Source organism: Macellibacteroides sp. (genome assembly GCF_050251695.1).
Classification (GTDB): Bacteria; Bacteroidota; Bacteroidia; order Bacteroidales; family Tannerellaceae; genus Macellibacteroides; species Macellibacteroides fermentans.
Map to the genome: position 1 here is coordinate 1 of NZ_JBFWMI010000001.1, position 57671 is coordinate 57671.

General features: G+C 41.2%; 46 protein-coding genes (1 of these 46 running past the window's edge). 23 read left to right on the plus strand and 23 right to left on the minus strand.

Going from position 1 to position 57671, the window contains the following annotated elements; translation table 11 throughout:
- The first annotated feature begins 260 nt into the window (after positions 1 to 260).
- The 3 genes from AB7E53_RS00005 (at position 261) to AB7E53_RS00015 (ending at position 4716) form a co-directional block, all read left to right on the plus strand.
- On the plus strand, positions 261 to 1064 hold the full coding sequence (locus tag AB7E53_RS00005) for a glycosyltransferase (RefSeq protein WP_446773490.1): 804 nt from the start codon (positions 261 to 263) through the stop codon (positions 1062 to 1064).
- A gap of 121 nt (positions 1065 to 1185) precedes the next feature.
- Positions 1186 to 3381: a peptidase domain-containing ABC transporter gene (locus AB7E53_RS00010; protein WP_446773491.1), complete on the plus strand. Its 2196-nt coding sequence runs from the start codon at positions 1186 to 1188 to the stop codon at positions 3379 to 3381.
- 15 nt (positions 3382 to 3396) lie between these two features.
- Entirely contained in the window at positions 3397 to 4716 is a 1320-nt protein-coding gene (locus AB7E53_RS00015; protein ID WP_446773492.1) for an HlyD family secretion protein, read from the plus strand.
- 518 nt (positions 4717 to 5234) lie between these two features.
- On the opposite strand, the gene AB7E53_RS00020 is transcribed toward AB7E53_RS00015, so the two are convergent.
- From AB7E53_RS00020 to AB7E53_RS00040, 5 genes are all read right to left on the minus strand, one after another.
- Positions 5235 to 6716 (minus strand): S41 family peptidase, encoded by a 1482-nt coding sequence (locus AB7E53_RS00020; RefSeq protein WP_446773493.1) that lies wholly within the window; start codon positions 6714 to 6716, stop codon positions 5235 to 5237.
- Positions 6700 to 7998, minus strand: coding sequence for a radical SAM protein (locus AB7E53_RS00025; protein WP_446773494.1), 1299 nt, complete (start codon positions 7996 to 7998; stop codon positions 6700 to 6702). The genes AB7E53_RS00020 and AB7E53_RS00025 overlap by 17 nt, the downstream gene beginning before the upstream one ends.
- A gap of 83 nt (positions 7999 to 8081) precedes the next feature.
- The gene (locus AB7E53_RS00030) at positions 8082 to 8252 is read right to left on the minus strand and encodes a hypothetical protein (protein WP_446773495.1); all 171 of its coding nucleotides are present in this window, start codon (positions 8250 to 8252) and stop codon (positions 8082 to 8084) included.
- A 39-nt stretch (positions 8253 to 8291) separates the two neighbouring features.
- Positions 8292 to 9080 carry a galactosyltransferase-related protein gene (locus AB7E53_RS00035; protein ID WP_446773496.1) on the minus strand — a complete coding sequence of 263 codons (789 nt, stop codon included), beginning with the start codon at positions 9078 to 9080 and terminating at the stop codon, positions 8292 to 8294.
- A gap of 15 nt (positions 9081 to 9095) precedes the next feature.
- Positions 9096 to 10100 (minus strand): hypothetical protein, encoded by a 1005-nt coding sequence (locus AB7E53_RS00040; protein WP_446773497.1) that lies wholly within the window; start codon positions 10098 to 10100, stop codon positions 9096 to 9098.
- A 387-nt stretch (positions 10101 to 10487) separates the two neighbouring features.
- Between AB7E53_RS00040 and AB7E53_RS00045 the strand changes: the two genes are divergently transcribed.
- The 3 genes from AB7E53_RS00045 (at position 10488) to AB7E53_RS00055 (ending at position 14155) form a co-directional block, all read left to right on the plus strand.
- Positions 10488 to 11249, plus strand: a complete 762-nt coding sequence (locus AB7E53_RS00045) for an HlyD family efflux transporter periplasmic adaptor subunit (RefSeq protein WP_446773498.1) — start codon at positions 10488 to 10490, stop codon at positions 11247 to 11249.
- A gap of 503 nt (positions 11250 to 11752) precedes the next feature.
- On the plus strand, positions 11753 to 12940 hold the full coding sequence (locus AB7E53_RS00050; protein WP_446773499.1) for a 6-bladed beta-propeller: 1188 nt from the start codon (positions 11753 to 11755) through the stop codon (positions 12938 to 12940).
- Positions 12941 to 12994: 54 nt separating this feature from the next.
- Positions 12995 to 14155 carry a 6-bladed beta-propeller gene (locus AB7E53_RS00055; RefSeq protein ID WP_446773500.1) on the plus strand — a complete coding sequence of 387 codons (1161 nt, stop codon included), beginning with the start codon at positions 12995 to 12997 and terminating at the stop codon, positions 14153 to 14155.
- A gap of 120 nt (positions 14156 to 14275) precedes the next feature.
- Here AB7E53_RS00055 and AB7E53_RS00060 read toward each other — a convergent pair whose 3' ends face one another.
- The 11 genes from AB7E53_RS00060 to AB7E53_RS00110 all read right to left on the minus strand — a co-directional run bounded on the left by AB7E53_RS00060 (position 14276) and on the right by AB7E53_RS00110 (position 32008).
- On the minus strand, positions 14276 to 15424 hold the full coding sequence (locus AB7E53_RS00060) for a 6-bladed beta-propeller (RefSeq protein ID WP_446773501.1): 1149 nt from the start codon (positions 15422 to 15424) through the stop codon (positions 14276 to 14278).
- A gap of 497 nt (positions 15425 to 15921) precedes the next feature.
- Positions 15922 to 17019 carry a methylmalonyl Co-A mutase-associated GTPase MeaB gene (gene meaB / locus AB7E53_RS00065; protein WP_079682728.1) on the minus strand — a complete coding sequence of 366 codons (1098 nt, stop codon included), beginning with the start codon at positions 17017 to 17019 and terminating at the stop codon, positions 15922 to 15924.
- Positions 17020 to 17030: 11 nt separating this feature from the next.
- Positions 17031 to 18104 carry a DUF1573 domain-containing protein gene (locus AB7E53_RS00070; RefSeq protein ID WP_446773502.1) on the minus strand — a complete coding sequence of 358 codons (1074 nt, stop codon included), beginning with the start codon at positions 18102 to 18104 and terminating at the stop codon, positions 17031 to 17033.
- Between the two features lie 41 nt (positions 18105 to 18145).
- Entirely contained in the window at positions 18146 to 18532 is a 387-nt protein-coding gene (locus AB7E53_RS00075) for a DUF1573 domain-containing protein (protein WP_068186525.1), read from the minus strand.
- A 70-nt stretch (positions 18533 to 18602) separates the two neighbouring features.
- The gene (locus AB7E53_RS00080) at positions 18603 to 24263 is read right to left on the minus strand and encodes an alpha-2-macroglobulin family protein (protein ID WP_446773503.1); all 5661 of its coding nucleotides are present in this window, start codon (positions 24261 to 24263) and stop codon (positions 18603 to 18605) included.
- Positions 24264 to 24425: 162 nt separating this feature from the next.
- Positions 24426 to 25139, minus strand: coding sequence for a response regulator transcription factor RprY (gene rprY / locus AB7E53_RS00085; protein WP_068186463.1), 714 nt, complete (start codon positions 25137 to 25139; stop codon positions 24426 to 24428).
- A 2-nt stretch (positions 25140 to 25141) separates the two neighbouring features.
- Positions 25142 to 26695 (minus strand): sensor histidine kinase, encoded by a 1554-nt coding sequence (locus tag AB7E53_RS00090; RefSeq protein WP_068186465.1) that lies wholly within the window; start codon positions 26693 to 26695, stop codon positions 25142 to 25144.
- 293 nt (positions 26696 to 26988) lie between these two features.
- Positions 26989 to 27597 carry an L-threonylcarbamoyladenylate synthase gene (locus tag AB7E53_RS00095; RefSeq protein WP_446773504.1) on the minus strand — a complete coding sequence of 203 codons (609 nt, stop codon included), beginning with the start codon at positions 27595 to 27597 and terminating at the stop codon, positions 26989 to 26991.
- A 41-nt stretch (positions 27598 to 27638) separates the two neighbouring features.
- Positions 27639 to 28496 carry an enoyl-ACP reductase FabI gene (locus AB7E53_RS00100; protein ID WP_446773505.1) on the minus strand — a complete coding sequence of 286 codons (858 nt, stop codon included), beginning with the start codon at positions 28494 to 28496 and terminating at the stop codon, positions 27639 to 27641.
- A gap of 57 nt (positions 28497 to 28553) precedes the next feature.
- Positions 28554 to 31019, minus strand: coding sequence for a bifunctional UDP-N-acetylmuramoyl-tripeptide:D-alanyl-D-alanine ligase/alanine racemase (locus tag AB7E53_RS00105; protein ID WP_446773506.1), 2466 nt, complete (start codon positions 31017 to 31019; stop codon positions 28554 to 28556).
- A gap of 2 nt (positions 31020 to 31021) precedes the next feature.
- Entirely contained in the window at positions 31022 to 32008 is a 987-nt protein-coding gene (locus tag AB7E53_RS00110) for a GSCFA domain-containing protein (RefSeq protein WP_446773507.1), read from the minus strand.
- Between the two features lie 88 nt (positions 32009 to 32096).
- Between AB7E53_RS00110 and dxs the strand changes: the two genes are divergently transcribed.
- The 3 genes from dxs to AB7E53_RS00125 are packed head-to-tail and all read left to right on the plus strand — an operon-like array spanning position 32097 to position 36863.
- Complete coding sequence (gene dxs, locus AB7E53_RS00115; RefSeq protein WP_446773508.1) at positions 32097 to 34004, plus strand: 1-deoxy-D-xylulose-5-phosphate synthase; 1908 nt, start codon at positions 32097 to 32099, stop codon at positions 34002 to 34004.
- Positions 34005 to 34050: 46 nt separating this feature from the next.
- Positions 34051 to 35385, plus strand: a complete 1335-nt coding sequence (gene trkA, locus AB7E53_RS00120; protein ID WP_179399685.1) for a Trk system potassium transporter TrkA — start codon at positions 34051 to 34053, stop codon at positions 35383 to 35385.
- 17 nt (positions 35386 to 35402) lie between these two features.
- Positions 35403 to 36863, plus strand: a complete 1461-nt coding sequence (locus AB7E53_RS00125; RefSeq protein ID WP_446773509.1) for a TrkH family potassium uptake protein — start codon at positions 35403 to 35405, stop codon at positions 36861 to 36863.
- A 34-nt stretch (positions 36864 to 36897) separates the two neighbouring features.
- On the opposite strand, the gene AB7E53_RS00130 is transcribed toward AB7E53_RS00125, so the two are convergent.
- From AB7E53_RS00130 to AB7E53_RS00150, 5 genes are all read right to left on the minus strand, one after another.
- Positions 36898 to 37218 (minus strand): hypothetical protein, encoded by a 321-nt coding sequence (locus tag AB7E53_RS00130; RefSeq protein WP_079682658.1) that lies wholly within the window; start codon positions 37216 to 37218, stop codon positions 36898 to 36900.
- A 73-nt stretch (positions 37219 to 37291) separates the two neighbouring features.
- A complete protein-coding gene (locus AB7E53_RS00135) occupies positions 37292 to 38206 on the minus strand; it encodes a ribonuclease Z (protein ID WP_179399684.1) in 915 nt (304 codons plus the stop codon).
- Between the two features lie 374 nt (positions 38207 to 38580).
- Positions 38581 to 39732, minus strand: a complete 1152-nt coding sequence (locus AB7E53_RS00140) for a cytochrome d ubiquinol oxidase subunit II (protein WP_350455790.1) — start codon at positions 39730 to 39732, stop codon at positions 38581 to 38583.
- A gap of 19 nt (positions 39733 to 39751) precedes the next feature.
- Entirely contained in the window at positions 39752 to 41302 is a 1551-nt protein-coding gene (locus AB7E53_RS00145; RefSeq protein ID WP_446773510.1) for a cytochrome ubiquinol oxidase subunit I, read from the minus strand.
- Positions 41303 to 41314: 12 nt separating this feature from the next.
- Positions 41315 to 41542: a DUF4492 domain-containing protein gene (locus AB7E53_RS00150; protein ID WP_068186487.1), complete on the minus strand. Its 228-nt coding sequence runs from the start codon at positions 41540 to 41542 to the stop codon at positions 41315 to 41317.
- Between the two features lie 289 nt (positions 41543 to 41831).
- On the opposite strand from AB7E53_RS00150, the gene AB7E53_RS00155 reads away from it, so the two are divergent.
- The 7 genes from AB7E53_RS00155 to AB7E53_RS00185 all read left to right on the plus strand — a co-directional run bounded on the left by AB7E53_RS00155 (position 41832) and on the right by AB7E53_RS00185 (position 48181).
- Positions 41832 to 43304 carry a Gfo/Idh/MocA family protein gene (locus tag AB7E53_RS00155; RefSeq protein ID WP_079682654.1) on the plus strand — a complete coding sequence of 491 codons (1473 nt, stop codon included), beginning with the start codon at positions 41832 to 41834 and terminating at the stop codon, positions 43302 to 43304.
- Between the two features lie 19 nt (positions 43305 to 43323).
- Positions 43324 to 44172, plus strand: a complete 849-nt coding sequence (locus tag AB7E53_RS00160; RefSeq protein ID WP_079682653.1) for a 3-keto-disaccharide hydrolase — start codon at positions 43324 to 43326, stop codon at positions 44170 to 44172.
- Between the two features lie 128 nt (positions 44173 to 44300).
- On the plus strand, positions 44301 to 44819 hold the full coding sequence (locus AB7E53_RS00165; RefSeq protein WP_079682652.1) for a DoxX family membrane protein: 519 nt from the start codon (positions 44301 to 44303) through the stop codon (positions 44817 to 44819).
- Between the two features lie 4 nt (positions 44820 to 44823).
- Positions 44824 to 46473 (plus strand): Gfo/Idh/MocA family protein, encoded by a 1650-nt coding sequence (locus AB7E53_RS00170; RefSeq protein WP_079682651.1) that lies wholly within the window; start codon positions 44824 to 44826, stop codon positions 46471 to 46473.
- 372 nt (positions 46474 to 46845) lie between these two features.
- Positions 46846 to 47223 carry a DUF6249 domain-containing protein gene (locus AB7E53_RS00175; RefSeq protein ID WP_079682650.1) on the plus strand — a complete coding sequence of 126 codons (378 nt, stop codon included), beginning with the start codon at positions 46846 to 46848 and terminating at the stop codon, positions 47221 to 47223.
- Positions 47224 to 47261: 38 nt separating this feature from the next.
- Positions 47262 to 47825, plus strand: coding sequence for an RNA polymerase sigma factor (locus AB7E53_RS00180; RefSeq protein ID WP_068186499.1), 564 nt, complete (start codon positions 47262 to 47264; stop codon positions 47823 to 47825).
- Positions 47822 to 48181 carry a hypothetical protein gene (locus tag AB7E53_RS00185; protein ID WP_446773511.1) on the plus strand — a complete coding sequence of 120 codons (360 nt, stop codon included), beginning with the start codon at positions 47822 to 47824 and terminating at the stop codon, positions 48179 to 48181. The genes AB7E53_RS00180 and AB7E53_RS00185 overlap by 4 nt, the downstream gene beginning before the upstream one ends.
- 87 nt (positions 48182 to 48268) lie before the next feature.
- Here AB7E53_RS00185 and AB7E53_RS00190 read toward each other — a convergent pair whose 3' ends face one another.
- Complete coding sequence (locus tag AB7E53_RS00190; protein ID WP_068186503.1) at positions 48269 to 49000, minus strand: NigD-like protein; 732 nt, start codon at positions 48998 to 49000, stop codon at positions 48269 to 48271.
- A 162-nt stretch (positions 49001 to 49162) separates the two neighbouring features.
- On the opposite strand from AB7E53_RS00190, the gene surE reads away from it, so the two are divergent.
- The 7 genes from surE (at position 49163) to AB7E53_RS00225 (ending at position 57496) form a co-directional block, all read left to right on the plus strand.
- Positions 49163 to 49939, plus strand: coding sequence for a 5'/3'-nucleotidase SurE (gene surE / locus AB7E53_RS00195; protein ID WP_068186531.1), 777 nt, complete (start codon positions 49163 to 49165; stop codon positions 49937 to 49939).
- On the plus strand, positions 49936 to 51072 hold the full coding sequence (gene lpxB / locus AB7E53_RS00200; RefSeq protein ID WP_446773512.1) for a lipid-A-disaccharide synthase: 1137 nt from the start codon (positions 49936 to 49938) through the stop codon (positions 51070 to 51072). Before surE ends, lpxB begins: the two co-directional genes overlap by 4 nt.
- 193 nt (positions 51073 to 51265) lie before the next feature.
- The gene (locus AB7E53_RS00205; protein ID WP_079682647.1) at positions 51266 to 52030 is read left to right on the plus strand and encodes a ParA family protein; all 765 of its coding nucleotides are present in this window, start codon (positions 51266 to 51268) and stop codon (positions 52028 to 52030) included.
- A gap of 18 nt (positions 52031 to 52048) precedes the next feature.
- The gene (locus AB7E53_RS00210; protein WP_446771713.1) at positions 52049 to 52933 is read left to right on the plus strand and encodes a ParB/RepB/Spo0J family partition protein; all 885 of its coding nucleotides are present in this window, start codon (positions 52049 to 52051) and stop codon (positions 52931 to 52933) included.
- A gap of 7 nt (positions 52934 to 52940) precedes the next feature.
- Positions 52941 to 53630: a DUF5683 domain-containing protein gene (locus AB7E53_RS00215; RefSeq protein WP_179399678.1), complete on the plus strand. Its 690-nt coding sequence runs from the start codon at positions 52941 to 52943 to the stop codon at positions 53628 to 53630.
- Positions 53631 to 53636: 6 nt separating this feature from the next.
- The gene (locus AB7E53_RS00220; protein ID WP_446773513.1) at positions 53637 to 55163 is read left to right on the plus strand and encodes a transglycosylase SLT domain-containing protein; all 1527 of its coding nucleotides are present in this window, start codon (positions 53637 to 53639) and stop codon (positions 55161 to 55163) included.
- 80 nt (positions 55164 to 55243) lie between these two features.
- Entirely contained in the window at positions 55244 to 57496 is a 2253-nt protein-coding gene (locus AB7E53_RS00225; protein WP_421468817.1) for a RelA/SpoT family protein, read from the plus strand.
- Between the two features lie 64 nt (positions 57497 to 57560).
- Here the strand turns inward: AB7E53_RS00225 and AB7E53_RS00230 are convergent, their stop codons facing one another.
- Positions 57561 to 57671, minus strand: the end of a protein-coding gene (locus tag AB7E53_RS00230; RefSeq protein ID WP_068186514.1) for a DUF3127 domain-containing protein. 270 nt of this gene lie beyond the right edge of the window; the window shows 111 of its 381 coding nt (coding positions 271–381); its start codon lies beyond the right edge, outside the window; it ends in the stop codon at positions 57561 to 57563.

Genomic DNA, 57671 nt, shown 5'->3' on the forward strand with positions numbered 1-57671 from the left:
TCAAAAATGGATCAAAAATAAAAGAATCTAACCTGCGTTTAGATAACTTTTTTTATCTTCGCAAACAATGAGCACTGGTATACTTTTCAACTGGAATATGGTATACTTTTCAATTGTTATATACAATTGCTCATATAAACTACCGAAACTGTATAGACTTAGTTAGACGATTAAAATTTAAGAGTAATTTTAAAATTGTTTTATCGTGGCATTTTTCTCTTTGGTCAGATTTAATTGAAGAGATACAACTTAAGGAAATAATGAGAAAACATGACGATGGGTTTAATTTGGAAAAAAAAGAGAATGCTATTTTAGACGTTGTCGAACTCGAAAAAGACTTAATAAATAATTATTGTGATGTTGTTGTTGTATTGACAAAATGTACTTTGATGTCAATTCAATCAATATATAAAATTGATGCTTATAAAGTTAGACTAATACAAAATGGATTATATGATTTTAATTTCGTTGCTGATAAAAATATTTTAAAAAAAGAATTTAAGATATCATTAACCGAAAAGATTCTATTGTTTGTAGGGAGATTAGATGACAATAAAAATCTTCCCTTCCTTATTAAAGTCTTTAATAATGTATTATTAAAAGATGAAGATGTTAGATTAATTGTAGTTGGCTCTGGGAATTTTATAACTCCATTATTGTATGCATATCCTAATTATTCTAATATAACTTTTACAGGTTTTTTGAATAAAGAAGAACTTCATAAGTTTTATTTAATTGCAGATATAGGGGTTATTCCTTCGAGATATGAGGAGTTTGGTTATGTTGCCGTAGAAATGATGATGCATGGTCTTCCTGTAATTGCAAACAATTCTGGAGGACTATCTGAAATTATAGAAAATGATATCTCTGGTAAATTATTGAATTTATTCAATGGAAAAAACGAGGAAGAATCTGTGGATATTCTTTCTGATTCAATTTTAGATTTACTAAAAAATGAATCAGAGATGAGTAGATTAGGACGTAATGCTCGTAAGCGTTATTTGAAATGTTTTGAAATTATGAATTATAGAGAAAAAATGCTTAAAGTTTATAATGAATTATAGTGTTAAAATAATTAATTTTGAAAATATTGTTTAGTTTATACTATTAACAGTATCACTTACTGAAGTTTGTTTGTACAATCAGATATAAATTATTCTTATATTAAGAAGCTTATTTATTAATATGTTTAATAGACTAACAGTGTATTTTCAGCTAGACGCCATGGACTGTGGCCCAACCTGTCTTCGCATGATTGCGAAGTACTATGGTCGTAGTTATTCTTTGCAGGGACTTCGAGAGAAATCGTTTATTACCCGTGAAGGGGTGTCGATGCTGGGGATTAGTGAAGCGGCTGAAAGTATTGGGTTTCGGACTTCGGGGGTGCGTATTACATATGAGCAGCTTCGGGATGAGGCTGTAAAGCCTTGTATTCTACATTGGAATCAGAATCATTTTGTGGTTTGCTATAAAATAAAAAAAGGAAAGATTTATATTGCAGATCCGGCATCGGGGCTGGTGATGTATACGGAAGAGGAGTTTAAGCGGTGCTGGATAAGTACGAAAGTAAATGGAGAGGATACGGGTACCGCTTTGCTTCTGGAACCGGGGCCGGAGTTTTATGAGTTGGAGGAGGAAAAAACGGCTGTTAAACGTGATTTACGTTTTTTCTTTCGTTACCTGACTCCGTATAAAAGCCAATTCGTACAGCTGATTCTGGGAATGGTTACAGCCAGTATCCTGCAATTGATTTTGCCCTTTCTTACCCAGTCGTTGGTTGATACGGGTATCCGGGATGGGAATTTGTCATTTATCACACTTATTCTAATTACGCAACTGGCTATTTTTGTAGGGAAGTTATCGGTGGACTTCATACGTAGTTGGATATTGCTTCACATGAATACCCGGATCAACATTGCTCTGATCTCTGATTTTTTGGCCAAACTGATGCGGCTTCCCCTACACTTTTTTGATACAAAGATGATAGGGGATATTATGCAGCGTATTGGAGATCACGGGCGAATTGAGTCATTTCTTACGGGTTCTTCTATTAATACACTTTTCTCGTTTGTCAATTTTATTGTGTTCGGCTTTGTGCTTGGGTATTACGATTTAACGATTCTGTCTTTATTTCTATTGGGGAACGGACTTTATGTGGCCTGGATTCTTGCTTTTATGCGGTATCGGCGTGAGTTGGATGTCAAACGTTTTGCTCAGGCTGCCGGTGAACAGAGTAACTTGTATCAACTGATAACCGGGATGCAGGAAATAAAACTTAACAATTGCGAAACGCAGAAGCGATGGCAGTGGGAGCGTATTCAGGTAAAATTATTCAAAATCAGTATGAAGGGGTTGGCTTTGGAACAATACCAGCAGATCGGATCGGTATTTTTTAATCAGACAACCAATATCTTGATTTCTTTCCTTGCTGCACGTGCAGTGGTAGAGGGGCAGATGACGCTGGGTATGATGATGTCTTTAAGTTATATTGTGGGGCAGCTTACTTCTCCCATTGAGCAGTTCATCACCTTTGCCCGATCGTTTCAGGATGCAAAGATCAGCCTGGAACGCCTGGGTGAAATTCATCAGCGGGAAGATGAAGAACAGAATATATCCCTAAAGCTTAAAGAGCTTCCGGATGATCGCACGTTAAAACTGGAGAACTTGTCTTTTAGTTACGATGGAGCCGATCGCGACTATGTATTGGAGAATATCAATCTTACCATACCAGAAAACAAGGTGACTGCTATTGTTGGAGCGAGTGGTAGCGGAAAGACAACGCTGATTAAGTTGCTGCTTGGGTTTTATGAGCCCAACAAGGGATCCATCAAATTGGGAGAAACTCCCTTGAAGCATTTAAATCCGCATATGTGGCGCAGTAAAACCGGCTCTGTTATGCAGGATGGGTTTATATTTTCCGACTCTATCGCCGGAAATATTGCTGCCGGGCAGGAGGTGATAGATCCGGAACGTTTACGCCATGCGGTTACGGTGGCAAACATCCGCGATTTTATTGATTCGCTTCCGTTGGGGTATAATACAAAAATAGGTATGGAAGGCAATGGAATCAGTCAGGGCCAGCGGCAACGGATGCTTATTGCTCGCGCTGTATATAAAAATCCGGAGTTTATTTTCCTGGATGAAGCTACCAATGCACTGGACGCCAACAATGAAAAGGAGATAATGGAGCACTTGAATGAGTTTTATAAAGGTAAAACTGTGGTGGTAGTGGCTCATCGACTCAGTACGGTACGGGATGCCGACAAGATTGTGGTTCTTGATGGGGGTAAGATTGTTGAGGAGGGCTCGCACCAGGAGCTTACTGCAACAAAAGGGAAGTATTATCAGCTGGTGAAGAATCAGCTTGAACTTGGACAATAAGACGGTACAACACAAATGGAAGAAGAAAAGAAATACAAAGAGATAGAGCTAAGAAGCGAAGAGGTGCAAGAGGTGATGGGGCGAGTTCCGCCGTGGATATTGCGCTGGGGTATTGCTGTATTATTGGGTATTCTGCTTATCTTGCTTTGCGTAAGTTTCTTTTATCGTTATCCGGATGTCATTACTGCAGAGGTTACCATAACGACTGTAGATCCTCCGGTAAGTATTATCGCTCGTGCTACAGGTAAACTGGACAAGATTTATGTAGAGAATAATAGTCAGGTGTCGGCTGATGTTCCTTTGGCGGTTATCCAGAATCCGGCACGTACGGAAGATATACTTTGGTTGTCTTCGCAGGTTAGTGAATGGATTACAGCAGGAAGTGATCTGCTAATGGTTCGCCAGCGTTTTGGCGCTCGTCCTCTTCAGCTGGGAAGTGTTCAGGGAGCTTATTCTCTTTTTCTAACCAGCTTGCAGGATTACAGGGATTATAAATCGTTAAATTACTATCCTCAAAAGATTGCCTTTCAGCAAAAGCAACTTAGTATGCAGCACCAGTATTACGGAGGAGTGGTGGAGCAGAATAAATTGACAGAAGTTCAGTCTGAGTTGGCCCGATCGATGTTTCAGCGTGATTCGGCTCTTTATCAAAGGAAGATACTATCCGATGAGGATTTTGAAGTTTCAAAGAACAGTTACCTGCAAAGCAGGCAAACTTCTTTGTCTGTGAAGGCTTCTGCAAAACAGTCGGAAATGCAGTTAACGCAAGGTAAAGAGACGTTACTCGACTTACAGCAGCAGTCGTCTGAACTGGAGAATCGCTATATGCTGGCTTTGCGTACCGCTACAGAACAATTGGTTACGGCTATTAAATCCTGGGAACGGGATTATCTGATGGTGAGTCCCATATCCGGGACTGTAAATTTGATGGGTGTATGGAGTAACAATCAGAATGTGTTAACAGGGGAAACTGTTTTTACCATTGTTCCCGCCGCACAACACCAGCCAAAAGGAAAAGCGTTGCTTCCGGTACAAGGTTCAGGAAAGGTAAAGGTTGGTCAGCGGGTAAATGTGAGACTCAACAACTTCCCGGATCAGGAATTCGGTTATCTGATAGGCCGGGTAGAAAGTATTTCCAATATTCCTACACCGGAAGGTTACTATGTGCTCGAGATTGTATTCCCATCCGGGTTGACAACCAATTACGATAGGCAGCTTCCTTTAACCCGCCAGATGGCAGGAAGTGCAGAAATCATTACCGATGATCTCCGCCTGATTGAACGCTTCCTGATGCCTGTCCGTAAATTAATACAAGACCAACGAAGCCGAAAATAAGCTTATTGAATCATCCCAAAAGTGAAAGATAATTTCGCAAATTCGCTATGAGAAGATAACATAGAAAAAGCAATACTGTTTTTATCAGTATCAAAAAATTATTTACTGAATTGATAATTAATTTTTACTTTTTATCTAATTTGTAAAATATATTTGTTTTCATTGTAACTAATTGCCTATTAATCCTAATTTTATGAAAACAAAATATGATTTACTCGTATTTCATTGGTAAACTCGGTATATTAATACTCAATATGCCTTCCTACCTTTGTGCGCAAAACTAGAATATGGTATATTGGACATTAGTTTATTTCAAGATCATCTACGATAAATACAGTTTCACCGGAATAAACAGAATAAACAAAAATGACAAAATTTGTCGCAAATATTAGCGGATATAAACAAGATTAACTTTTTTGCGCTCACTTTACTCTTTTTATTTTTGTAAACAAAGAGATTTGACATAATATTCAAATCTTTTATGCAATAGACTGTTAACTTATATTTTGTTTGTGCTATTAGTCCTCTTTTACGTATTTTATCAAGGGGTCTTTAGTTGAAAGATATTCTTTACTATAACAATCATAATTCAGTATTTTGTCTGCAAAAATATTAATGTCCTCTTCAGAAATTTCAACTTCAACTTTATCCATATATGGATTATTTGCTCCTCCTCTTAGATCTGTTGCAAAAGCCAAAGTAAATACGATACCTGAATTTGGAAGTTTAAAAGCAATCGAGGGTAAAGTATAACCTCCTATCAAAGCAGAAGTTGCACCAACTGATATAATATGATCGTTTTCCCAAGCAATTGATGCTAATGCAGTAGCTGCCGAATAACTGGATTCGTCTTGAAGAATATATATTTTTCCATTAAAATGTACACTGTTACTATCCGGCAGAAGTACAACGTCCTGGTATACTTCTGTTTTTCGTCCTTTTCGTATTATTTTCAACTCGCTAAATGAAGATTGAATAGCATTTTCAATGGCTTCGTTATGATTGAACCCTACATGGTATTTGTATTTTAAAGGTTTATCTATTATTTTTTTTAATAAACTTATCCAAGCGCCGTCCGAACCACCCGGATTTGATCGTACATCAATTATTATCTTTTCAATATTAGGTGAGTAAGTTGTTAGAAATTCATTTGTATACCATTTTTCTTCAATCATCTCCGGTATTCGTATATATAGAATGTTATTATTAAGAGGCATTACTTTTCCGAAATTTGATTGAGCATGCATCTTCCCCTGTGTATTTACTTTTTTACTCACATCTAATTCGATTTCTTTACCTCCGATTGAAAGAGTAAATTTATCAAAGCCTATTAGGGGAAGAGCCATTGGGAAAAGACGAGTATAAGGTTTATTATTTATGGGATCCCAACGTAAATAGTACATTTTAGAATAATTGTCTTTAACAAATTGATTCATTGGTATGCCATTAATAGAACCTATCTTTTCTCCGGTATCAATATGAATTTCATTATATGTAAAAGGAAGAATATTATAATAATCTCCGTTCATATATTTTGTCAATAAATTAATTTTTACTCTTGAATTTACATATTCAGTTGTTAGCCGATAAAAATGGTCTGCATTTGTTGTATCTGATAGAGTAACGTTGCCTATTGTTGATAAAAAATATTCAGAGGAAGCATAATTTTTTAATGAATATCCGGGAATGATTTGTGAATGCCCGTCATACAACAAATTAAGCCCTTGGCGAATAATTTGTGTAAATTCTTCAATGGAAGTTGTAGTCGTTATTTCTCCGTATAATTTTTTAAATTCTTTATCTACATTTATACCTGTTCGCTCCTCTAATAAAGGTAAAGGAGAAAAATACTGATGAATATGACCTTGCAGAAATAGCAAATCATCCTGCATTTGTTCCTTCGTTATAGTTTGACTTTGTATTGGGTTGCCTATCAAACCAAGTAGAAACAGTATATAAAAATATTTATATATAGTAAAGCTCTTATTTATTAGTCTCATTTTTGTTATAGTATAAGGTGAAAAATTCTTTTAATTTATCTTTTTGGATTATGCAGACATCTAAATTGTCACCATCCTTGTTTTTTAGTTTCATAAAGGGACATCCACCGTTACAAATAGGTAGATATGAACATGTAAGGCATTCTTGTTCATATAGAGGATCCGCATCAACCATATATCGTGTATATAGTTCTGTATTTGTAATTCCGTCCCGAACATTTCCAATACTTTTTTCATCTCGACCAACATCACACCAACATTTATAAAGTTCTCCTTTAGGTCCAATTCCATAACTATTTTCACTACGAGCTGAACATTCCGTAATTGATGTTTGCGGATAATAATATTTTTCAAATGGATATTTATATCCATTTTTTAAGATAAAATCGCTTTGATCTAATCTATTAAGTATACAAGAAGACTTACTACAAGAATTATTGTACTCAGCAACATATGCCGGATAGAGGGATAATTTGGGGTTTGTAATTTTATTTTTTAGATAACTATTTAATTCGAAGAATTCATCAGCGTTATTTTTATCAATATCGACTCTTATGTTTACAAATATTTCAGGATATATTTCAAAGAGTTCAATAATATTATTTACAATCTTTTGGAAACTATCTTTATTCGTTTTATGCGGTCTTCTTTTATTATGAGTTTCTGATAATCCATCTATTGTTATTTGTATCTTTGAAATACATAAGCCTTTTAATTGTTCAATTTTCTTTCTATCTAATAAATAACCATTAGTAATCATAAATGCACTATAGTTATCAATAGATAACGCTTGTATTCGTTTTGTCAAAAATACTATTTTGTCAAAAGCCAATAAAGGTTCTCCTCCATACCATACTACTTGAAGCATTTGTAAATTTTTGTGTGAACTGATAAAAGAAATAATATTATTGGCCGTATCTGCATTTATTGTATTGCCCTTACTAGTATATTCCTCCTCAAAACAATAAGAACATGCAAAATTACATGCAATCGTTGGGGCAATAGCTAGAACGAGAGAATCTTGTTTGAATCTATTTTTTATTCTGGCAAGTTTAATTTTCTGAGCAAGAATATCATCATTTTCAACAAGGATTAAGTTTTCGTTTAATTCTTGTAGCAATTCATCTGTTATATTACAATAATCCCCTTTTTCAATTTGTTGTAAAATTTTATAGTCATCAGGATCAATTTCCAAGAGGTTGTTCGTAAATGAATTGTATAGTAAGAACTTATTATTTTCAATTTCCATAAGAAAATTATATCTAGACCAGTGTTTATTCATGGTTTATATATTTATGTAAATAGTATTAGTTTGATAAAGAATATCAAAGAATCTAAAGACTCTTTGATATTCTAGTTAATAAATTAACAAATGTTTGAACAACCACTGTCGAAGTTATAACAAGCTAGTCCAGGTTTAGAGCAATAGCCACTCTCTCCTCCGATTAGTTGATTCATTTTGTCTTTAGTCAAAACAGAATCAATTAGATTTTCGCCGCTTTTAATCACTAATTTTTTTAATCGTTTCTTTTTCATAATTCTAAATTATTAAATTAATTAATACTATATACCTCCTTATAAACGAGGTGTATTTTCATTTTGTTTAATACTCTCAACTATCTCAGATTTTGATGAGTTTTCTATTTTAAATCGTTCATTATCAGATATCATTTTGACTGTAGGAGCACGATATTTACTGTTATCTCCTCTTGGATGCCAAAGATGAAATAAATAGGTGTCAACCCTATATATTCTATAGTCGAACCCTATGAAGCGAAAATAACGGTCAAAATCATCATTACCCCAACCATAGTATTTTTCGTTTTCCATATTACAATCTATATATTTTTGAGTTTTTATAAAAACTGCTCCTCCAGCTAATAAATGAGGATATAACAGGTCTAATTTGCCTTTTTGTCGAAATAGAAATTGACTGTTTTTTTTCTTTATATAATAATTCCGTATAATTGGGGAAATTTCTAAACATTGTCCGTTATAAGGGTAAACAACATCAGCTTCATCATCTCTCAATTTTTTAACAGACTCAAAAATAGCTTTTTTATCTATAACTATATCAGCATCCCATATAGCGAGAAAAGGTGTTTTGACACATTGAGTCATTTGATTAAAATATTTGGTTTTGTGTAAAACCGGATCTTTATCTTCCACAAATAGGTAATTTGTTTTTGTGTTCAACATCTTTTTTAGAATACCATTATTATAAGAAGCAGATTCACATACATTTATATTTGTGTAAAAATAATTATTTAGCTTTTCAATTACAATTAGAATATTTTCTAATCGCTGAATCGAATCAAGCCTAATTAAAAAAAGAAACGTTACATCAGTCAGATTTGTTTTCATAGTTTTCAATTGTTTCTAGAAAATTAGAGGAATACTACAATAGCCTCCATATAACCCTTTGTAGGTTTCGAAGTATTCGTTTTCATTTAAAAGCGAAGCCCAAATACTTGATTCTTCTATTTTTTTTCGTATTTTTTGTTCATATAGCTTAAGATCTTCATCTGTAAAATAATTACGCAAAGACTTAAGTAAACAATGTATACTTGTAACGCCATTGTTAAAAAATATATTTTTATCTTTTAATTCGTGTGCAAGCATATAGTTTACATCTATATTATTTCTAAGTAGTAGAATATGCTTATACCAATTTTGATTATTTATTCGGGAATTTAACGCATTCATACCCCATAAAAGATACAATCGATTGGCGTGTGATATAGGAATAATTGATAGAACCGAGTAACTTATTTCTTCAATAATTTTTATTAACCTGTAATTATAGAAACTAAGATCATATAAAATACTTAGTAAATATAAGAATTGAGATAATGGGTTATCTATAGTGTATATTAATGATTCTTGATAGAGCTTAGTATCTATTTTTTCATATAAATTATTTATAGTTTGTATAACCAGCTCTTTGAATAAATATTCATTTTCACTGCCTTGCTTTTGTTCTTTAAGTCTAGTCTGTAAATAATAAGTAAGATGTATTAAAGATGGAAGGTCAAATTTGTCGGAATATTTAGAATACGACAATTGTTTAAATATTATATCATCTATATCTCCCAATACATCATTTAAGTTTCCCTGTGTATACCCTTCTTTTACTAAAAAGGTAATACCTAAACCAATACCAGCCAATCCATTTTTTACATCAATAGATGATACCTTTTGAATATTTATAAAAATATCATTAAGTAGCTTTAATGCAACATCTTGATATTCTGGGTAGTTTAACTTTCTGCTTAACACATAGAAATATAAACAAGCACCCATCTTACCTTGCGCTAATCCGAGAGAGTTATCCTTTTGTAAAGAAGATATTAGAGTCCTATTTAAAGTATGCGTATCTATCATATCTGTTTTTATAGTTTCCTATTTTTAATGTAATTGAAAGCGACTACCAGAACGTAAGCCATTTGGGGCCTAAGAAATCTGAGCAGGAGCATTTTCTCCACACATATCCTGGAAAAAAAGAAAGTAAATAGTAATGTGTTTCTCATAATGTAATTAATTCATCGCCTCAAAAGTAAATACAATATTTCACCCAATAATCATAAAATTGTTCACTTTTTGTTCACAAATGAGCTTCATTGTTAAATACTTAATATAAAATTATTAAATTCTTATATTGAACCGTCGCATCAATATATTTTTCATTCGCATTGAAAAGTTATTATATTTATTATCCGGCCCGTACTGAAGATATGCTTTGGATATCGGGACCAGTACTACGGAGGAGTGGTGGAGCAGAATAAATTGACAGAAGTTCAGTCTGAGTTGGCCCGATCGATGTTTCAGCGTGATTCGTCTCTTTATCAAAGGAAAATACTATCAGATGAGGATTTTGAAGTTTCAAAGAACAGTTACCTGCAAAGCAGGCAAACTTCTTTGTCTGTGAAGGCTTCTGCAAAACAGTCGGAAATGCAGTTAACACAAGGTAAAGAGACGTTGCTCGACTTACAGCAGCAGTCGTCTGAACTGGAGAATCGCTATATGCTGGCTTTGCGTACCGCTACAGAACAATTGGTTACGGCTATTAAATCCTGGGAACGGGATTACCTGATGGTGAGTCCCATATCCGGGACTGTAAATTTGATGGGTGTGTGGAGTAACAATCAGAATGTGTTAACAGGGGAAACTGTTTTTACCATTGTTCCCGCCGCACAACACCAGCCAAAAGGAAAAGCGTTACTTCCGGTACAAGGTTCGGGAAAAGTTAAGGTTGGTCAGCGGGTAAATGTGAGACTCAACAACTTCCCGGATCAGGAATTCGGTTATCTGATAGGCCGGGTAGAAAGTATTTCCAATATTCCTACACCAGAAGGTTTCTATGTGCTCGAGATTGTATTCCCATCCGGGTTGACAACCAATTATGATAGACTGCTTCCTTTAACCCGCCAGATGGCAGGAAATGCAGAAATCATTACCGATGATCTCCGCCTGATTGAACGCTTCCTGATGCCAGTCCGTAAATTAATACAAGACCAACGAAGCCGAAAATAAGCTTATTGAATCATCCAAAAAGTGAAGGATAATTTGAAAAGTGAAACCAAAAGTGAAGGATATTACGTCGAAAGTGAAGGATATTACGCCGAAAGTGAAGGATATTCCGTCAAAAGTGAAGGATATTCAGGCTAGATTATCTTCTATTATTTTGATTAATAGCGTGTTGTGTTGAAAAGTGAAGGAAGTGAAGGATATTTTCGCAAATTCGCTATGAGAAGATAACATAGAACAAGCAATACTGTTTTTGTCAGTATCAATAAATTATTTACCGAATTGATAATTATTTTTTCACTTTTTATCTAATTTGTAAAATATATTCGTTATCATTGCATCTAACAACCTATTATATTTGGTTTTATGAAAACAAAATATACTTTGCTCCAGTATTTTTACGAATGATGTGGTCGCGTAAATGAAGTCTCTGTCATTATTGGGATAGTATTTGGAATACATTATAAGTGAATAAACCTAGTTTCTGTTTTTTTAATCTAGATGGTATCATGAAAAGCAAATTTAGTATTTTATTGGGTATAATTGCTATCGCGGGATTATCGTGCCGTGAGTCTGGGCAGAAAAAATCTTTAACGTTCGCAGATTGCCCTGTAGTGGCTCAATGTATAAGCAATAATGGCGATTCATTGATTGTTTGTGATATTGAACAGGTGAAAGATACATTTAATGTACCACTAAGTTCCTTATTATCCTCTTTTGAAGTAATTCGGTTAGAAAATGCAGAAGAGGCGTTAACCGCTGTAGATGGGGTAGTCGCGGTAAGTGATAATTATATTGGAATCGCTTCATTTAAGGCAAAGGCTTACAAGCTTTATGACAAAAAAGGTAATTATCTGCGCACTTTATCCAAACCGGGGCAAGGACCGAATGAATACTATATAAGCATTTATGATAGTTATATTGATGAAAAAAAACAGAAAGTATATTTGATATCTGGAAGGGCCACGAAATTAATGGTTTTTGATTTAGAAGGTAACGCGATAGAGCATATTCCTCTTCCTTACGTTACGCATAAAGGAAGGTTTATTATTCATCCGGAAAAGGAAATGCTTACTATGATGGTACTTCCCTTTTTAGACACACCTTCGGTTATTTGGGAGCAGGATTTTAAGGGTAACGTTCATCAGGAAATCCCTTCCGGTCAGTTTGTGATTAAGCCAAGCGATTATAGCAATGAAATCTGGGAGTCTTTAAATACAAGTAAAATAGATTTTTCATTGGTGTATTGGCTACCAACAAGGGATACGCTTTACCATTATCAACCGGAGAATAATCGCTTACAGCCTAGATTCACTCTCCATTTCAATGAAGAGGTGATACGTCATAATTATATAGAATTACCGAATCACTATCTGGTGTGGTTGATAGACCAGGCTGCATGGTCAGAGATGCCCCGTTTTTCTAAAATTCTTGTCGACAAGAAAACTATGCGGGGATGCTATGTTGATTTTAAACTGGATATGCTTGGAAATATTGACGGACCCAATAAAATATCTTTCAGCAGAGGCTATTTTACAGCCATTATGGATTCGTATGCTTTGAAAGAACAATTGGAAAAAGCCCTTTCCCAACCAGATAAACTGAACCCGGAGATGCTCAAGAAGATTAAGGATCTTAATAACAGTATCACAGAAGATGATAATAATATCGTCTTTATTGGAAAATTGAAAGACTGAGATCGATATATTATGAAACAATAGTGTAAATTATAATACCTTAAATATAGTAGTATGAATAGATTAGCTGCAATTTTGACAATATTACTTGTTATGATGGTTGGTTGTGGAGGAAACAAACAATCCTCAGATAACTTTATCACTGTAGATGTTACTGCAAACTATCCTAAAAAAGAGCTAATACTACAGGACTTTATGGATGTGGAGTATATACCGTTGGAGACGACAGATAAATCTGTTTGTCAGGGTTTTATTCAAGCAGTTGGAAAAGATATTGTCATTGTAAGGAATTACAATGCCGATGGAGATATTTTTATCTTTGACAGAAAAACAGGTAAGAGCTTAAAAAGGATAAATCGAAAAGGTCAAGGTAATGAAGAGTATACACATATTCAGCGTATCATACTTGATGAAGACAATAATGAAATGTTTGTGAATGACCATTTTATTAAAAAAATACTTGTGTATGATTTAGAAGGTAATTTTAAACGAAGTCTTAAACAAGATGATGATCTCTACTTTTCTCATGTTTATAATTTTGATCAAGAGAGCTTGATATGTAATAATTATTGGGTAACTGATAAGAACCCATTTACAATTATATCTAAGAAAGACGGACGTATCATAAAAGAAATCGTAATCCCATTTAAAGAAAAGATATTACTTGATTTAATTGTTAAAGATGAGGCAAATAATATGACTTACGGAGTTACTCCTCAAACCTATAATCCCATTATTCCAAATTTTGATAATTGGTTACTCGTCGAGCAATCGTCCGATACGGTGTACAGATATTTTCTTGATCATACAATGAAGCCTTTTATCGTTCGTACTCCATCTGTTAGATCTATGAGCCCTGAAGTCTTTCTTTTTATGAGTATTGTTACTGATCGTTATTATTTTATGGAAGCAGTAAAAAAAGAATTTGATTTTAAAACTAGTGAGGGATTTCCTTCTACAGATTTAATGTATGATAACAAGGAAAAGGCTATTTTCAACTATGTGGTATACAATAATGATTACTCAGAAAACGCACTTGTAAATATGAAGGCTATTCCTGTTAATACAGAAATCGCTTCATGGCAAGCTCTAGATGTTGATCAGCTTACAGAGGATTATAAGAAAGGTATATTGAAAGGAAGATTAAAAGAAATTGCCGCAACACTTCGTGAAGATTCAAACCCAGTAATTATGCTGATAAAACATAAGAAATAAACTTTCTATTAAATAGGTCGGTTAGATCATTAAAATAAACTATCCCCTTCCATCTTGTAGGTTGTACAGTGGAAGGGGATAGTAAAGGAAATGTGTATTTCCATTGAATACTTTTACTAATTATTCCTTCGGTTTTATAAGCATAATTACGGGATTATCCTCTTCTTTTAAATTGGCAGCTATTTCTTTCAACCGGCCTTTTAGTTGCCCTTTTTCATTGGCATCCAAGAGGTACGAAGGCTCCAATAGTACGGAGTAAGCCACTTCTCCATTAATAGGACAAGCAGACAAATCCTCTTTTCGCTCATCAAAATCAGCATTATAAACTATTGATCGATACATTTTGCGTTCCTGTTTGTCATATACAAGATCCACCGTTGGCATTTCCTGATTCTTTTCGAAATCACACTCCTTTTTTACAGTCTGCATAAAATAAAAACGATCAGATAGAAAACCCGGGAAAAGAAACACTTCCGGTGTCATAGCCTGTACAGAAGGTGTTCTGACTATAAACGGGCGGAGGTTCGCATTCGGTTGATGTATATACACGGTATCAGACGATGGTTCAGACAATACCCAATTTCCGCGATATGAAGAAATGAAACTATTCTTAGGTGCACTACCATAAATCATTTCTCCCACTTGTTTCGTTATTACGGGCGAAATTCTTTTTTCAAATGGAATTTCAATATCTATCCGGTTACTATCCCGTTTCGACATCAGGAAAAATGTGCTAGCAAATGTTTCATTCCCAGTGGCATAAATGTCTTGTGAAAGGAAATGATCTGCGTCATAATCAAGCAAATTCGTTACAAGGGCACCTTTCTTATAAGGAATAGTTCTTTTATAAACTCCTTCCAAATCATACACCTGGATTTTACTTGATGGCCCATCATTCACATACATTTCTGTCTCTTCCTCATTCAAATGAACATTAAACGGTAGTATATACTCTTCCGGCCCATTTCCCTGGCGATTAATTTTCTTCAATCCTTTGCCAGTAACTCGGTCAAAGATTAAAATTTCTCCCTGGCGTACATTTGTCAGTATTAATCTTTTCCCACTAATATCAGCAACCTTTCCTTGCAAAATAAACTCGTCCGTTGTTTCCAATGGGATATATTCTACATTCATAAAATCCTGTAAAATAAGTTCTTTCTGGGGATAGTTGGCTGTAACATCAACTGTGATCAACTCTTCTTGCTGATGATCGGCACATCCTGTTAAAGCGAATAGAAACGCAGCTGCAAATAGATTTTTTCTTTTCATATTAATTATCAGTTTTATATGGTATGCTGTTTTTATAGTTTCAGATTGCTGATGTAATTAAAATAGACTTCCAGAACGTAAGCCATTTGGGTTTATGAACCATAAACAGAAATATTATCTCTAAATATATACTGAACTAAATAGAAAGTAAATAATAGTGTTTTTCGAATAATGTAATTAATCCATCGCTTCAAATGTAAACACAATATTTTATCCGATAATCACAAAATTGTTCACTTTTTGTTCACAAATGACTTGATTGAACATTTTCTGCTGTATAATATATAGATTATCTGCTATTGAGGTTTTTATTATTTATTTTTTAGACAATATGCTATGAATATGACTGCAGAAAGGAGTCATATAATGATTTTGAGTTTTGTTAAAGAGGTTCCTTTAACAAAACTCAAAAGATTATAAAAGCAATATGGGATTCGCCGGATTCTTATGTTATACAGGATTGAAGAGGGCGAAAATGTGTTTGCAGTGTAATTGGTTTATTTGCCGGACAGATTAGCCAGGTAGGTGTCTATCATGCGTTTGGCTGCAACAAATGAGCTAATTTCGTTGCTTAACACCTGGTTTTCGGTCTGCGACAGTATGGCGGTTACGGCTTTGTTGTTGTAGAAACTGTCTTTCAACGTTTCGTTGATACTTTCGTACATCCAGTATTTGGCCTGTTCGTTTCGTTTGAAGTCGAAATAGCCGTTGTCTTTGGTAAATCGTACGTATTCCGCTACCATATCCCAGATTTGCTTTATACCTATGTTGTAGTAGCCCGAATAGGTGAGCACTTTAGGGAACCAGCCCGATTCGGCAGGCGGAAACAGGTGCAAGGCGTTTTTAAACTGAGAAGCGGCCAGTCTGGCTTTATCCACATTATCGCCGTCGGCTTTGTTGATTATAATCCCGTCGGCCATTTCCATAATACCTCTCTTAATACCCTGCAGTTCGTCTCCCGTACCGGCAAGTTGTATCAACAGGAAGAAATCAACCATCGAGTGCACTGCGGTTTCACTTTGTCCCACTCCCACGGTTTCAACAAATACCGTATCGAAGCCGGCAGCTTCACAGAGTACAATTGTTTCGCGGGTCTTTCTGGCAACGCCTCCCAATGATCCGGCCGAAGGAGAAGGTCTGATAAAGGCATTCTTTTCTCTCGAAAGTGCTTCCATACGGGTTTTATCACCCAAGATACTTCCTTTGGAGCGTTCGCTGCTGGGGTCGATAGCCAGTACTGCCAGCTTGCGGCCTTCTTTGATGAGGTGCATGCCGAAAGAATCGATGGAGGTGCTTTTGCCGGCTCCCGGTACGCCTGTAATGCCGATGCGGACCGATTTACCTGCATAGGGCAGACAGCGTTCGATAATTTCCTGCGCCACTTGCTGGTGTTCGTGCTTGGCACTTTCCACCAGGGTAACGGCCTGACTTAATATGGTGATGTTACCTTCCAGAATTCCTTCCGTAAATTCGGCAGGCGTATAATCTCTGCGCTTGATCCTCTTTTTGAGGTAGGGACTTACAGAGGGCACTTCACGTACTCCCTTGTTTACCTTCAGTCCTTTGTATATATCTTCGTTTTCGGGATGATCCATGTTATTCATTTTTATTTGGATGCCGATATTTTGATCAGTCGTACCGGACCGTTGGGGTCGTTGCATACGATGTTGATCAGGGCTTCCAGTTTTGTTTTAATTTCTTTGGGACGCAACTGAACCGTGAAGGTGCATGTAGCTCCCGGTTTAATCTCTTTTTTCCCTCCCTGGATGGTTACCAGTTCGTTTTCGCAGCTGATACTGTGAATAACCAACGGCGATTTTCCGTTGTTTGTTACTTTAAACTTCTGGTTTGCCTTGCCTTTGTCTGATAAAACTCCGAAATCAATGAGCGTAGACGAAAGTTGAATCTGCGGGGCATTGGCTTTGGCCGTTGCAGAAAGCCGGCTGAAATCGTCCACCAGGTTGGCCGACACCTGTAATTTTCCTTTTACTTTTTTGCCTCCCTTGCTTATGTTCAGGGTGATGTTGTCTGTATATCTGCCTGGTTTTTTGGCGGCGTGACCGTCAAATAACAACGTTATCTCGCCTGTTTCACCGGGTTTAAGTACGGAGGGATTGATTTCCGCCATCAGGTAGGAGGGGAGTTTGTCGGTCTGGACAGACAGCTCTTCCTTGCCACTGTTCAGAATCATGACCCGTTCGCCTGATGTTGCCGTGGGTATAACACTGCTGAACAAAACGTTTTTTGTGTGCAGCTTCAATTCTCCGATGGAATAGGGATATGAAAAATCCGGTCGGAACGGGCGTGGCGTTACCGTGCCTTTTACAGCAAGGTTGAAACTTCCCTTCTTACCGTTACTGTAAATAGAGATGATCTTTGTGAACGGCCCGGGCCTTCCGGCGGGGTCGTAGCTGACTTTTACTTCGGTTGTCTTACCCGGACTTACAGGTTCTTTGGACCATTCCGGACGGGTACAGCCGCAGGAGGCGGTAACCCGGTTTATAACCAGCGGCTTGTCGCCTGTATTCTGAACAATAAATACATGCGAAGCCAGTCCGGCTTCTTCGGCAATGGTGCCGAAATTGTACGTGAGTTCTTCCGAATGGATAACTGCTCCCGTTTGTGCGGAAGCAGTTAATACCATCAGTATGAAGCTACATAGTAGGAGCAACCGTTTCATGTTTAGTCAGCTTTGTTGCGCAAGGCGCAGTTATTCAATACTTATTTGCCTGTTACTTCGCCACGGATGGAGAGGATAAAACTTCCTACCTTGCCGTTGCTGTATACGGAAATAGTTTTTGAAAACGGACCTGGACGGTTTACCGGATTGTATGTAACATCGATTTTACCTGTTTTACCGGGAGCAATGGGTTCTTTAGTCCAAACCGGGGTGGTGCAGCCGCACGAAGCAATAACCCGTGTTATCACCAACGGGGCATCGCCCTGGTTGGTTATTACAAACGTATGTGTTACATTGCCATCCGCTTCTTTGAACTTGCCAAAATCATGAACCGCATTATCTACTGCTATTACAGCTTTTTTCTCCTGAGCCGTAGCCATTCCGGTTACCAGCATAAGAGCCATTAACATAAATACCACTTGTCTCATCATAACTATAAAATTTATATGCTTACAGCCACAAAGTTAATAATTTTATCATACCAACGCCGGTTACGCATTAATCTTGTACCAAAATTTTTGAACCGGCTGTGTGGGAAACAAATTCGGGTGCATACAAACATTGAATGGTGCTGATGCCTCCGCTGTAATTTCCGCTTCTTTCCGTATATACGGCATACTCCAGCACAAAGGTCCCTTTGGGTAGCCGGTGGATAAAGAAATGTTCGGCTGCATCTTCCGGAGCATGGTACATCCAAAGACCGTCTTTATAGCTGGAACCTGCCATTTGTTGGGTTGGTTCAAAGCATCCGGCACGTAAATCTTTCAGATGCACATATTCCATGTCGCGGTCTGCGCGAAGGGTCAGCCGTACAATTACTTTATCGCCTTTGTGCAATGGAGTTCCGTCGGTTACCGGTTGCAGTTCGATTCCTTGTCCGTTGTTCCTTTCTACAAACAGCTTCTTTTCTACCTGCAAAGCGCCTTTACTTGCGGTTACTTGCTGGATTTCTTCGAAATACTGACGGTAGAGGGCGCCCCATAACGGAGCGTTGGCGGCCGACTTAACCACTACTTTTTGCATGGAGGGGGTGATTGCGCTGCCGGTAACCACTGTTTTTATATATCCCGTTCCTGCTTCTCCCTGATTTGTATCGATCTGGTTGTTTCCCCAGGTGAGGGTGCTGCTGTTTTGATTGCTAAGCCAATCACTTCCTGTGGCGATAATGGCATGTATTGCATTTACCGTTGCGGGGTCGGATTCCCAAACCTGCGTTCTTTTCTGGTTGAGAAGCCACTGTTTGAGGCGATCGGTTTCGCGGGTGTCTGCCGACAGGGTACGGAATACCTTCATCAACAGGCAGTGGGTGTCTATGGCGCTGGTAAAGAAACCTGACTGGCGGTTGTTGGCCCAGTACATACCCAGCTCTTCCGATTGTGTGGCTGTTTTGCGTAACCAGCTCAGAATGGCCTTTGCTGTTGCTTCTTTGCCTGTTTCGTGCATCAGCAGGGCGGTATAGGCTTTACCGTAAAGTGACTGCTTGTTCCAGTCTTTTTCGGCCAATTTGCTGTAATGAAGGATGGCCCGGCTTGTTTTCTCGTCGGGTTGTGCCGCATTCTTAAATTGGGTGCGGAGGTAAATATAGCCCGGTATGCTGTTGTCCGATAATTCTTTCTTGTCATACATTCGTACCAGTTCGGTATCCATGTATGAAAGCGCTTTGTTGATCATCTCTGTTTCTGTCTGGGTAAAGGTCATGTTGCCGATTTCGGCAAGCTGTGCCATCCCTTTTAAGATATAGACGGTAAGCTGAGGCGTTTCGGGCATTCCTTTAAACCAGCTCCAGCCGCCGTCTTCGCTTTGAAGTTCCTGTAAACGGCTTAGGGCCTGATTGCGTAGCTGCTGGTTCCGGTTGCTGTCAAACAGCAGGATGAGGCGTTGCTTTTGTTCTGCCTCGCTGGCTGCTTCCAGTACCCAGGGTGTTTCTTTCAGAAGCAGCTGTTTGAGCGATTCGTTTTGCTGCAGCTTCGATTGAAGGGTCTCCGCTGTTTCTCCTTGTGCCTTCCATTGGGCAACCATCGGCTGGATACGTGGATTGGATTTGGCGAGCGACGAGGCGATCGTATTGCTTACATAGGCGGTAAACCAGGAGATGAGGTTGTCTGTAGCGGGAACCGACAGGGTAGGCAGGGCCTGGACTGCATACCAGACCGGATTGGCGGTTACCTCGAGTGTCATGCTGTAGGGGGATTTGCTGCCCGGAGAACCTCCCTGAGGGAAGGAGACTGTTTTTTCTCCACTGCCGGATTGGTAGAAGGGGATGCTTTCAGTAATTGAAATGCGGTTGGCAAGTACGGGCAACAGGTGTTGTTCGCCGTCGCTGGCCTGGGGCGTTTCTGCAATGATGCGGCAGATTAGCAGGTCGTATCCTTCCGGAACAGGGAACTGCCAGCTTGCTTGTCCGCTTTCTCCGGCAGCAAGTGTAAAGGGTTTGGCTGCTTTTGTCATGCAGACCACTATTTCGTCGGTCGCCGGGTCAACCAGTTCAAGGCGGACTTTGCCGGAGATTTCGTGGTCTGCCAGGTTGATGATCTGGGTGGCAACGGATACATCGTCTCCTTTCCGCATAAAACGGGGTAGGTTAGGTAGTACCATCAGCTCTTTTTGTGAGATAACATTGCCGCTCCAGGTTCCGTACTGCAACTCTTTGGTATGGGCAAGGGCCATCATCCGCCAGGTTGTATTGCTTTCGGGCAGGCGGAATTTTACCTCCCATTCGCCGGCCTTGTTAGTCTGCAGTGTAGGATAGAAGAAGGCGGTTTCGGCGAAATTGCGACGAAGCTGAGGGGCTGCTTCCCTGTTTTCTGGTTGAACGTTCGGGGCTGCGGCAGGAAGTTCGTCTACTAATGCGGCTTCTTCCTGTACAACAATATTGTCCGACTCCATTTTACTTGAGACGGACATGCCTGCTGCAACCGACTTGGTGGCCATTCGCTGGATGCCCGATTGGTACAGGTTGTATCCATCCGGCGAGTAGAATGCTCCCTGCCAATCCAGTCGGTCGAATTTCCATTCCAGATCGGGAATTTCTTTCAACGGTGCAGCATCCCAGTTGGAGTCATCTTGAAAGGATTTGCCGCTTACCCAGCTTATAGTTGGTATATGAACGTAGGAAGTGGGATTGAACCACCAGTTGTGACCCTTTATCTTGTCCAACGATGCATCGTACATGCCTGCAAGGATTTCGGCCATTACGGGTAACGAATCCTTATCGGCAATCTTGAATGTCCACGTTTCTTCATCTCCCGGTTTTAATTTGTCGCGGAAGGTTACCGGCTTGATAAACAGCTCGCGTGAGGGTTCTTGTTTCTTTAGAGAGATTTGACGGGTGTGGAATGCTCCGTCTTTTACAAAGGCGAAGGATATGGTTACGCCTTTCCCGTACTCATTCTTGTACGGCAGACGGAACCTGCGGTTGGCATCGGATAATTTGATCCATTCGCGGTGTATGATTCCCTTCTCGCCGGCTATTTCATATAAAACGGTGGCCTGTTTGAAGCTGGTTCCGAAGGTGAAGAGGGCCTCTTCGCCGGGAAGACAGCTGGTTTTTTCTTCTACTACCCAGGTGGGGGCATAGACAGGCGGTTTTTTGTCGCCCGTTCCGTAGAGGATAAACTCACTTTGTTCGGTTACTGTCCGGTTTTTGGAATCACTTCCTTTTAGCTCGATGCGGTATCTTCCGGATGAAAGTTTCCGTAATAGGGAGCTGCCGATGGAATCGCCGGCATTGAACTTGCCGGATATAACCTGGCGTACTACCGGCAACTTGCCCGGATCGGTATCCATTGCCGACGAAGGGTTGTCGCGAAGCAAAGAGATTACGTAGGAGCCGTTGACTACCTGTGCGGGTTTGTTGTTGCTGTTGGTTACTGTCAGCAGAATGCCTGCTTTTTCCTTATCCAGCATTTGCTCTGTTTCGGCATGCAGGAAGATGGATGCTGCGCCGACGAGAAACTCGGACCGGCTTTCCTGTGATTCTCCTTTGCTGTCGGTCGACACCACTATCACCTCGTAACGATACATAGCTTTTGGATCTTTTGAATCGGCTTTTGCTGCCTGAGGCGTAAAGCGGATTGTAAACGTCCCGTCTTGTTTAATGGATACGGTTCCGTTGGCAACCTGTCTTTCTTCGGAACGAGGAATGAATCCCCGCATCCATTGTGGTTTCCGCATGATCCGGTAGTTTACGGAGCCTCCTTGTATGGAGGTGCCCGAGAAGGTTTTTGCTTCGCCGTGAATAAACAGGTCGTCGCCAAATGCCACCGCATCGGTTACCGGTTGTAACTTGAGGTCGAAGGTCGGTCGTTTGTATTCAGCTACATCGAAGTTAACCGCTCCATAGCTGGTCTCGATGGTGAATGTCCCGTTCAGGACAGATGCCGGCAGCGTGAATTCGCCGGAAAAGGACCCGAAGTTACTGGTGCTTACTTCGCGGGTAGCCACCTCTTTGTAGTTGGCATCACGCAGGGTGACGGTGTATTTGTTTCCGTTAAGCAGCTTCGGTTTTTCTGTATCGCGTACAAAGGCAATTCCTTTGAAGAATACGGTTTGTCCGGGGCGGTACAGGCTCCGGTCTGTGAACAGGGATATCTCAGGCTGCTCTTCCACTTTTACGGAGTAGGGACGGTAGGCATAGAAATTGGAAAGCAGCGAACTGCTGTCGCCACGGCCGACCGGCTGATACAAAAGAAACTTGTTGGTCTCCGGCAGTGAAACGAGTCCGTTTCCATCGCTGACCAGTGTGTTTGTAAGATTCAGTTTGTTTTTGGTCCGTTCGAACAGACGAACTGCAATGTTCTTAAGGGGCTGTCCGCTTTTAAGATCGGTTACCAGCAGCTCCTGTTTACCGGATGGTAGGGTACGCGAAACAGCAGCCAGACGGGTTACCGCTACAAGATGGCTGACCGTTTCCCTGTTTCCGGGAGAAGCAATTTCGCATTCGTACAGTCCGGGTTCGAGGGCTGGTAAGGCAAGGGTGGTGTCTTGGGTAGACCAGGTGTTGGGGCTGACAAACGTATAGAGTTGTTGTGATACTAATTTTCCTCTTTTCTCTTTGACCTCTTTGATGTTGCCTGTATATTCTGGGGCCTCTTCTGGGAGCAGGAGACTGCGGTAGATGGAAAGGGTTACCCGTGACTGATTCTTATATTGCAGTTTCAGCTGATTGCTTGTGCCGGGATAGATTGCCTTTTTCCCGGTAACAGAGAGAGTAGGCTGTTCGATCTGATCGATTGCAGCTTGAAGAAGGGCGGTTCTTTTATAGGATGGAAAGGCCGCAATACCCTCCTTACATAGATTTATCAGGATGGTCTGTATGGAATCTTGATTTTCTGTTGTGTTGAGAATGCCCTGAAGCATATTTACCTTGACAAGCCTGATCTCATTGGAGAATTCGTTGCTCTTGCGCTTCTGCAGCAGACTGTCCAGGGAAGCCATGTAAGATGTATCGTCCGGATCTTCTTGCGCTGTTGCATTATATTGCAGGTGCTGCAGTGTGGCATACAAGGCTGCTTGTTCGTTGTTATTCTTTTCGTGAAACGACCGCAGCTGGTTGTACAGATTATTTATAACAGCGGCTGTTGCTGCGTCGTCTTGCTGAAGAGTGGAGAGGGTTTGTATTCCTCTGTAAGTCAGCAGATCGAAAAGGCTGGGACGCAGTTGAGGGGAGTCTTCACCCGACTCAAGGATCTCACGGTAGTTTTGTGCCGGTTTTTGTTGTAGTACATCGGCCGGAGTAAGTGATTTTAGAACCAGTTCCTTTATCTTGTCGGCATACAGATTGCTTGTCCACTCCCGGATATCCGACGGAACAAAGCCCTGAATGTTGGTACGCCTGTTGATATTGTATCGGTTGGCATTGTAATGCTCGTTGTATAAGTCGGCTTCCATGGAGTAGAGGATGGCTTTGATAGCCGGATCCTTTTCCTGCAAGGCCTTCTGCTCCGTTTTGGAAATCAGGGCAGGCAATTGATCCCGGTCTTTTTCCAGTGCCTCTTTGATCTCTGTAATATAGGCCTTGAGGGTCGAAGATTGAGGTGTGGCTGCCGGAGCGGCTTTGACAGTAGTTTCCGATTGGACAAAATTTGCCCGGGTGTAAATAAATGCCGCAGGTATACCACACAATAGTACGGCTGTTAAGAGTATTGATTTTATCTTCATATCATTTAGTTTATAGTATAACCATTATCTATACACTATAGATACAAAGAAAAGGGAAAAAGCTGTATAAGGCAATTGATTTTGTTAAAAAGGGGGGGAGGTGTAAACAAAAAAGAAGCATCCTGTTTGGGATACTTCTTTTTTAAACACAAAGGTGTTGTTTTATTCTTTGGTGACTTCTTCACTGTTAGGGGTGATAAGCTTATATCCTTTACCGTGAATGTTGATGATTTCGATTCCGGGATCGTCTTTAAGCAACTTACGAAGTTTAGTGATATAAACGTCCATACTACGGGCATTAAAGTAGTTATCGTCTACCCAGATAGTCTTAAGTGCATAATTACGCTCCAGAATCTCGTTTGCATGAGCACAAAGCAGACTCAGTAATTCGCATTCTTTGGTAGTAAGTTTGGTGGCCTTGTCGCCGATGGTTAATGTTTGTTTTTGTGTATCAAACATAAAGTTACCTAAACGGTAGAAAGGAATGTCTTTCATCTTTTTCCCCTTAACACGACGAAGGATGGCTTCGATACGAAGCAGCAACTCTTCCATACTGAAAGGTTTGGTCAGATAGTCGTCCGCACCGATCTTGAAACCTTCCAGAATGTCTTCCTTCATTGTTTTAGCAGTAAGGAAGATAACAGGAATGTCCGGATTGAGTGCTCTGATTTCCTGAGCCAATGTGAAGCCGTCTTTTTTAGGCATCATAACATCCAGTACACATAAATCGTATTTGCCTTTGGTAAAGCCTTTGTATCCAGCTTCTCCGTCGGAGAAAAGATCAGTAACATACCCTTTTGCCTGTAAGTATTCTCTTAAAAGCATTCCTAAGTTTTCGTCGTCTTCGCAAAAGAAGATCTTTAGTTTTTCTTCCATAACTAACTTTTTATAAGAGGTAAAGTAATAATAAATTTTGTTCCCACATTGATTTCACTATCGGCACGGATGCTGCCGTTGTGATCTTCAATAATTTTACGAACATAAGCGAGACCCAGTCCGAATCCCTTTACATCGTGTACATTCCCGGTAGGCACACGGAAAAAGCGGTCGAAAACCTTCTTTACATACTCTTTCTTTATACCTACTCCGTTGTCCTCAATGGAAATCATCAGTTTTCCATTCTCATTCCATGTCCGTGCCATAAGCTCCAGCGGTACATCCGGACGGCGGTATTTAACCGCATTGTCCATCAGGTTGAACAGCACATTGGTGATGTGCATTTCGTCCACATAGATGCTTGACTCTTCAGCCTGCAAATCAATATCAATGGATCCTCCGTACTTTTCCACTTTTAAGGTGAAAGTATGGGCGATATTCACCACAAGGTCGTTGGCATCTACCTCTTTAAGCTTAAGGGCGGCCTTCTGACGTTCAAAAAGAGACATCTGCAATACCTTTTCAACCAGAAATCCCAATCGTTTGGTTTCGTCGTTTATCACACCCGAAATGTGCTTGAATACATCCGGACTTTTGGTTATATCCGAGTCCTTCAGCATTTGTGCAGCCAGGGAAATGGTTGAAACCGGAGTTTTCAGTTCGTGGGTCATGTTGTTGATAAAGTCGTTCTTCATTTCCGACAGTTTCTTCTGGCGGAATACAATGTACATTGTGAATACGAAGGTTATCAGCAATATAAGGGAAAAGATAACCGACGGAACTAAAAAAGTTACCGAACTGGATATGTAATCGTCCTTTGTGGGAAAATAAACACGTAAGAAATTTTGTTTCGATGGCGGATCGTTGGGGAAAAGTACCTGCGTAATCACATCGGATGCGATGCGATCCTTCTGGATGTCGTCACTTTGATAGACAACCGTCCCGTTTTTGTCGATCACCGAAAACTGGTATGGCAGATTCAGCCCATTGTTCAGAAACTCGGCCTTCAGGTAATTGTTCAATTTCTTGAAGTCCACCCTTTCCTGAATAGGCTTCAGACTGGAGGTGTACAGCATATTCAGAATAACCTCTTTGATCAGCTCCTGTTGATACTGGTACCGGTCTTTCAATGTTTTTTGCAAATCGCGGGATGTATTTACAATGTTATTGGCCGACGATTGACGTGGATTGGCCGGAACCGACTGTATCCGGCTGGTATATTCCCTTTTCTGCATGATGGATACCGAGCCATCCGAGTCTGATATCTGTAGCTGATATTTTTCCTGATTGATTACCTGGGCCAGATCCTGTGCATCCTGAGAACTTTGAAATACAAAGCTGTTCTGATCGCGTTGTATATCTTCTTCCAGGTATTTTTTAGTTTCATCAAGTTCCAGATTCTTCGAAACCTCGAGCAGACTTCTTTTTACAGTTTCTGTAAACTGGTCGTTGCTTGTCTTAAGGATGATGCTTACGTAGGTAACCTGCAGATATAGCAGTCCCCCGAACGCAAAAACCATAACCAATGCAAGTAACCAGATTGTAGACTTCCTCATAGCAAGAATTTTTCTCTATTATAGGAAACAAATAAAGCGCCTTTTAGTTTAATATTTACACAAAAAAGTTAAAAACATTGCGCTTAAATGTTTAAAAACATTTATTTATAACTTTATGTGTATCGATATTTTAAGTTAATTGATGGGTGCCTGTAATATAAACTGGTTGATCCTGAATGATTTTAGGGTTTTTAAGGATGTTCTCAGGTAGTTTTTTTACTCAAATCTGCATAACACGCCTAAATGGGTCGCGCAATTGGGCCTTTTCAAGGATAAATTCCGGTCGGATTTATTTATAAAGAGAGCTCTCCTTTACCTTGCCGGATGATCTCGAAAGAATCGGTTGTACAATCTACAACGGTTGAAGCAACGGTTTCGCCATACCCGCCATCAATAACAACATCTACCTCGGATTCATATTTTTCGTGTATAAGTTCCGGGTCTGTAGTATATTCGATCACATCGTCGTCGTCGTGCACCGAAGTGGTGAGGATTGGATTGCCCAACTGCTTTACAAGTTCACGTATGATGTTGTTGTCTGGTACACGTATACCTACTTCCTTTCTGTTCTTGTAAATTTTAGGAAGTTCGCTGCTGGTTGGAAGAATAAAAGTGAAAGGTCCGGGGAGGTGTCTTTTCATTAGTTTGAATGCCGCATTGCTTACTTTAGCATATTCGCTGAGGTTGCTGAGGTCATAACAAATGATAGACAGATTGCTTTTCTGCGGGTTAATGCCTTTCATCCGGCATATTTTTTCGACAGCTCGCACATTGAGGGCATCACAACCCATGGCATAAACAGTATCGGTGGGGTAGATGATAAGTCCCCCGTCCCTAAGGATTTCGATTACTTTGTCGATTTCCCGTAAATTGGGATTTTCGGGATAAATTTTTACTAACATAAACGAATATATTGTGCCACCCCCGAAGGGGTGGCGGTGTATTATCCGTAGATAATCTTACCATTTTCGTCGGTAAATTCTTCCATACCGGAGCTGTATTGGTTCATAGCCCTGAGGCTCATACCCATGCTTGAGAATCCTCCGTCGTGGAACAGGTTCTGCATTGTCACCTTACGGGTAAGATCAGAGAACAATGTTACACAGTAATCGGCGCATTCGTCGGCTGTGGCATTTCCTAACGGAGCCATCTTGTCCGAGAAATCAAGCAGGTGCTCCATACCCTTTACACCGCTACCGGCTGTAGTAACCGTTGGCGACTGGGAAATGGTATTGATACGAACCCCTTTCTCGCGACCGTAAATATATCCGAAGCTACGCGCAATTGATTCCAGCAATGATTTGGCATCTGCCATATCGTTGTATCCGAAGAATGTACGTTGGGCTGCTACATATGTAAGAGCTACAACTGATCCGCATTCTGCGATAGCATCCTGTTTCTTTGCAACCTGAAGCATCTTATGAAATGACACGGCCGAAATATCCAAAGTCTTTTCCAGCATATCATAATCCAGGTCGTCGTAGGTACGTTTCTTGCGCACATTAGGACTCATTCCGATAGAGTGTAAAACAAAATCAATTTTTCCTCCTAATATTTCGACAGATTTGGAAAATACATTTTCCAGGTCTGCTACGCTCGTCGCATCTGCAGCGATCACCTCTGCATTCAGTTTCTTTGACAAGGCATCTACCTCACCCATACGAACAGCAACAGGTGTATTGCTCAATGTAATAATCGCACCTTCTTCTACGGCTCTTTCTGCTACCTTCCACGCGATAGACATGTCGTTCAGCGCACCAAAGATGATGCCCCTCTTGCCTTTTAATAAATTGTGACTCATACCTATTTCTATTTAAATATGGCACAAAAGTATATAAAATGTGCAATATATACAACCTTATTCCCTGAAATACACTCTTTTTACTCTTGGAGAGATCGAAGTGAGTATCTCATAGCTTATTGTTCCAAGTGTTTCCGATAGTTCGGATACGGGTAATTCATCTCCAAAAATAATTACCGTATCCCCTTCGTTCACCTCTATACCGGTTACATCAATCATGCATGTGTCCATACAGATATTTCCAATGGTGGGACATCTTTTCCCGTTTATCAGTACCTGACCGGCTCCATTGCCCAGGTGACGGTCCAATCCGTCGGCATATCCGATCGGGATGATGGCAATGCGGGAATCTCTTTTAACATAACTTCGTCTGCTGTATCCAATTGAATCACCTGCCGGAACCTCCTGTATCTGAAGGATGGTGGTCTTGAGGGTATTTACATTACGAAGACCTTTCTGACCACTTGCACTCACTCCGTAAAGCCCGATGCCCAACCGGACCATATCCATCTGGTAATCGGCAAATCGTTCGATGCCTGCCGAATTGAGGATATGCTTCAAAACGGGATATTCTATTCCTTGTTCCAGTTGTGAGGCCGTCTTTTGGAACGTCTCAATCTGTTTGAGGGTGAAATCATCAAAAACGGACGAGTCGCTTCCGGCCAGGTGGGAAAATACAGATCGTACCGCTACACCACTTTGCGACTTCAGGCAATCGCATATGGCTTGCATGTCTTTGGGCTGAAACCCGAGGCGATGCATTCCAGAGTCGATTTTAAGATGTATGGGATAGGAGGTGATTCCCCTGCGTTCGGTTTCGCGGATCATCGCTTCCAGCAACCGGAAACTGTAAATTTCCGGTTCAAGCTGATTCTCGAACAAGGCATTGAAACTGCCGAATTCCGGATTCATTACGATGATGGGGATGGATATACCTGTGCGCCGCAAATCGGCACCTTCGTCGGCTACCGCCACGGCCAGGTAATCGCAACGATGTTCCTGCAATGTTTTGGCAAGTTCGAATGAGCCAGCTCCGTATCCGTAGGCTTTTACCATACAGATCATCTTTGTTTCAGGCTTTAATCTGGAGCGGTAGTAGTTAAAATTATGCACAATGGCATCCAGATTAACCTCCAGAATGGTTTCATGCACTTTTTTCTCCAAGAGTTCTGTAATCTGCTCGAAGTGAAAGCGTCTGGATCCTTTGATAAGTATAATCTCATCCTGGAAATTCTTAAAGGAAGGGGACTGTATAAAGTCGGTTGTAGAAGGATAAAACTCCTTTTCCATCTCAAAAGCCGCTCCGTATTCCTTTAAATCCCTTCCGATCCCGATAATTCGATCAATCTTTTTTCGTTGTACCAGATCGGCCACCTTCTTATAAAGAGATTTTGGCAGAGTGCCGGATTGAAGTATGTCTGATAAGATAAGTGTACGTTTCATGGCTTTGTCCACTTGTCTTGTCTGCAGAAAATCAAGCGCTATACCCAACGAGTTTATATCTGAATTATACGAGTCATTGATGAGCAGGCAGTTGTTGATGCCTTGCTTTACCTCAAGGCGCATGGCTACCGGCTCAAGATGAAGGAATCTTTCTTCGTGGTTCACACTGGTAGGCTTGAGATAAAGCATCAAAGCCATACAGTGAATTACATTTTCAATGGAAGCGTCGTCTGTGAATGGAATTACATACTTACGGTTATATCCTAGTAAGGTGCAGCTGATTGTGGTACGATCGTTCTGCTTGTCGACCGATTTAATAAACAACGGAGCTTCCGAATCGGTCCGGCTCCAGGCAATTGCCTTGTGCGACAGACAGGCTGCTTCAATACAATTGGCGATGAAAGCATTGTCACCGTCATATATTATGGCTTCGCTATCCTGAAAAAGTTGTAATTTCTCCAGACATTTCTGGCGGGTTGAAATGAAATTTTCCTGATGCGCCTCGCCGATATTGGTTATGATACCGATGGTTGGGGCGATTATAGGCTGAAGCCGTTCCATTTCATCGGGTTGGGATATGCCTGCTTCAAAAATTCCGAGTGTATGTTTCGGATTGATTTGCCACACAGAGAGTGGGACTCCCAATTGCGAATTGAAACTACGGGGAGACCGCACAATATTGAATTCGGTATGTAATAACTGGTATAGAAACTCTTTCACAATGGTTTTACCGTTGCTACCTGTTATACCGATAACAGGAATATCGAATTTCTTCCGATGATGGGCGGCCAGTTGCTGCAAGGCGCGAAGCGGATCTTTTACCAACAGGAAGTTGGCATCAGCATACATATCGGTGGAAGTTGGCATTTCGCTTACCACAAAATTGCGTACGCGCAGCTTATATAATTCAGGAATGTATTTATGCCCGTCGTTTGTTTTAGTCCTGAGGGCAAAAAAAAGACTCTGCTCCGGAAATGAGACAGTCCGGCTGTCGGTAAGCAGCATCGTTATCGTGTCTTCGCGCAACAAATTGCTTTTGGATCCGATAATTTTAGCAACCTCTCTAATTGAGTATTCCATATTCATTTCAATTTTGACTTCAACGCTTTTAGTTCGTTTTGTGTATCAAAGGACGGTATTTTCTTTGTAATTTGTTCTATTTTTAACATAGTTTGAAGGATAAATTTCTGATAAGCCTCACTCTCCGGTTGGAAGGGCTTATGGTTCATCGCTTTTTGAATCTCTTCCCATTGATGCATAATTTCTTTTGTGTCGGATGTCATAAAACAGGATACAAACCGATTCCATATATATTGGATTGCCTGATTGGACGGATGGACCATATCTTCGGAGTAAAACCGATAATCTCTCAGCTCATCCAGCATGATTTCATAAGCCGGAAAGTAGTCTGCAGATTCCGGATGCCGTTCCATCAGTTGCTGAACAGCAAGTATCAGGGTCGCCTTGCTGATCTGATTGCCATGTGCACCATCTTTCAGATGGCGGATGGGACTAACAGTAAAAAGTATCCGCAGGTCGGGGTTTATCTTTCTGAGTTTTTGGATGAGCTCCGACCAAAGTTCTGTAATGCCTTCCACAGTAAGAAGCTCGCGGATAAATTGCCGGTCGGGCAACTTATGGCAGTTGGCAACAATCCGGTTGTTCTCTTTTAGACGATAGATATTGGCACTACCGAAAGTAACGAAAAGGAATTTCGCATTTGTTATGTAGTCTGATGCAATGCTCATCTGGCGGTTGATCAGGCGAAGACAATCTTCCTCGTCAACCGAAGAAAAACGACTGTGATGATCGAAGCTATGGAAACAGCCTCCGTGCTTAAATAAATCCGAAGGTTTATATATCTTTCCATCCAAAAGAGTCTGAATGGATGACGCTACAGAGCAGGGATTGTAGAGTGTCCCAAAAGGATTGACGCAAACCTGGAATTTAGATTCATCCAGTTTTTTTCCTATATTTTCTACAAAACAGGACCCCAAAAGGAGTATTTTATCGTTGTAGGTTGCTTTAACCTGATAATTTGGAAGGGAGGTCGGGGTGCTGAATTCCATGATAAAATAGTGTGTCTAAATTATTGCGTTAGCAAAGTTATATTATATGCGCTTAATTCTCTACATTTGCATCAAAAAAATACCAGCAATGGCATCTAGCAATGAAGAGTACATATTAAATAAGATTGATTCTCCGGCCGACTTACGTTTGTTGCCTTCCGGAAAATTAGAACAGGTATGTGCCGAACTGCGTCAATATATTATTGATGTCTTGTCAGAAAACCCAGGACATCTTGGAGCTAGTTTAGGTACTGTGGAACTTACGGTGGCCTTACATTATGTATTTAATACCCCCGTAGATCGCCTTCTATGGGATGTGGGACATCAGGCATACGGTCATAAAATACTGACCGGGAGAAGGGACGCATTCCATTCACTTAGAAAATATAAAGGAATAAGCGGATTCCCAAATCCGAATGAGAGTGAATACGATGCATTTATAGCAGGACACGCATCCAACTCTATTTCTGCAGCATTGGGTATGTCCGTTGCTTCCCTAATAAAGGGGGAGGATCAGCGACATGTGGTGGCTGTGATAGGAGACGGGGCTATGACGGGTGGATTGGCTTTTGAAGCATTGAATAATGCTTCGACAGATCCGAATAATCTGCTCATTGTCTTGAATGATAATAATATGGCTATCGACCATAGTGTAGGGGGCCTAAGTGAATATCTCGTAAATATAACAACGAGTCAGACTTACAACAAAATGCGTTACGACGTATACCGCGGACTACGGAAGCTGAATTTGATTTCGGAAGACAGTCGCGGTAGTATCCTGCGCTTTAATAACAGTCTGAAAGCACTGATTACGCAACAACATAATTTGTTCGAAGGATTCAGTATACGTTACTTCGGTCCGGTTGACGGTCACGATGTGAACTATATGGTGAAAGTGCTGAACGATATAAAGGATATGAAGGGACCAAAACTTCTGCATATCCGGACCATGAAAGGAAAGGGCTTCAAGCCCGCTGAGGAGTCGGCTACTGAATGGCACGCTCCCGGCAAATTCAATAAGGAAACAGGTAAGCGTATTATTGCTCCATCTACGATTGAACCTCCTTTGTTTCAGGATGTTTTTGGACATACATTAGTGGAATTGGCATCCAAAGACGAGCGGATCGTGGGGGTAACTCCGGCTATGCCTACGGGATGTTCGATGACTTATATGATGAAGGAGTTTCCAAGTCGCGCCTTTGATGTGGGAATTGCAGAAGCACATTCCGTTACATTTTCGGCAGGTATGGCAAAAGAGGGATTGATTCCTTTCTGCAATGTATATTCATCATTTATGCAAAGGGCATACGATCAGCTGATTCACGATCTGGCTTTACAGAAGCTTCATGTGGTGCTTTGCCTGGATAGAGGCGGACTGGTAGGAGAAGATGGTGCAACTCATCACGGTGTATTTGATTTAGCCTATATGCGTCCGATCCCTAATCTGGTGATCGCATCTCCCATGAATGAGCATTATCTGCGAAATCTTATGTTTACCGGCTATAAATACGATGGCCCGTTTGTAATTCGATATCCGCGAGGCAAGGGGGTGCTGGTAGACTGGAAAAATGAAATGACTCTTATGCCCGTCGGAAAGGGGCGTAAACTAACGGATGGTACTGATGTGGCGATTTTATCCATTGGTGCTTCCGGAAATGACGTGTCGAAAGCAATTGAATTAGTCTCCGCTGAGGGCCTTTCTGTTGCCCATTACGATATGATTTATCTAAAACCGATTGATGAGGATCTTTTACATGAAGTAGGAAAGAATTTTTCAAAAATTATTACGGTTGAAAACGGAGTTATTCAAGGAGGTTTAGGCAGCGCTGTTCTTGAATTTATGTCGGATAATGGATATTATCCCCGCATAAAAAGGATTGGCATCCCTGATAAATTTATAGAACACGGCTCTGTGCCTGAATTAAATAAACTGTGCGGTATCGATGTTGAAAGCATTGCTGCATGCATACGGAATTTGGTGTCTTTTGAGTGTTAGAATTTTTTTTGGTGGTTTTCAAAAATAGGTCTTTTATTATAAGTGTATGAAAATTGTCATTGCCGGTGCTGGTGAAGTGGGTACTCACTTGGCCAAAATGTTGTCGCAGGAAAATCAGGATATTATCTTGATGGACCCAAATGAGGAACGCTTGAAATTTACCAATAACATGGAGGTTCTGGCGATGGTAGGTAATCCTACTTCTTTAAAGGATTTGCAAGAGTCAGGAATAAAGGATGCAGATCTTTTTATCAGTGTAACACCCGAAGAGCCTACAAATATTACGGCCTGCATGTTAGCTCATAGTCTGGGTGCCCATAAAACGCTGGCCAGGATAAATAACTACGAATATTTGCAACCCAAAAATATTGAGTTTTTTCAAAAACTGGGGATAAGTTCTATGATTTACCCCGAAATGTTGGCGGCCCGAGAGATTGTTACAGCCGTTCAGCGTCCGTGGGCTCGTCAATATTGGGAGTTGTTCGGAGGAGCCTTAATCCTTATCGGGGTAAAGGTCCGTGACAATGCTCCTATTGTGAATAAAAGGCTGACAGACCTGAGTCTGGATCAGAAGTTGTATCACATCGTAGCCATTAAACGGTGTAATGAAACTATAATCCCCCGTGGAACTGACCATATCGCTTCCGGAGATATCGTATTTTTTACTACGACGCGTGAACATGTAAAAGAGGTGCAGATTCAGACTGGCAAATCGGATCCGGAGGTAAAGAAGGTTGTTATTATGGGCGGAAGCCGTATCGCTCTTCGTACCTGCCAGTATCTGCCAAGTAATATCCGTGTAAAGGTTATTGAGACAAATAAAGAAAAGAGTCAGCGGATTGCTGAAGTGGTTCCGGGAAATGTATTGATAATTAATGGAGATGCCCGTGATACGGATCTGCTTCTGCAGGAGGGTATTAAAGATGCACAGGCCTTTATTGCGCTTACTGAAAACGCGAGTACGAATATTCTTGCATGTCTTGCTGCCAAACGATTTGGTGTTTATAAGACCATTGCCAAAATTGAAAATATAGATTATATTCCTTTGGCTGAAAGTATGGATATCGGTACAATTATCAATAAAAAGTTGATTGCCGCCAGCCATATCTATCAATTTCTTCTCGACGCAGATGTCTCCAATGTAAAATGTCTTGCATTTGCCAATGCCGACGTGGCCGAATTGGTTGCACGCCCCAATTCTAAGATCACAAAGAAGGAGGTGAGGGAGTTGAAATTACCAAAAGACATTACTTTAGGCGGTCTGATACGAGATGGCAAGCCGATGATGATTCAGGGAGACACCCATATTCAGCCTTACGACCACGTAGTGGTGTTCTGCCTGGATACAGCTATGCGAAAAGTAGAGGAGTTTTTCAACTAATCTGAAGGCTTGAGAGTATGTCACAATTGAATATCCGGTTTATTTTCAAGATGCTGGGGTTGATGTTTATCCTCGAATTCTTATTTGTATTAGTTGCAATCGCTGTTGCTTTTTACTATAAAGGAGACGACGTTTATCCCTTGTCCCAAACAGCTGGAATAATGCTGGTGTTGGGTATGTTATTTTATTTAATTGGCTTCAAGGCTAACGAGCGCTATGCGGGCAGGAGAGAGGGTATGATAACGGTAGCCCTTACCTGGGCTGTATTATCCTTCTTAGGAATGTTGCCCTTCTATCTGGGAGGGTATATTACAAATCCTGCAGATGCTTATTTCGAAACAATGTCTGGTTACACAACAACCGGTGCTACTATTTTGTCTGACATTGAAGCTTTACCCAAAGGAATTCTTTTCTGGAGGAGTTTGATTCAATGGCAGGGGGGAGTTGGTATGATTGTGTTTACGGTAGCTTTGATGCCTATCTTCGGAGGAGGAGCCTCGGAGTTATTCGATGCAGAGTCAGCAAGTATAACCCATGATCGTTTCAGACCCAGAATTACACAGGTTGCAAAAAGGTTGTGGGGGGTTTATGTATTCCTGACAGGTATTCTGGTATTGTTATTGTGGGCTGGACCAATGGACTTGTTTGATGCAGTCTGCCATTCGTTTACTACCTTGGCAACCGGGGGGTATTCCACCAAGAATGCAAGTGTTGCTTATTGGAACTCTCCCTATGTTGAATACATGATAACGATATTCATGTTTATCGGGGCTATCAACTTCACATTGATTTACTTTTTCTTTAAAGGTAACTTCAAAAAATTATTTCATGATGAGGAGTTGCGTTGGTTCTTCTTCATTGCTGTTGGCGCAATCAGCATTGCCACTAGTTGGGTTTACTTTAATGGTTTTGAGACAGATTTTGAGACTTCATTCCGAAAAGCAACTTTTCAGGTGATGACTTGTCTTACCACAACCGGATTTGCTACTGCAGATTACGTACCTTGGGGCCCGTTTTTTTGGCTTCTGGCTTTGATGCTTATGATTATTTGCGGATGCGCCGGATCAACAACCGGAGGGTTGAAAACAGGGCGTTTTGTGATTCTTGTAAAGAGTCTGCTTAGCGAGTTTAAAAAACAGACACACCCGCATGCTGTTATTCCGGTTAGAATGGATGGTCATGCAGTACCGGTGGATATTGTACGGCGTGTGTTGGTATTTTCGTTCGTCTATGTTTTCATGATTGCGGTTTGCTGTTTCTTACTGACGCTTAATGGGGTTGGTTTTGAAGAGGCTATTGGTGGATGTGTTTCCTGCGCCAGTAATTCGGGCCCGGCGCTCGGAACAATCGGTCCGGTAAGTAACTATTCCAGTTTACCCGATTTCTCAAAGTGGGTACTTTCATTTTTAATGATGACAGGTCGTTTGGAGATATTCACGGTGTTGTCGTTATTCCTTCCGGGTTTCTGGAAACAATAATTTAACTGTATACAATAAAGTAGCCTGAAGAGTATTATCTGATGGCTACTTTCCGAACAGTTTCTTCGATTCGGATAATATAGTAGCCTTTAGAAATGTTTACAAGATATTCGCCGGATGGTTGTTTCATCTCTATTTCGCGGACTTTCAGACCAACAACACTAAAGATTTCGAGTTTGCTTCCTACGGGGGCATTGACCACACTGATCCTATTGTCTGTAACCGTTATCTGGATAGAATCTTGTTTGAGTTGCATTATAGCCGCATCTTTCTGCTTCGGATATTGCTGTTGTGCAGTAGCCGAACCCAGAAGTGAAATAAATGCGATAAAAAAGCAATAGAATATGCTTCTCATACTATAAGCCTAATTTCTGACAAATGTAGGAATAATTCCTGAATGCAGTCAAGGGATTCCTGTTTTTTTCTTACTATACAGTCAGTGTCATTCCCTCATCGGCAAGGATGGTTCCCGGAAAGATCTCATCGGCCTCTTTTTTCAAGGTGTGGAGTTCTTCGTAACGGGCAGAATAATGGCCGATAACAAGCCTTTTTACATTCGCTTTTCTTGCAATCTCGGCAGCCTGCCGTGCGGTAGAATGAAATGTTTCTTTAGCCCTGGCAGCATCTTCGCTCGCAAAGGTGGCTTCGTGGTAGAGTAGATCAACACCTTCTATGATCGGTATGATTTTCTCATAATATGCGGTGTCTGAACAATAAGCATACTTCTTGGGAGTACTGGCCGGCCTGGTAAGTCTTCCGTTGGGAATACGTTCTCCTTCCGGTGTTATATAATCTTCACCCCGTTTGATGGATGGTAATAGCCTTACAGGTATTTGATAGAAATCGGTCATCTCCTTAATTATATGAGCCTCTTTTGCTTTTTCGGCAAATAAAAAGCCTGATGTTGGAAGTCTGTGTTTGAGGGGAATCGAATAAACCGAAACCGACCGGTCCTCCCAAATCAGCTCATGTTGATCGGGTGCAATATGATTGAACCGGATTGGATAGGGGAGCTCCCTGCAGAAGGTGTTCAGGATAGGTCTTAAATAAGTTTCAGTCTCCTTGGGCCCATGTATAACTAATTCGCCGTTTCGCCCCAGCATCCCTAATGTGGAAATCAATCCGGGTAATCCAAAACAATGGTCACCATGCATATGAGATATAAAAATATGATTCAGCCGGCTGAATTTGATTCTCATTCTACGCATCTGAACCTGGGTAGCTTCTCCGCAATCAATCATGTATAGCTTGTCCCTCAGGTTTACAACTTGCGATGTAGCCAGATGGCGCGTGGTAGGTAATGCAGAACCACATCCCAATATATTGACTTCAAAACATTCCATATAATTAATATTAGTATTTTATATGTGGCCTTTCATGAATGAACGAATAAGATTAAACCCTAAAGTTTGGGAGGCCAGAATAGTATGCAAAGATAGGCCTTTTGTGTATATGGGAGAATAGAATAAATGAATCTTTTTGATAATCAGGGTTAAATGTAGTTCGAAGTGAGAGGTTTGATGTGAAAAAATGCAAAAAAGGACAGTCTAATTCTGTTTTTGTGTATGTTTTTCATTATGTTTGTCAGATAAAGAAAAAATAATTTCATTTTGTCACAGAACATCGGGTGTGTTCTAAACCTTAACAGTAATTTTTGTGTTAAAACGGTTATATATGAAACCGGTGAAGGATTTGACTTCACCGGTTTTCTTTTTGCTTAATAAGTATGATTTCCTGAACTCATCTCCTTACTGTCAATTTTGTGTATGTCTAATGCACGCCATGCATAAAATATATAAGCAGCCACAAAAGGTACCAGAATTGAGACGTAGCTCATCACTTTTAAAGTGAAGAAGCTTGACGAACTGTTGAAGATGGTCAACGAACTCTGCAGGTCTACCGATGATGGATAATAGGCGGTGTTATTATAGCCTGTTATCAGGAAAAGGGATAATACGGTAAGCACGGTGCCACTGCCGCAGAACCAGATTCCTTTTGTGAACTTATCAGAAACGATTGTTTTACCAATTCCAAAAAGAACAGCAACAACTCCGATCAATAAGATCGCAAGTATTACAGGCATTTCTATTAAATTAATGAAATACTTGTTGGGTTGCATAAATATTTCGCCGGTAGACGGATCAATAGCATACCCTTCACGAAGCATTATGTGTACAAGAAATGCCAGAAAGAATACAAGGAATAGAGCGGCGTTGGGAAGAAGTTGCTTTCTGCAACGTGTAGTCAGTTCCTCATCATTTATATTATTAATGAAGTAAAGTATTGCCTGCACACGAGATAAAAAGAATACGGCCAATCCCAAACATAAATTCCAGATATTAAATGCGGCTTCCAATCCATGCAGCGGATTGCTCCACGAAGAAATAACCGGCATGCCAACGTTCATAAGCTGATCTTTATTTACTGTAAATTCAGATCCCGTAAAGAATGTGGCTACTGCTGTACCTAATAATAACGGACCGCCAATCCCATTTATCATAAGGAATATCTGGTAGGTTCGTTTTCCTAGTAAATTGCCTTTTTTTGATTGGAACTCGTATGATACAGCCTGAATAACGAAGCAAATCAAAATAATTGTCCATACCCAGTAGGCTCCGCCGAAGCTTGTGGAATAGAACAGAGGAAATGAAGCAAAAAAAGCTCCGCCGAAGGTTACCAGCGTTGTAAAAGTGAATTCCCATTTCCTTCCGGTCGAATTCAGCATCATTTTTTGCTGAAGCTCTGTTTTGCCAAGATTAAATAGTAAAGACTGCCCTCCCTGAACAAACAAAAGGAAAACAAGCAGAGCTCCCAATAAAGAGATAACAAACCACCAGTAGTGTTGCAATAATATATATGTGCTATCCATAATTTCTAGTTTTATAGTGTTAATGTGAATTTGCCGGACCTTTTTTTATCTCTTTCAACATAATTCGTATTTCTGCAATCAACAAAATTGTGAAGAGAGCCAGAAACAGGAAGAATGTTATTTGAACGGAAGAGGTGCTCAGTCTGGAAATAGAAGTGCCCGTAGGTAATATATCCTGAATAGCCCACGGCTGTCTTCCTACTTCTGCAACCACCCAGCCCGCCTGACCGGCTATATATCCCAGAGGTATTGTCCACAGACAAATATAATGCAACCATTTTTTGTTTGTAAATGTGTTTTTAAATGAGAAGATAGTGGCAATCAGGAATAAAAGAATAAAATATCCTCCCAGAATTACCATGATGCGAAATGCATAAAAGACGATGGATACATTCGGGACCAGGTCGGCCGGATCTTTTATATAACCATAACCAAAATAGGGGAAATTGGCTTCAAGTGTATCCCTGTGCTGTTTCATGGCAGCCTCATCCTTCTCTTTAGCTGCTTTTCTGTATTCGGACAGAGCCTGGATGGCTATCCTGCCCCTGTTCATTTTTTCTTCTGCGGAGAGAGCTATGCCCTGTTCTGATTCGTATCCCCCCTTTATAAGGTCGTTAATACCCGGAACGAAGCCATCAACATCTCTTTTTGCCAGGAATGACAGCGCATAGGGAATCTGAACTCTCATAAGGAATGCATCGGCATCATCCCGGTAGCTTGTTTTTTCGGGATTGAGAATCCCAACAGCAACGAGTCCGGCTTGCTTCTGTCCGTGATACAGGCCTTCCATAGCTGCGAGCTTCATAGGCTGTTTATCTGCAACCTGATAGGCAGAGCCATCACCAGTCCAGGCGATAAGGATGGAGGAAATCAATCCAAATACAGCTCCTACCTTGATGCTTGCCAAAGCAAACTCGGTATCACGTTTTTTAAGCAGGAACCAGCTGCTTACTCCAAGAACAAATACGGCTCCCAACACCCAGCCTGACAAGACTGTGTGGAAGAATTTATTTATCGCTACCGGCGAAAGTGCAACTGCCCAAAAATCGAACATTTCGTTGCGTACCGTATCCGGATTGAATTTCATACCTACCGGGTACTGCATCCATGCATTGGCAATAAGAATCCAAAGTGCAGATAACGTGGCGCCGATAATTGTAAGCCAAGTGGAAGCAAGATGGAATCTCTTGCTTACTTTATCCCAGCCAAAAAACATTACAGCAATAAATGTCGCTTCCATAAAGAAAGCCAATATACCTTCTATAGCTAAAGGCGCACCGAAAATGTCGCCAACAAACCAACTGTAATTAGACCAGTTTGTCCCGAATTCAAATTCGAGGATAATACCGGTGGCAACGCCGATGGCGAAATTAATACCAAAGAGTTTCATCCAAAATTTGGCGGTGGTTTTCCAAAATTCATTTCCGGTCTTGTAATACAAGGTTTCCATAATAGCCATTACTACACCTAATCCCAACGTTAATGGAACAAACAGCCAGTGGTACATGGCAGTAAGAGCAAACTGAGCCCTTGACCAGTCAATTAGTGAAGAGTCGATACTTTCTATCATACGAAATAGTTTTTAATTGTTTATAGCGCGATCAATTAATTCTGTTGAAACGTGTTCTCCCTTTTCATCGGCAGTTTTATATTTTCCAAGATAACTCGGAAAGAAAAATAGTTTTAATACGAAAAACATGATGAAAAGCTTGATAAGGATGATAAGCCATAAGGTTTTTCCTAGCGTCATTTGCCGGAACCCATCCATATAGAATTGATAAATTCTTATTATTACAGGTTTTTTTTTCATGATATGTAATGTTGTAATCTAAATAACAATAATAATTACAGAATGTTATCATCCTGACAAATATAAAACATCAGATGCATATTTCCCAGTTCAATTATAGTATTTATTTACAATATTTTATTTTTTATTTACATAGAGTGTTAAAAAAAGTTGTTTATGCCAAGAAATACGCTAAGGGGTGCTGCAAATATTACAGTATTGGCTACATTTGCCATTATTTGATCAGTGTAGAAAGGAAAATCACAACTTATTTATCATTTAAGTGCTAATCTATAAAAAAATTGTTACTATGTCGAACATCACAAGAAGATCATTTCTTCAAAAAGGAACGGCAGCAGCAGCTGCGTTGACCATTGTTCCGAACACTGTCCTTGGTAAGAGCCACGGACATACAGCTCCAACAGATAAATTGAATATTGCAGGTATCGGTATCGGAGGTATGGGTGCAGCTAATCTACGTAATATGGAAACAGAGAACATCGTAGCTCTTTGTGACGTAGACTGGAAGTATGCGAAAGGTACTTTTGACAAGTATCCTCAGGCCAAGAAATACTGGGATTACCGCAAAATGTACGACGAAATGGGTAAGTCTATCGACGGTGTTATGGTTGCTACTGCCGACCATACGCACGCTATCATTTCGGCCGATGCTATTTCAATGGGAAAACACGTGTATTGCCAAAAACCGCTTACACACTCTGTTTATGAGTCTCGTTTGCTGACTAAGCTTGCCGATAAGTATCAGGTAGCTACTCAGATGGGTAACCAGGGTTCTTCTGGCGAAGGTGTAAACCTTACCTGCGAATGGATCTGGAATGGTGAAATCGGTGAAATTACAAAGGTTGAAGCCTTTACAGACCGTCCTATCTGGCCACAAGGTTTGATGACTCCCGAAAAAGCAGACAAGATTCCTTCAACATTGAATTGGGATTTATTCTCTGGTCCGGCTGAAGTTCGTCCGTTCAACAACATCTATCACCCATGGAACTGGCGCGGATGGTGGGCTTACGGTACAGGAGCTCTTGGCGATATGGCTTGTCATATCCTTCACCCGGTATTTAAATCTTTGAAATTGGGTTATCCTACCAAGGTTCAAGGTTCATCTACGTTGTTGTTACGCGACTGTGCACCACAGGCTCAGCATGTGAAATTGACTTTCCCTGCTCGTGACAATATGCCAAAAGTAGCTATGCCTGAGGTTGAAGTACATTGGTACGATGGCGGTTTGAAACCAGATCTGCCTGCCGGATATCCTGCCGGAAGAGAAATGAACGACCAGGGTGGTGCTGTTATTTTCCACGGAACAAAAGATACATTGATTTGCGGTTGTTATGGTGTTAACCCATGGTTGTTGTCTGGTCGCAAGCCGGATGCTCCTAAGGTATGCCGTCGTGTACCAAAGAATGCTCACGAACAAGACTGGATCCGTGCAGCAAAAGAAAGTGCAGCTAACCGTGTTCCTACTGCATCAAACTTTGCAGAAGCAGGTCCTTTCAACGAAATGGTTGTAATGGGAGTATTAGCTGTACGTTTGCAGGCTTTGAACAAAGAATTGTTGTGGGATGGTCCTAACATGCGCTTCACTAATATTGGCGACGACGAAACATTGAAGATTGTTATCCGTGACGGATTCAAGATTCATGATGGTCACCCAACATTTAACAAAACAATGACCGATCCTATCAATGCGAAGAAGTTTGCTGAAGAATTAATCAAGCACAACTATCGCGACGGATGGAAATTAGTTGACATGCCTAGATAATTTTAATTAAAATAATAAAATGAAAAAAGTAGTATTATTAGCAAGTGCTGCAATTTTAATGGGATGTTTTGCATCTTGTGCAGGTGGAAATAAAAAAGCCGAAGAGGCTCCTGCCGTTGATTCAACTGCTGTTGCTGCTACTCCTGAGTACAAATTAATGGATCTGCCTACAGTAGACTTGTCTACATTCCCAAAGGATGCAGACGGATGGATCACTTTGTTTGACGGAAAGACTATGAACGGTTGGAGAGGTTATAACCGCGAAGACGTTCCTACAGCATGGGAAGTGAATGATAAGGCTATTCACATCAAAGGTTCTGGTGCCGGCGAAGCTGGTGCTAAAGATGGAGGAGATCTTGTATTTGCTCACAAATTCAAGAACTTTGAATTGGAATTGGAATGGAAGGTTGCAAAGGGTGCAAACTCTGGTATTTTCTATTTGATTCAGGAAGTGGAAGGACAACCCGCTTATATCTCTGCACCTGAGTGCCAGGTATTGGATAACGAAAATCATCCGGATGCCAAAATGGGTAAAGATGGTAACCGTCAGTCTTCTTCATTGTATGACATGATTCCTGCAAAACCACAAAATTCTAAACCTTTCGGACAATGGAACAAGGTTAAGATTATGTGCTACAAAGGAACAGTTGTTCACTACCAAAACGACGAGCCAGTTGTTGAATACCACTTATGGACACAACAATGGAAAGAACTTCTTGACGCAAGCAAATTCAGCAAAGACAAATGGCCTTTGGCTTACGAATTGTTGCTGAACTGCGGTGGCGAAAACAAAGAAGGCTTTATCGGTCTTCAGGATCATGGTGACGATGTTTGGTTCCGCAATATTAAAATTAAACTTTTAGATTAATTTTATTTTGTCAAACAGAACTTGATATTATTAATAAGTAATACCCGGAGAGAGAAGACTCACTTCGGGTATTCTTTGTTTTCTATATCGACGGTCTGAAATAATTTAAATCATTTATAATAATACGAATGAAGAACTCGGAAAACTGTTGTGTGTACACAAAAGCTCAAATAACTTGGCTTGTGGTGTTAAGGCTGTTTATCGGATGGCATTTCATGTACGAGGGACTTGTAAAAATAATGAATCCAAAATGGACATCAATGGCCTATCTGTTGGATTCAAAAGGTCCCGCTTCCTCATTTTTCATTGGACTGACACAAGATCCAGCCACGATGAATTTGGTAAACCTCTGTAATGAGTGGGGATTGTTTTTAGTGGGTCTGGGTTTACTAACAGGCTGTCTTTCTAAATTATCCGCCATTGGTGGAATAACTTTTTTAGGAATCTATTACCTTTCTCATCCATCTTTTATTGGTGCCGGCTATATTATGCCGTTTGAAGGAACTTATCTCTGGATAGATAAGAATCTGGTGGAGTTGGCAGCCCTGGTGGTGTTGCTTGTATTCCCTACTTCCAAAATAATAGGAATAGATCGCTTGCTTGTAAAGGCTATGCCTAAAAGCATTTTGAAACTTAAATTGATTTGATGAGATGGCACAAGAAGATGTAAAGAAAACTCCGGAGAATAATCTGCCAGAATCATCCGGCCGTAGAGATGCTTTGAAAGCATTAGCTACAGTTCCTTTGTTAGGAGCAATGGCGTATGGAGTATATCAAAGACAAAAGTTTGAAAGAACACGCAGAGATATGTCTGATGTTTTTCAACTTAGCAAAGAGGGGCCAACCATGTTGGAGGCTCAGCCAAACGGAAAACAGATCCGTTTAGGTTTAATCGGTTTTGGTATCCGAGGAAAGCAATTGATGAGAGCTGCAGGTTTTGCAGAACCATCGTGGATTGATACCTTGATTGAAGCAAATAAGAAGGATAAAAAGGATAACCGCTATCAGCAATATCTGGAACAAGATGATCTGAATGTTGTTGTAAATGGGGTTTGTGATATATTTGATGTTTATGCCGAGGCTGCAGTACAGGCCAGTGCGAATATACACCGTGAGGGTAGTAACGGGAAATTTGGTCCTGCTCCCAAACGTTACCGCACTTACCAGGAATTGTTGGCGGCAGACGATATCGATGCTGTAATCATAGCAACACCCGACCATTGGCATAGCACAATGGCTATGGCTGCAGCTAAAGCCGGAAAGCATGTGTATGTTGAAAAACCATTGTCGTGGACCGTACCTGAAACATATATGGTACGCGAAGTGATCAAGGAAACCGGTATAGTTTTTCAGCTTGGACATCAGGGCCGTCAGACCGACAGCTATCAAAAGGCTAAAGAGATTATCAGCAAAGGCCTGATCGGACCTGTTAATCTGATTGAGGTATGTACAAACCGTAACGATCCCAATGGAGCCTGGGTGTACGATATTATTGAAGGCTCGTCGCCCGAGACAATCGACTGGAAACAGTTTGAGGGAGATCCGGAGCGTATCAAGGAATACCGCGACTACATGCTATCCAACAAGCTTGAGAAATATATGGGTCCGGACGATCGTTCGAAGTTCAGTCTGGAACGTTTCTTCCGCTGGCGCTGCTGGTGGGATTACAGTACAGGATTGAGCGGCGACTTGCTTACTCACGAGTACGATGCCATCAACCAGATTATGGAAGTTGGAATTCCGCATTCGGCAACCTCATCGGGAGGCGTTTATTTCTTTAAAGACGGACGTACCGTACCGGATGTATTACATACTACATTCGAGTTCCCCGAAAAGAACTTCACCATGCTTTATAGCGCTACGCTGGCAAACAGCCGTAACAGAGGTAAGGTGATTATGGGACACGATGCATCAATGGAAATCTCCAATACACTTACATTGAAAGTGGATGCCCGGTCTACACGCTATGCAGAGAAAATTGAGAAAGGTATTATTGTGCCCGACCAACCATTCTATAACTACATACCCGGACAAGATAACTCGGATACGATTACATCGGCAACCGAACTCTATTTTGCCCAGAGAGGATTGTTGTATACCTATGTGAACGGTAAACGGTACGATACAACGTTTCTTCATATCCGCGAATGGCTGGAGTGTATCCGTCAGGGAAAAACACCGAGTTGCAACATTGATCAGGCATTCGAGGAAGCTATTACAGCCCATATGGGTACACGTGCATTTCTGGAAGGCCGTACTATGTATTGGGATAAAGATAAGGAAGAGATCGTACGGGGATAACCCGCTTTCTTTCAGTATATCATTAAAGGATGTCTTAGACCATTGGTTTAGACATCCTTTTTGTTTTTAACGGATAAAAGCTATACCCTAATCGAAAAGAAGACTATCTTTAAGCTCAAAGAATACTATATTTGTAAATCGTCCCCATGGGCCCGTTAAAACGTCTCCATGGAGCTGTTGAAACGCGCCCATGGGGCGAAGCTTGTAAAGATATATATTTTAAACATAGTATAAGGAGGATGTAAGCTTACTAAATACCACTTTGTATGCTACTTTAAAAAATATTCTTTTTTTGTATCTGTTTTTTGTAACCGAAAATCCACTCCCGTTGTCATATATGTAACAAGAATAATTAATTAAAATAACAACAGTATGTCAGGTTTATTAATCCCCATTGTGGCAATTATTTGTACGATTGGATTGCCAATTTTAGTAATTTCAATTATTGTGTATAAAAGCGTACAGACTAAACACCAGGAAAAACTGGCAATGATTGAAAAAGGAATGATTTTGCAGGAACCCGAAAAGCGGACAAACAAATATACCGCTTTACGTAACGGATTGCTTTTGGTTGGACTTGCTGTGGGAGCTATGATTGGTTTAGGAATCAGCGAAACGTGGCTGCGTGATAGCTTTGCCGGCGATTTTATGATTGCAATCATGACTATTTTGTTCGGAGGAATTGCCTTTTTAGCCTACTTCTTTATGATACGGAGTATGCAGAAACAGGATAATAATCCGGAAATCTAAGAAAACAGTAATTCATAAAATCAAACAGGCAAGATTGCATGGACGAACAAAGGTGGATTGAAAACATCCTGGCAGGAGATACACAAAGTTTCTCCTGCCTCGTCACAAAGTATCAGCAAATGGCCTTTAGCATCGCATTCCGTATTCTGGAGAACCGCGAAGAGGCGGAGGAGGCCGTACAAGATTCCTATGTGAAGATGTATAGGGCGCTCCCAACCTTCCAGTTCGGAAGTAAATTCTCAACCTGGTTTTATCGGATTGTGTATCACACTTCCTTATCGGCATTAAGGCAGCAGCGCCTGTTTTCCAGCTATGATGAGGCAACACCAGCCGATCTGACCGACGATGATATAGACAGTGCAACGGAGATACTGCAACGCGAGGATCGGAAGGAGATTATTACCAAAGTTTTGAAAAAGATGCCAAAGGATGAAGCTCTTTTATTATCTTTGTACTATCTGGAAGAGTGCTCTATTGATGAGATCCGTCAGATTACGGAACTCACAACTTCTAATATTAAAGTAAAATTGTTCCGTGGACGGAAACATTTTTATGAATCTTTGCAGAAAATAGCTAAACATGAAATGGTAAATATGATATGAACTCTATAAATCAAAAAGCAGATAACCTTACGCGGGCTTTATTAAAGGATTGCCGCGAGACTCCACCCAAAGGGATGGATCTTAAAATCATGGATTTGATTCAAAAAGAGGCTCCCTTAAAGCGTCCGGTAATTGTAGATGAGGGCTATTCGCAAGGAGGTATAATCGCTTTAGGCATCGGATGTTTATTGTTGATCCTTGTAGGCTTGCTTTTGCTTATCACACATAAAAATGATCTGGGTACTCTTTATTTTCAGATCAGGGAGTCGTTCCCCTACGTACTGTCTATTTTATCGATGGTGAGTTTCTTTATCTTCTTTACGATGATGGACCGGTTGATGACATATACCAAATAATATTCTTACAAAAAAAAGAGAGGCACCCTCACGGTGTCTCTCTTTTGCTGAACTAAATGATAAAATAAAAGTTATGTAGGAAGGGTTTTATTTGATATTCCCGAATGAATTTACCGAAATCTTTTTAGAAGCTTCCACCTCTTTGCTTTTCCAGTTATAACTCATGTCGTACGTCTTTTCACCGTCAAAGGTCTTAACCTTGACTTTGAAATTTACTGAATCTTTACCTGCTTCAACCAACTTGCTCAGGTTAAAGGCTACAAGACCTTCTTTACCGGCAACGGGCTGGTCGTTATAGGCATTGTGTCTGAACTCCAATACTTTGGGAGTCGATGTCTGGGTTGTATCCTGCACCAGATTGATAAAGTGTGCCTTTGATCCACCGTAATTGAACCCGAACTGTACATTCAGGTAACCACCGCCTACCCACATGTCAATAATTTTAACCGGATCATTTCCATAAACAGAATCATTTTCTGCTGTTAAAGTGGCGATAGGTTTAGTCAGGATATTTTGGATACTGTTTACCTTGATAAAATGATCGTATCCCTGAATGGAATCCGATAAGATTGTGTAATTTACCAGAGCACGCTGATCATTTTTCGGATCGTAACCCGGATAATTGGTAGCAGCAGGCCAAAGCTTCGTTCCATCATCCAGGATCAACGAATACGTATTGTTGTCAAGCGGCTCGACAGTCGCGATGGATATCCAAAATTTACCTAAAGAATAATCATCATCGTCACTTAAGCATGAATTAAATACCAGAGGGGTTAAAATCAGACCGGTAAGAATTACAAATACTTTAAATGCTTTCATAGAATTCAATTTTATATTGTTACTTTATGATTTACACTAATAAAGATGCATGACGCCCGGAAATGCTGCAAACAATAATTGAAAAAGATGTTAAAGATTTCCTGTTTTGTAGGGAACTCAAATAATTTGTACCTTTACAACGAAATTGAAAGGTATAAAAGTATGATGAATGACAGACCTTTGATCCTGATCACAAACGACGATGGTATTCAGGCAAAAGGAATTAAAGAATTGATATTTTGTCTTCGGGCAGTAGGTGATATTGTAGTGTTTGCTCCGGACGGACCACGTTCCGGCATGTCAAGTGCCATTACTTCTGTGGCTCCTATTCACTACACCCTTGTAAAGAAAGAGGAAGGCCTCACGCAATACTGTTGTTCGGGCACTCCGGTAGACTGTGTTAAGCTGGCAGTGAACGAAGTATTGGATCGGAAACCCGACCTGTTGGTCTCTGGTATAAATCATGGAACCAATATGGCAATCTGTGTTCATTATTCGGGTACCATGGGGGCCGCAATTGAAGGATGTATCTTTAATATACCCTCCATCGGAGTTTCCCTGACCGATACACATCCCGATGCAGATTTTACCGAAAGCTGCCGTCTGGCCCGTAAGCTGGCCCGTACGGTTTTGAAGGAGGGACTGCCCAAAGGAACCTATTTGAACCTGAATGTACCTAATATTCCAAGAGTAAAAGGGATGAAAGTCTGTAAACAGGCCGATGGCCGCTGGGTGAAAGAGTTTTTACGGATGAAGAGCCCGGCAGGTAAAGAGGTCTACTGGCTGACAGGCGAATTTCAGAATCATCACCCTGTGCAGGACGATAGCGACACCGTTGCATTGGAGGCAGGATATGCCTCGTTGGTCCCCTGCAAGATAGACGTGACCGACTATGCTTACCTGAATCGTTTTAAGCAATGGGAGATTGAAGAGCAATGAAATATTATCTGATTGCAGGTGAAGCCTCCGGAGATTTGCACGCATCGAATCTGATGGACGGACTAAAGAAGGAAGATCCGCATGCGGAGTTCCGTTTCTTTGGAGGAGACCTTATGTCGGCCAAGGGGGGAGTCCTTGTTAAACACTACAGGGACATGGCATTTATGGGCTTTATACCCGTGCTGCTGAACCTGAAGACCATTCTGAGGAATATGAAAACCTGTGAGGAGGATATTAAGCTTTATAACCCGGATGTAGTAATATTGATTGACTATCCGGGATTCAATCTTAAAATAGCCAAGTTTGTGAAGACGGTTCTGAACATTCCTGTGTATTACTACATCTCTCCTAAAATTTGGGCCTGGAAACAATACCGGATCAAGTCCTTTAAAAAGTATGTAGACAAGATGTTCTGTATTCTGCCTTTTGAACCGGATTTCTTTCGGAAGCTGAATTATAAGGTGACATATGTTGGTAATCCGTCGGTCGACTCTGTGGCGAACCGGACTTGTGCCAACGAAACATTTGCCCAGTTTATACGGGAAAACCAATTACCGGATAAACCGGTAATCGCTCTTCTGGCAGGAAGCAGGCGACAGGAGATAAAAGACAATCTGCCCACCATGCTGGATGCCGTTTCGGGATTCACGGAATTTCAATACGTAATTGCCGGAGCCCCAGGTATAGACCCCGGATATTATAAAGAATATATTGGAAATCATAAAGCAAGCATAGTCTTTGATCAGACGTACAGGCTGCTGCAGCAAAGTAAGGCGGCCTTGGTTACTTCGGGAACTGCAACGCTCGAGACAGCTCTTTTCAGGGTTCCTCAGGTGGTTTGCTATAAAACACCCGTTAAAAAGCTGGTCAGATTTGTGTTTACTCACTTCTTTCATATCAAATACATTTCGCTGGTCAATCTGATTGCTGATAAAACAGTTGTACAGGAATTGTTTGCCGATTCCTTCTCCTGCCAGGCAATCCGCGAAGAACTGAATAAAATCATCCGGGTCGAAGCCTACAGAAACACGATGCTGGAAGGTTACGACGAGGTGATAAACAGGCTCGGAAGTCCGGGCGCATCACACCGGGCAGCACGATATATGTTCGAATCTCTGTCCACCCCGAAATAAGGATTATATTATAAAGTAATCTAAAAAAGGATCCGGCTTCAAGTGTTCGTTCAGATATTTAATTTATTCTGTTTATATTTGCAAGTTATCAACAGTTCGGGCAACTTATCAACAAACCAGTGATTGTTTTGCCTTAACAGGATTTGGATTAGTGATTTATGTTTAGTTTTGCTACCGAATTAAACGTGAAATTATGGGAAAAATTATCGCTTTAGCAAATCAGAAGGGAGGAGTGGGTAAGACCACAACGACCATTAATCTGGCTGCATCGCTGGCTGCTCTTGAAAAAAAGGTGCTTGTTGTAGATGCAGACCCTCAGGCCAATGCGTCGTCCGGATTGGGAATTGATATCCGCAGTGTCGAAGTTTCCATTTATGAGTGTATTGTGAATGGAGTGGATGCGCGGAGTGCAATTTCGAAAACGCAGGTTGAAGGTTTAGATATAATTCCATCGCATATTGATTTGGTAGGAGCGGAGATTGAGATGCTGAACCTGGATCAGCGTGAAAAGATTCTCAAGCAGCTTTTGCTCCCATTAAAAGAGCTGTATGATTTTATTCTTATAGACTGCTCTCCGTCTCTCGGCTTAATAACAGTTAATGCCCTTACGGCAGCAGACTCTGTTATCATCCCCGTACAATGCGAATATTTTGCGTTGGAAGGAATCAGCAAATTGCTTAATACCATTAAAATCATAAAGTCGAAGCTTAATCCGCAGCTTGAGATAGAAGGATTCCTTCTTACCATGTACGATTCGAGACTTCGTCTGGCCAATCAGATCTATGAAGAGGTAAAACGCCACTTCAGGGAACTGGTCTTCACTACGGTGATACAGCGTAACATCAAACTCAGCGAGGCACCCAGTTACGGAATTCCGGCATTGTTGTACGATGCAGAATCCAGAGGTGCAGTTAATCATATGCAGCTTGCACGCGAGCTGATAGATAAGAATAAATAAAAGAAGATAAAAGTATATATGGCAGCAATAAAGAGATCGGCACTCGGACGCGGACTGGATGCTTTAATAACGATGGAAGACCTGAAAACGGGAGGATCATCCTCTATCAGTGAAATATCTTTATCAAAAATTCAGCCTAATCCGGACCAGCCACGTTCCATGTTTGAAGAAGAGGCATTGGAAGAATTAGCTACGTCTATACGCTCATTGGGTGTTATCCAGCCGATCACCCTGAAAGAAATTGGTCCGGACAGATATATGATCATATCGGGTGAGCGCCGTTACAGAGCCTCCCTTAAAGCCGGATTGGAAGAGATACCCGCTTATATTAAAACAGCCGCCGACGAGCATGTGGTGGAGATGGCCCTGATAGAGAACATTCAGCGCGAAGACCTGAATGCCATAGAAATCGCTTTGGCCTATCAAAAGCTAATTGATAATTACGAACTTACCCAGGAGAAACTGAGTGAACGGGTTGGAAAGAAGCGAACAACAATCGCAAACTACCTTCGTCTGCTTAAACTGCCTGCCGAAATACAGGTGGGACTCAAGGATAAGAAAATAGATATGGGACACGCCAGAGCACTGATCTCTGTACAGGATCCCGAAATTCAGCTGGCTTTGTACGAACAGATATTGCAGGATGGATTGTCTGTCCGCCAGGTGGAAGAGCTTGTGCGCAATGCCGCCGAAGTAGCAGTTCCCGAAGCAAAGGATGAACAGCCTAAAAAGAAGTTGCTACCCGAGGAGTATAATCTGTTGAAGGATCATCTGTCGCGCTTTTTCAACACCCGCGTCAATCTTTCGTGCAACGAAAAAGGTAAAGGGAAAATTACCATTCCTTTTGCTTCAGAAGATGAACTTGAAAAGCTGATCATGCTTTTAGATAAGTTGAAACGATAAAATGCCTATGATTCAGTATGTAGTCCGATTTTGTGTAGGTATAGGTCTGTTGCTGCTCACGTGGTTGCCGGGGCATTGTTTTGCTCAGACGGTGCGAACGGATTCTACAGAGGCACAGGTTGTGGTTCCGGACTCGGCGGTGGCAGCCGTGTTGGCTTCTGCAGATTCATTGCCTTTGCCTTTGCCTGAACTTCCGGCCTTTAAGCCAGATCCCACAAAGGCGGTTTTATATTCGGCGATATTTCCCGGATTGGGACAAATATACAACCGTAAGTATTGGAAGCTTCCGTTGGTTTACGGTGCGTTTATGGGATGTGCATATGCAATAACCTGGAATAACCGTAATTACCAGGATTATCTGGAGGCTTATAAAGGGATCATGAGTGAAAAGCCTCTCGAGAATAACAGTTGGATCGATTTTCTTCCGGCTAATGCAAACCCCGATGATTACCTGAATGATGCCAACTTCAAAGATCAGCTTAAACGGAGTAAAGACTATTACCGCCGGTACCGCGATTTAAGTGTAATCATCACTGTTGGAGTCTATTTCATTACGATGATTGATGCCTATGTAGATGCCCAGTTGTTTGATTTTGATATTTCACCTGATTTGTCTCTTCGTGTAGAACCGGTGATGACGCAGCCAACTAGTTATAGTTCGAGGACCTATGGTCTGAACTGCAGCATAAAATTTTAATACTATATGAGACGATATCTGCTTGCACTGTCAGGAATATGCCTGTCTCTTTCTGTCGCCTTTGCTCAGAAAGTGACTAATACGTACGAAACGATGCCGACAGATTCAATATCGGAAGAAGTTGGTTTGATACCCGAGAGTCTGGATGCGAACGTAGACAGTCTGCTCAACACGTGGCATATTCAGTATTTTACAAAGAAAGATGATTTCTGTGAGGATTCCGAATTCAATGTTTCATTTGCCGACTCGGTTTATGTAGACCGGCTGAAACGCCTGCCTCGCATTATACCGATGACGTACAATCCGGTGGTGCGTAATTGTATCGAACTTTATGCCGGCAGACGCAGGGGATTGGTACGATACATGTTGGGAATGGCCGACTTTTATTTTCCGCTGATCGAACAAAAGCTGGATGCCTACGGATTGCCGTTGGAGCTTAAGTATCTGGCGGTGGTAGAATCGGCCTTAAATCCTGTAGCGCTTTCAAGAGTGGGTGCCTGCGGATTATGGCAGTTCATGCTTCCTACGGGAAAGAGCTACGGCTTGGAGATTAACAGCCTGGTAGACGAACGCCGTGATCCGGTTAAGGCAACGGATGCTGCCTGTCGCTACTTTAAAGATATGTATGCTATTTACGGTGACTGGAATTTGGTGATTGCCTCTTATAATTGCGGTCCGGGTAATGTAAATAAAGCCATTCGCCGTTCGGGCGGCAAACGCGACTTCTGGGCGATTTTCCCCTATCTGCCTAAAGAGACACGCTCGTATGTTCCCTTATTTATTGCGGCTAACTATATCATGAACTATTCGTGCGACCATAATTTGTGTGCGATAGAAACTTCGCTGCCGCTGGCAACCGATACGGTTATGGTAAATAACACGATTCATCTGCAACAGGTGTCGGATGTGTTGGGTGCAGATATCGGACAACTTAAAGCGCTCAATCCCCAATACAAAAGAGATATCATTCCGGGTAGCTCAACTCCTTCTGTCTTAAAACTTACAGCAGCTCATGCCTATGCATTTGTTACTATGGAAGACTCCATCCGCAAGTACAAGGCCGAAGAGTTTTTAGCAAATCTCATCCCGGACGCTTCCGGCAACGATTCTAAATCGGATACGAAAGAGCGGATCACTCACGTAGTAAAGAGGGGCGAGAACCTCTACACGATTTCAAACCTGTATGGTGTAGCCTCGAGGGATGTACGTAAGTGGAACAAGTTAAAATCTTCCAAAGTGGTAAGCGGCAGACGCCTTGTTCTTTATATTGATAACGGTGGAGTACGCCTAGCCGATAAGTCGTCCGCCTCTTCGGAAAAAACAGCTTCCGAACCTGCCTCCAAGTCGACCGCTGCAAAAACACCGGTTGCTGCATCAGGCGATTATATATCCTATAAGGTTAAATCGGGAGATTCGTTATATACCATTTCGAAAAAGTACCCGGGTGTAACTGCTCAGGTAATTCAGGAAACGAATGGGTTGCCTAATTCGGATATCCGTCCGGGACAAGTTCTTAAAATCCCTGTTGTGTAAACTATTTTACTCAGCACTGCTACTTTCTTGCAAATATTTGTATATTTGTACCTATAGTATATTAAAAGGAGGTAGTGGATATGAGTGAAGCAAACGATATATTATCAGCAGATGAACAGCTTATTCAGGAGGAATTTTCTAACCTTCTGAATGACTATCTTAATTCCAATCACAGGAGGAAAGTTGAACGTATTACAAAAGCATTCAATTTTGCTAATCAGGCGCACAATGGAGTGAAAAGACGTTCCGGTGAACCCTACATCCTTCATCCTTTAGCGGTAGCACGTATTGTTTGCAGGGAAATGGGATTGGGTTCCACTTCCATTTGTTCTGCGCTGCTTCACGATGTGGTGGAAGATACCGAATATACCGTAGACGACATCCGCGATATGTTTGGCGAGAAAATAGCCCAGATCGTGGACGGACTCACCAAGATATCCGGAGGAATCTTTGGAGAGAAGGCATCGGCACAAGCCGAGAACTTCAGAAAGCTGCTGCTTACCATGAGTGACGATATCCGTGTTATCCTGATCAAGATTGCAGACCGCCTGCATAATATGAGAACGCTCGGTTCGATGTTGCCGGCCAAACAATTTAAGATTGCCGGCGAAACACTCTATCTGTATGCCCCCCTTGCCCATCGGCTGGGCCTTTTTACCATAAAAACGGAATTAGAAGATCTAAGCTTTAAATACGAACACCCCAAAGAATACGACTTTATTAAGGCGAAGCTCAAAGCAACGGAAGAGTCCCGAAGGGCTCTTTATGATCATTTCGCCGTACCTGTAAACAATAAACTCAGCGCCATGGGGCTTACCTATGAGATGCGGGACAGGGTAAAGTCTGTCTACTCCATTTGGTGTAAGATGGAATCCAAAGGTGTGACGTTTGAAGATATATACGACATCTTTGCCGTACGGATTATTTTCGACCCCATTCCGGGTATCGACGAGAAGAACCAATGTTGGGATATTTATTCGGCTATAACGGATATCTATCGGATTCGTCCGGACCGTATCCGCGACTGGGTAAGCAGACCTAAAGCCAATGGTTATCAGGCTCTACACCTAACTGTAATGGGGCCCGACGGACAATGGGTAGAGGTGCAGATACGAAGCCGCAGAATGGACGACATAGCCGAAAAAGGATTTGCAGCCCATTGGAAATACAAAGAGAATAATGTGGATGAAGATACCGAACTTGATAAGTGGCTGCAGACCATTACCGAGATTCTGGAAAGTCCGGATCCCAATGCACTCGACTTCCTCGATACCATTAAACTGAATCTTTTCTCGTCCGAAATATTTGTTTTCACCCCCAAAGGAGATATCAAGACATTACCTCTCGGCGCTACAGCGCTGGATTTTGCCTACGCCTTACACAGCAACATCGGCTACCATTGCATCGGAGCCAAGGTAAACCACCGGTTGGTGCCATTGAGTCACCCGCTTACCAGTGGAGACCAGGTAGAGGTGCTTACCTCCCGGTCGCAGGAGCCGCAGCCCGAATGGCTCAGCTTCGTTACAACGGCCCGTGCCCGTGCCAAGATTGATGCCGTATTGAAACGTACGCGTAAGGAGATGGCAAAGGCCGGTGAAACAAAAGTAATGAACCTGCTTACCCGATCGGAAGTGGAAGCTTCTGTTGCCAATATAGAAAAGCTGTCTGTCTACTTCGGTTTTGCCAAACGTGATGAGTTCTTTTATGCTGTCGAGAAGGGAGACGTAACCTTGCCCGACAATGTGAAAAAGTTGTTGAAGGAGAAAACGGACAATGTTCTTTTCAAATATGTAAAGCAGGCTTTGGGCGTAACCCCTAAACCGGTTAAAGCACCCGAACCGTTGCCCGACGAGGCCGACAAGAAACCTGCTTACGACAAAACAAAACCCTATGTGTTGAGGGAGGAGGCTTTTGAACGGAATTATGTGATAGCCGATTGCTGCAAACCGATTCCGGGCGATGATGCCTTCGGGTTTGTAAACGACGATGGAAATGTGGTAGTACACAAACGTTCGTGCCCTATTGCCATGCGGCTGAAGAGCAGCTTTGGCGAACGGATCCTTTCTACAGAGTGGAGCAGTCATAAAAACGCCTCTTTTGAAGCAACACTCGAAGTAAAAGGAATAGATTCCATCGGTGTGCTCAATATCATTACGAAAACCATCTCGGAGCAATTTTCGGTAAATATCCAGCGGCTGACAATCGAAGCTAAAGACGGGGTTTTTGAAGGCAAGATTAAAATGAAGGTACACGATGTGGAAGATATTCAGAAGATGTGTGTAACCCTGGCCAAAATTAAAAATATCAAATCAGTAGGCAGGATTGCCGACTAATAGGATAAAATAAAACGGGCCGGTTCTTGTTTCAAAAGAGCCGACCCGCTTTATGTCCTATTGTTTAGAAAGGCAGATCATCAATCGGATTTACCGGTCCAAAGTCGGGAGCGGTAGGTACGGCACCCGTGGCAAAGTTATCCGGGGTGTATCCGGCTGCAGGCATAGCCTGGGC

Coding starts and splice junctions, on each gene's coding strand:
- AB7E53_RS00005 (WP_446773490.1), top strand. CDS start 261: ATGAGAAAACATGACGATGGGTTTAATTTGGAAAAAAAAGAGAATGCT.
- AB7E53_RS00010 (WP_446773491.1), top strand. CDS start 1,186: ATGTTTAATAGACTAACAGTGTATTTTCAGCTAGACGCCATGGACTGT.
- AB7E53_RS00015 (WP_446773492.1), top strand. CDS start 3,397: ATGGAAGAAGAAAAGAAATACAAAGAGATAGAGCTAAGAAGCGAAGAG.
- AB7E53_RS00020 (WP_446773493.1), bottom strand. CDS start 6,716: ATGAGACTAATAAATAAGAGCTTTACTATATATAAATATTTTTATATA.
- AB7E53_RS00025 (WP_446773494.1), bottom strand. CDS start 7,998: ATGAATAAACACTGGTCTAGATATAATTTTCTTATGGAAATTGAAAAT.
- AB7E53_RS00030 (WP_446773495.1), bottom strand. CDS start 8,252: ATGAAAAAGAAACGATTAAAAAAATTAGTGATTAAAAGCGGCGAAAAT.
- AB7E53_RS00035 (WP_446773496.1), bottom strand. CDS start 9,080: ATGAAAACAAATCTGACTGATGTAACGTTTCTTTTTTTAATTAGGCTT.
- AB7E53_RS00040 (WP_446773497.1), bottom strand. CDS start 10,100: ATGATAGATACGCATACTTTAAATAGGACTCTAATATCTTCTTTACAA.
- AB7E53_RS00050 (WP_446773499.1), top strand. CDS start 11,753: ATGAAAAGCAAATTTAGTATTTTATTGGGTATAATTGCTATCGCGGGA.
- AB7E53_RS00055 (WP_446773500.1), top strand. CDS start 12,995: ATGAATAGATTAGCTGCAATTTTGACAATATTACTTGTTATGATGGTT.
- AB7E53_RS00060 (WP_446773501.1), bottom strand. CDS start 15,424: ATGAAAAGAAAAAATCTATTTGCAGCTGCGTTTCTATTCGCTTTAACA.
- meaB (WP_079682728.1), bottom strand. CDS start 17,019: ATGGATCATCCCGAAAACGAAGATATATACAAAGGACTGAAGGTAAAC.
- AB7E53_RS00070 (WP_446773502.1), bottom strand. CDS start 18,104: ATGAAACGGTTGCTCCTACTATGTAGCTTCATACTGATGGTATTAACT.
- AB7E53_RS00075 (WP_068186525.1), bottom strand. CDS start 18,532: ATGAGACAAGTGGTATTTATGTTAATGGCTCTTATGCTGGTAACCGGA.
- AB7E53_RS00080 (WP_446773503.1), bottom strand. CDS start 24,263: ATGAAGATAAAATCAATACTCTTAACAGCCGTACTATTGTGTGGTATA.
- rprY (WP_068186463.1), bottom strand. CDS start 25,139: ATGGAAGAAAAACTAAAGATCTTCTTTTGCGAAGACGACGAAAACTTA.
- AB7E53_RS00090 (WP_068186465.1), bottom strand. CDS start 26,695: ATGAGGAAGTCTACAATCTGGTTACTTGCATTGGTTATGGTTTTTGCG.
- AB7E53_RS00095 (WP_446773504.1), bottom strand. CDS start 27,597: ATGTTAGTAAAAATTTATCCCGAAAATCCCAATTTACGGGAAATCGAC.
- AB7E53_RS00100 (WP_446773505.1), bottom strand. CDS start 28,496: ATGAGTCACAATTTATTAAAAGGCAAGAGGGGCATCATCTTTGGTGCG.
- AB7E53_RS00105 (WP_446773506.1), bottom strand. CDS start 31,019: ATGGAATACTCAATTAGAGAGGTTGCTAAAATTATCGGATCCAAAAGC.
- AB7E53_RS00110 (WP_446773507.1), bottom strand. CDS start 32,008: ATGGAATTCAGCACCCCGACCTCCCTTCCAAATTATCAGGTTAAAGCA.
- dxs (WP_446773508.1), top strand. CDS start 32,097: ATGGCATCTAGCAATGAAGAGTACATATTAAATAAGATTGATTCTCCG.
- trkA (WP_179399685.1), top strand. CDS start 34,051: ATGAAAATTGTCATTGCCGGTGCTGGTGAAGTGGGTACTCACTTGGCC.
- AB7E53_RS00125 (WP_446773509.1), top strand. CDS start 35,403: ATGTCACAATTGAATATCCGGTTTATTTTCAAGATGCTGGGGTTGATG.
- AB7E53_RS00130 (WP_079682658.1), bottom strand. CDS start 37,218: ATGAGAAGCATATTCTATTGCTTTTTTATCGCATTTATTTCACTTCTG.
- AB7E53_RS00135 (WP_179399684.1), bottom strand. CDS start 38,206: ATGGAATGTTTTGAAGTCAATATATTGGGATGTGGTTCTGCATTACCT.
- AB7E53_RS00140 (WP_350455790.1), bottom strand. CDS start 39,732: ATGGATAGCACATATATATTATTGCAACACTACTGGTGGTTTGTTATC.
- AB7E53_RS00145 (WP_446773510.1), bottom strand. CDS start 41,302: ATGATAGAAAGTATCGACTCTTCACTAATTGACTGGTCAAGGGCTCAG.
- AB7E53_RS00150 (WP_068186487.1), bottom strand. CDS start 41,542: ATGAAAAAAAAACCTGTAATAATAAGAATTTATCAATTCTATATGGAT.
- AB7E53_RS00155 (WP_079682654.1), top strand. CDS start 41,832: ATGTCGAACATCACAAGAAGATCATTTCTTCAAAAAGGAACGGCAGCA.
- AB7E53_RS00160 (WP_079682653.1), top strand. CDS start 43,324: ATGAAAAAAGTAGTATTATTAGCAAGTGCTGCAATTTTAATGGGATGT.
- AB7E53_RS00165 (WP_079682652.1), top strand. CDS start 44,301: ATGAAGAACTCGGAAAACTGTTGTGTGTACACAAAAGCTCAAATAACT.
- AB7E53_RS00170 (WP_079682651.1), top strand. CDS start 44,824: ATGGCACAAGAAGATGTAAAGAAAACTCCGGAGAATAATCTGCCAGAA.
- AB7E53_RS00175 (WP_079682650.1), top strand. CDS start 46,846: ATGTCAGGTTTATTAATCCCCATTGTGGCAATTATTTGTACGATTGGA.
- AB7E53_RS00180 (WP_068186499.1), top strand. CDS start 47,262: ATGGACGAACAAAGGTGGATTGAAAACATCCTGGCAGGAGATACACAA.
- AB7E53_RS00185 (WP_446773511.1), top strand. CDS start 47,822: ATGAACTCTATAAATCAAAAAGCAGATAACCTTACGCGGGCTTTATTA.
- AB7E53_RS00190 (WP_068186503.1), bottom strand. CDS start 49,000: ATGAAAGCATTTAAAGTATTTGTAATTCTTACCGGTCTGATTTTAACC.
- surE (WP_068186531.1), top strand. CDS start 49,163: ATGATGAATGACAGACCTTTGATCCTGATCACAAACGACGATGGTATT.
- lpxB (WP_446773512.1), top strand. CDS start 49,936: ATGAAATATTATCTGATTGCAGGTGAAGCCTCCGGAGATTTGCACGCA.
- AB7E53_RS00205 (WP_079682647.1), top strand. CDS start 51,266: ATGGGAAAAATTATCGCTTTAGCAAATCAGAAGGGAGGAGTGGGTAAG.
- AB7E53_RS00210 (WP_446771713.1), top strand. CDS start 52,049: ATGGCAGCAATAAAGAGATCGGCACTCGGACGCGGACTGGATGCTTTA.
- AB7E53_RS00215 (WP_179399678.1), top strand. CDS start 52,941: ATGATTCAGTATGTAGTCCGATTTTGTGTAGGTATAGGTCTGTTGCTG.
- AB7E53_RS00220 (WP_446773513.1), top strand. CDS start 53,637: ATGAGACGATATCTGCTTGCACTGTCAGGAATATGCCTGTCTCTTTCT.
- AB7E53_RS00225 (WP_421468817.1), top strand. CDS start 55,244: ATGAGTGAAGCAAACGATATATTATCAGCAGATGAACAGCTTATTCAG.